At 33.4% G+C, this 57,671-nt stretch carries 55 protein-coding genes, 2 tRNA genes and 2 pseudogenes (2 of these 59 cut by a window edge); 34 read left to right on the top strand and 25 right to left on the bottom strand.

The window, feature by feature from the left end; translation table 11 throughout:
- Nucleotides 1–195: the start of a SusC/RagA family TonB-linked outer membrane protein gene (locus ABDW27_RS10545; RefSeq protein ID WP_343695853.1), read on the bottom strand. The gene continues 2,961 nt to the left of window position 1, outside the view; the window shows 195 of its 3,156 coding nt (coding positions 1–195); it begins with the start codon at nucleotides 193–195; the stop codon falls past the left edge of the window.
- A gap of 237 nt (nucleotides 196–432) precedes the next feature.
- Here ABDW27_RS10545 and ABDW27_RS10540 point away from each other — a divergent pair, with 237 nt between their 5' ends.
- The gene (locus ABDW27_RS10540; protein WP_343695852.1) at nucleotides 433–1,200 is read left to right on the top strand and encodes a nitrilase family protein; all 768 of its coding nucleotides are present in this window, start codon (nucleotides 433–435) and stop codon (nucleotides 1,198–1,200) included.
- Here the strand turns inward: ABDW27_RS10540 and ABDW27_RS10535 are convergent.
- Complete coding sequence (locus ABDW27_RS10535; RefSeq protein ID WP_343695851.1) at nucleotides 1,197–2,885, bottom strand: Ig-like domain-containing protein; 1,689 nt, start codon at nucleotides 2,883–2,885, stop codon at nucleotides 1,197–1,199. The two genes, ABDW27_RS10540 and ABDW27_RS10535, sit on opposite strands and share 4 nt — an antisense overlap.
- Nucleotides 2,886–3,055: 170 nt before the next feature.
- Between ABDW27_RS10535 and ABDW27_RS10530 the strand changes: the two genes are divergently transcribed.
- The 5 genes from ABDW27_RS10530 (at nucleotide 3,056) to ABDW27_RS10510 (ending at nucleotide 7,580) form a co-directional block, all read left to right on the top strand.
- Entirely contained in the window at nucleotides 3,056–4,060 is a 1,005-nt protein-coding gene (locus ABDW27_RS10530) for a hypothetical protein (RefSeq protein ID WP_343695850.1), read from the top strand.
- The gene (locus ABDW27_RS10525) at nucleotides 4,020–6,374 is read left to right on the top strand and encodes a hypothetical protein (protein WP_343695849.1); all 2,355 of its coding nucleotides are present in this window, start codon (nucleotides 4,020–4,022) and stop codon (nucleotides 6,372–6,374) included. Before ABDW27_RS10530 ends, ABDW27_RS10525 begins: the two co-directional genes overlap by 41 nt.
- A gap of 12 nt (nucleotides 6,375–6,386) precedes the next feature.
- Nucleotides 6,387–6,791, top strand: coding sequence for a methylmalonyl-CoA epimerase (gene mce, locus ABDW27_RS10520; protein WP_343695848.1), 405 nt, complete (start codon nucleotides 6,387–6,389; stop codon nucleotides 6,789–6,791).
- A gap of 147 nt (nucleotides 6,792–6,938) precedes the next feature.
- Nucleotides 6,939–7,012: transfer RNA gene (locus tag ABDW27_RS10515), tRNA-Ile, on the top strand.
- 127 nt (nucleotides 7,013–7,139) lie between these two features.
- Nucleotides 7,140–7,580, top strand: a complete 441-nt coding sequence (locus tag ABDW27_RS10510) for a very short patch repair endonuclease (protein ID WP_343695847.1) — start codon at nucleotides 7,140–7,142, stop codon at nucleotides 7,578–7,580.
- Here the strand turns inward: ABDW27_RS10510 and dcm are convergent.
- Complete coding sequence (gene dcm / locus ABDW27_RS10505; protein ID WP_343695846.1) at nucleotides 7,577–8,572, bottom strand: DNA (cytosine-5-)-methyltransferase; 996 nt, start codon at nucleotides 8,570–8,572, stop codon at nucleotides 7,577–7,579. The genes ABDW27_RS10510 and dcm overlap by 4 nt on opposite strands.
- A gap of 550 nt (nucleotides 8,573–9,122) precedes the next feature.
- Between dcm and ABDW27_RS10500 the strand changes: the two genes are divergently transcribed.
- Nucleotides 9,123–9,371 carry a hypothetical protein gene (locus ABDW27_RS10500; RefSeq protein WP_343695845.1) on the top strand — a complete coding sequence of 83 codons (249 nt, stop codon included), beginning with the start codon at nucleotides 9,123–9,125 and terminating at the stop codon, nucleotides 9,369–9,371.
- Nucleotides 9,372–9,406: 35 nt separating this feature from the next.
- On the opposite strand, the gene ABDW27_RS10495 is transcribed toward ABDW27_RS10500, so the two are convergent.
- Nucleotides 9,407–9,997 (bottom strand): riboflavin synthase, encoded by a 591-nt coding sequence (locus ABDW27_RS10495; protein ID WP_343695844.1) that lies wholly within the window; start codon nucleotides 9,995–9,997, stop codon nucleotides 9,407–9,409.
- Between the two features lie 57 nt (nucleotides 9,998–10,054).
- Between ABDW27_RS10495 and pdxA the strand changes: the two genes are divergently transcribed.
- The 12 genes from pdxA (at nucleotide 10,055) to ABDW27_RS10435 (ending at nucleotide 18,637) form a co-directional block, all read left to right on the top strand.
- Complete coding sequence (gene pdxA / locus ABDW27_RS10490; RefSeq protein WP_343695843.1) at nucleotides 10,055–11,104, top strand: 4-hydroxythreonine-4-phosphate dehydrogenase PdxA; 1,050 nt, start codon at nucleotides 10,055–10,057, stop codon at nucleotides 11,102–11,104.
- A 105-nt stretch (nucleotides 11,105–11,209) separates the two neighbouring features.
- Nucleotides 11,210–11,752, top strand: a complete 543-nt coding sequence (locus ABDW27_RS10485) for a DUF177 domain-containing protein (RefSeq protein WP_343695842.1) — start codon at nucleotides 11,210–11,212, stop codon at nucleotides 11,750–11,752.
- A gap of 9 nt (nucleotides 11,753–11,761) precedes the next feature.
- Nucleotides 11,762–11,956: a 50S ribosomal protein L32 gene (rpmF, locus tag ABDW27_RS10480; protein WP_008465217.1), complete on the top strand. Its 195-nt coding sequence runs from the start codon at nucleotides 11,762–11,764 to the stop codon at nucleotides 11,954–11,956.
- A 172-nt stretch (nucleotides 11,957–12,128) separates the two neighbouring features.
- Nucleotides 12,129–13,127, top strand: coding sequence for a beta-ketoacyl-ACP synthase III (locus ABDW27_RS10475; RefSeq protein WP_343695841.1), 999 nt, complete (start codon nucleotides 12,129–12,131; stop codon nucleotides 13,125–13,127).
- Between the two features lie 23 nt (nucleotides 13,128–13,150).
- Entirely contained in the window at nucleotides 13,151–13,639 is a 489-nt protein-coding gene (gene accB / locus ABDW27_RS10470) for an acetyl-CoA carboxylase biotin carboxyl carrier protein (RefSeq protein WP_343695840.1), read from the top strand.
- A 105-nt stretch (nucleotides 13,640–13,744) separates the two neighbouring features.
- Entirely contained in the window at nucleotides 13,745–15,094 is a 1,350-nt protein-coding gene (gene accC, locus ABDW27_RS10465) for an acetyl-CoA carboxylase biotin carboxylase subunit (protein WP_343695839.1), read from the top strand.
- A 439-nt stretch (nucleotides 15,095–15,533) separates the two neighbouring features.
- Entirely contained in the window at nucleotides 15,534–15,830 is a 297-nt protein-coding gene (locus ABDW27_RS10460) for a hypothetical protein (protein WP_343695838.1), read from the top strand.
- A 70-nt stretch (nucleotides 15,831–15,900) separates the two neighbouring features.
- Nucleotides 15,901–16,200: a hypothetical protein gene (locus tag ABDW27_RS10455; protein ID WP_343695837.1), complete on the top strand. Its 300-nt coding sequence runs from the start codon at nucleotides 15,901–15,903 to the stop codon at nucleotides 16,198–16,200.
- 28 nt (nucleotides 16,201–16,228) lie between these two features.
- On the top strand, nucleotides 16,229–16,519 hold the full coding sequence (locus ABDW27_RS10450) for a hypothetical protein (RefSeq protein WP_343695836.1): 291 nt from the start codon (nucleotides 16,229–16,231) through the stop codon (nucleotides 16,517–16,519).
- Nucleotides 16,520–16,538: 19 nt separating this feature from the next.
- Nucleotides 16,539–16,835 carry a hypothetical protein gene (locus tag ABDW27_RS10445; RefSeq protein ID WP_343695835.1) on the top strand — a complete coding sequence of 99 codons (297 nt, stop codon included), beginning with the start codon at nucleotides 16,539–16,541 and terminating at the stop codon, nucleotides 16,833–16,835.
- A gap of 16 nt (nucleotides 16,836–16,851) precedes the next feature.
- Nucleotides 16,852–17,148, top strand: a complete 297-nt coding sequence (locus ABDW27_RS10440; RefSeq protein ID WP_343695834.1) for a hypothetical protein — start codon at nucleotides 16,852–16,854, stop codon at nucleotides 17,146–17,148.
- Nucleotides 17,149–17,278: 130 nt separating this feature from the next.
- The gene (locus ABDW27_RS10435; protein ID WP_343695833.1) at nucleotides 17,279–18,637 is read left to right on the top strand and encodes a sigma-54 dependent transcriptional regulator; all 1,359 of its coding nucleotides are present in this window, start codon (nucleotides 17,279–17,281) and stop codon (nucleotides 18,635–18,637) included.
- Here the strand turns inward: ABDW27_RS10435 and ABDW27_RS10430 are convergent.
- Together ABDW27_RS10430 and ABDW27_RS10425 are read right to left on the bottom strand one after the other, a co-directional pair.
- Nucleotides 18,634–21,075 (bottom strand): ATP-binding protein, encoded by a 2,442-nt coding sequence (locus tag ABDW27_RS10430; RefSeq protein ID WP_343695832.1) that lies wholly within the window; start codon nucleotides 21,073–21,075, stop codon nucleotides 18,634–18,636. The genes ABDW27_RS10435 and ABDW27_RS10430 overlap by 4 nt on opposite strands.
- Before the next feature lie 186 nt (nucleotides 21,076–21,261).
- On the bottom strand, nucleotides 21,262–23,163 hold the full coding sequence (locus ABDW27_RS10425; protein WP_343695831.1) for a S9 family peptidase: 1,902 nt from the start codon (nucleotides 23,161–23,163) through the stop codon (nucleotides 21,262–21,264).
- A gap of 271 nt (nucleotides 23,164–23,434) precedes the next feature.
- On the opposite strand from ABDW27_RS10425, the gene ABDW27_RS10420 reads away from it, so the two are divergent.
- From ABDW27_RS10420 to ABDW27_RS10410, 3 genes are read left to right on the top strand one after another with little or no spacing between them, the layout of a single operon-like run.
- On the top strand, nucleotides 23,435–24,547 hold the full coding sequence (locus ABDW27_RS10420) for an FAD-dependent oxidoreductase (RefSeq protein ID WP_343695830.1): 1,113 nt from the start codon (nucleotides 23,435–23,437) through the stop codon (nucleotides 24,545–24,547).
- A complete protein-coding gene (gene mtgA / locus ABDW27_RS10415; RefSeq protein WP_343695829.1) occupies nucleotides 24,547–25,326 on the top strand; it encodes a monofunctional biosynthetic peptidoglycan transglycosylase in 780 nt (259 codons plus the stop codon). Before ABDW27_RS10420 ends, mtgA begins: the two co-directional genes overlap by 1 nt.
- Entirely contained in the window at nucleotides 25,316–26,272 is a 957-nt protein-coding gene (locus ABDW27_RS10410; protein WP_343698129.1) for a lipid A deacylase LpxR family protein, read from the top strand. The genes mtgA and ABDW27_RS10410 overlap by 11 nt, the downstream gene beginning before the upstream one ends.
- A gap of 237 nt (nucleotides 26,273–26,509) precedes the next feature.
- Here the strand turns inward: ABDW27_RS10410 and ABDW27_RS10405 are convergent, their stop codons facing one another.
- Genes ABDW27_RS10405 through ABDW27_RS10395 form a run of 3 tightly spaced genes read right to left on the bottom strand, consistent with a single transcriptional unit; the run spans nucleotide 26,510 to nucleotide 28,949 of the window.
- Nucleotides 26,510–27,283 (bottom strand): DUF2185 domain-containing protein, encoded by a 774-nt coding sequence (locus ABDW27_RS10405; RefSeq protein WP_343695828.1) that lies wholly within the window; start codon nucleotides 27,281–27,283, stop codon nucleotides 26,510–26,512.
- Nucleotides 27,284–27,326: 43 nt separating this feature from the next.
- Nucleotides 27,327–27,896 (bottom strand): hypothetical protein, encoded by a 570-nt coding sequence (locus ABDW27_RS10400; protein ID WP_343695827.1) that lies wholly within the window; start codon nucleotides 27,894–27,896, stop codon nucleotides 27,327–27,329.
- A 24-nt stretch (nucleotides 27,897–27,920) separates the two neighbouring features.
- Nucleotides 27,921–28,949 carry an oxidoreductase gene (locus ABDW27_RS10395; protein WP_343695826.1) on the bottom strand — a complete coding sequence of 343 codons (1,029 nt, stop codon included), beginning with the start codon at nucleotides 28,947–28,949 and terminating at the stop codon, nucleotides 27,921–27,923.
- Between the two features lie 250 nt (nucleotides 28,950–29,199).
- Between ABDW27_RS10395 and ABDW27_RS10390 the strand changes: the two genes are divergently transcribed.
- Complete coding sequence (locus ABDW27_RS10390) at nucleotides 29,200–29,376, top strand: hypothetical protein (protein WP_343695825.1); 177 nt, start codon at nucleotides 29,200–29,202, stop codon at nucleotides 29,374–29,376.
- 43 nt (nucleotides 29,377–29,419) lie between these two features.
- Here ABDW27_RS10390 and ABDW27_RS10385 read toward each other — a convergent pair.
- Nucleotides 29,420–29,493: transfer RNA gene (locus tag ABDW27_RS10385), tRNA-Ala, on the bottom strand.
- A 104-nt stretch (nucleotides 29,494–29,597) separates the two neighbouring features.
- On the opposite strand from ABDW27_RS10385, the gene ABDW27_RS10380 reads away from it, so the two are divergent.
- The 4 genes from ABDW27_RS10380 to ABDW27_RS10365 all read left to right on the top strand — a co-directional run bounded on the left by ABDW27_RS10380 (nucleotide 29,598) and on the right by ABDW27_RS10365 (nucleotide 31,947).
- Nucleotides 29,598–30,362, top strand: a complete 765-nt coding sequence (locus ABDW27_RS10380) for an enoyl-CoA hydratase/isomerase family protein (protein WP_343695824.1) — start codon at nucleotides 29,598–29,600, stop codon at nucleotides 30,360–30,362.
- A 101-nt stretch (nucleotides 30,363–30,463) separates the two neighbouring features.
- Entirely contained in the window at nucleotides 30,464–30,640 is a 177-nt protein-coding gene (locus tag ABDW27_RS10375) for a hypothetical protein (RefSeq protein WP_343695823.1), read from the top strand.
- Between the two features lie 32 nt (nucleotides 30,641–30,672).
- Complete coding sequence (locus tag ABDW27_RS10370) at nucleotides 30,673–31,125, top strand: 6-carboxytetrahydropterin synthase (RefSeq protein WP_343695822.1); 453 nt, start codon at nucleotides 30,673–30,675, stop codon at nucleotides 31,123–31,125.
- A 78-nt stretch (nucleotides 31,126–31,203) separates the two neighbouring features.
- Nucleotides 31,204–31,947 carry a UDP-2,3-diacylglucosamine diphosphatase gene (locus ABDW27_RS10365; protein WP_309844324.1) on the top strand — a complete coding sequence of 248 codons (744 nt, stop codon included), beginning with the start codon at nucleotides 31,204–31,206 and terminating at the stop codon, nucleotides 31,945–31,947.
- Here the strand turns inward: ABDW27_RS10365 and ABDW27_RS10360 are convergent, their stop codons facing one another.
- The 9 genes from ABDW27_RS10360 to ABDW27_RS10320 form a co-directional block, all read right to left on the bottom strand.
- A complete protein-coding gene (locus ABDW27_RS10360) occupies nucleotides 31,948–33,159 on the bottom strand; it encodes a cytochrome c3 family protein (RefSeq protein WP_343695821.1) in 1,212 nt (403 codons plus the stop codon).
- Between the two features lie 82 nt (nucleotides 33,160–33,241).
- Complete coding sequence (locus tag ABDW27_RS10355; protein ID WP_343695820.1) at nucleotides 33,242–33,598, bottom strand: hypothetical protein; 357 nt, start codon at nucleotides 33,596–33,598, stop codon at nucleotides 33,242–33,244.
- A gap of 165 nt (nucleotides 33,599–33,763) precedes the next feature.
- On the bottom strand, nucleotides 33,764–34,678 hold the full coding sequence (locus ABDW27_RS10350; RefSeq protein ID WP_343695819.1) for an alpha/beta hydrolase: 915 nt from the start codon (nucleotides 34,676–34,678) through the stop codon (nucleotides 33,764–33,766).
- Complete coding sequence (locus ABDW27_RS10345; RefSeq protein WP_343695818.1) at nucleotides 34,678–35,961, bottom strand: MFS transporter; 1,284 nt, start codon at nucleotides 35,959–35,961, stop codon at nucleotides 34,678–34,680. Before ABDW27_RS10345 ends, ABDW27_RS10350 begins: the two co-directional genes overlap by 1 nt.
- A complete protein-coding gene (recJ, locus tag ABDW27_RS10340) occupies nucleotides 35,948–37,651 on the bottom strand; it encodes a single-stranded-DNA-specific exonuclease RecJ (RefSeq protein ID WP_343695817.1) in 1,704 nt (567 codons plus the stop codon). Before recJ ends, ABDW27_RS10345 begins: the two co-directional genes overlap by 14 nt.
- Nucleotides 37,652–37,894: 243 nt before the next feature.
- Nucleotides 37,895–38,239 (bottom strand): HopJ type III effector protein, encoded by a 345-nt coding sequence (locus ABDW27_RS10335; protein WP_008465164.1) that lies wholly within the window; start codon nucleotides 38,237–38,239, stop codon nucleotides 37,895–37,897.
- Nucleotides 38,240–38,248: 9 nt separating this feature from the next.
- Nucleotides 38,249–38,926, bottom strand: coding sequence for a DUF4919 domain-containing protein (locus ABDW27_RS10330; protein ID WP_343695816.1), 678 nt, complete (start codon nucleotides 38,924–38,926; stop codon nucleotides 38,249–38,251).
- Nucleotides 38,927–38,960: 34 nt separating this feature from the next.
- The gene (gene rsmI / locus ABDW27_RS10325; RefSeq protein WP_343695815.1) at nucleotides 38,961–39,680 is read right to left on the bottom strand and encodes a 16S rRNA (cytidine(1402)-2'-O)-methyltransferase; all 720 of its coding nucleotides are present in this window, start codon (nucleotides 39,678–39,680) and stop codon (nucleotides 38,961–38,963) included.
- Between the two features lie 115 nt (nucleotides 39,681–39,795).
- Nucleotides 39,796–40,773, bottom strand: a complete 978-nt coding sequence (locus ABDW27_RS10320) for a hypothetical protein (RefSeq protein WP_343695814.1) — start codon at nucleotides 40,771–40,773, stop codon at nucleotides 39,796–39,798.
- Between the two features lie 245 nt (nucleotides 40,774–41,018).
- On the opposite strand from ABDW27_RS10320, the gene ABDW27_RS10315 reads away from it, so the two are divergent.
- Together ABDW27_RS10315 and ABDW27_RS10310 are read left to right on the top strand one after the other, a co-directional pair.
- Nucleotides 41,019–41,609 carry a thymidine kinase gene (locus tag ABDW27_RS10315; RefSeq protein ID WP_343698128.1) on the top strand — a complete coding sequence of 197 codons (591 nt, stop codon included), beginning with the start codon at nucleotides 41,019–41,021 and terminating at the stop codon, nucleotides 41,607–41,609.
- 45 nt (nucleotides 41,610–41,654) lie between these two features.
- Nucleotides 41,655–42,074, top strand: a complete 420-nt coding sequence (locus tag ABDW27_RS10310) for a hypothetical protein (protein ID WP_343695813.1) — start codon at nucleotides 41,655–41,657, stop codon at nucleotides 42,072–42,074.
- A gap of 322 nt (nucleotides 42,075–42,396) precedes the next feature.
- Here ABDW27_RS10310 and rpoN read toward each other — a convergent pair whose 3' ends face one another.
- From rpoN to ABDW27_RS10295, 3 genes are all read right to left on the bottom strand, one after another.
- Nucleotides 42,397–43,866: an RNA polymerase factor sigma-54 gene (rpoN, locus tag ABDW27_RS10305; RefSeq protein WP_343695812.1), complete on the bottom strand. Its 1,470-nt coding sequence runs from the start codon at nucleotides 43,864–43,866 to the stop codon at nucleotides 42,397–42,399.
- A gap of 92 nt (nucleotides 43,867–43,958) precedes the next feature.
- Nucleotides 43,959–45,404 carry an asparagine--tRNA ligase gene (gene asnS, locus ABDW27_RS10300; protein WP_343695811.1) on the bottom strand — a complete coding sequence of 482 codons (1,446 nt, stop codon included), beginning with the start codon at nucleotides 45,402–45,404 and terminating at the stop codon, nucleotides 43,959–43,961.
- Between the two features lie 333 nt (nucleotides 45,405–45,737).
- Nucleotides 45,738–48,104 carry an MMPL family transporter gene (locus ABDW27_RS10295; RefSeq protein WP_343695810.1) on the bottom strand — a complete coding sequence of 789 codons (2,367 nt, stop codon included), beginning with the start codon at nucleotides 48,102–48,104 and terminating at the stop codon, nucleotides 45,738–45,740.
- Between the two features lie 180 nt (nucleotides 48,105–48,284).
- On the opposite strand from ABDW27_RS10295, the gene ABDW27_RS10290 reads away from it, so the two are divergent.
- From ABDW27_RS10290 to ABDW27_RS10275, 4 genes and pseudogenes are all read left to right on the top strand, one after another.
- On the top strand, nucleotides 48,285–48,614 hold the full coding sequence (locus ABDW27_RS10290) for a multidrug efflux SMR transporter (protein ID WP_343695809.1): 330 nt from the start codon (nucleotides 48,285–48,287) through the stop codon (nucleotides 48,612–48,614).
- A 113-nt stretch (nucleotides 48,615–48,727) separates the two neighbouring features.
- A pseudogene (locus ABDW27_RS10285) lies at nucleotides 48,728–49,490 on the top strand (histidine kinase).
- A complete protein-coding gene (locus tag ABDW27_RS10280) occupies nucleotides 49,453–50,172 on the top strand; it encodes a response regulator transcription factor (RefSeq protein WP_008465146.1) in 720 nt (239 codons plus the stop codon). The pseudogene ABDW27_RS10285 and the gene ABDW27_RS10280 overlap by 38 nt, the downstream one beginning before the upstream one ends.
- Before the next feature lie 113 nt (nucleotides 50,173–50,285).
- A pseudogene (locus tag ABDW27_RS10275) lies at nucleotides 50,286–52,556 on the top strand (cation:proton antiporter).
- A gap of 344 nt (nucleotides 52,557–52,900) precedes the next feature.
- Here the strand turns inward: ABDW27_RS10275 and ABDW27_RS10270 are convergent.
- From ABDW27_RS10270 to pyrH, 3 genes are all read right to left on the bottom strand, one after another.
- Complete coding sequence (locus ABDW27_RS10270; protein ID WP_343695808.1) at nucleotides 52,901–55,396, bottom strand: DUF5686 family protein; 2,496 nt, start codon at nucleotides 55,394–55,396, stop codon at nucleotides 52,901–52,903.
- Nucleotides 55,397–55,516: 120 nt separating this feature from the next.
- The gene (frr, locus tag ABDW27_RS10265) at nucleotides 55,517–56,080 is read right to left on the bottom strand and encodes a ribosome recycling factor (protein WP_008465142.1); all 564 of its coding nucleotides are present in this window, start codon (nucleotides 56,078–56,080) and stop codon (nucleotides 55,517–55,519) included.
- Nucleotides 56,081–56,158: 78 nt separating this feature from the next.
- Nucleotides 56,159–56,866 (bottom strand): UMP kinase, encoded by a 708-nt coding sequence (gene pyrH / locus ABDW27_RS10260; protein WP_008465141.1) that lies wholly within the window; start codon nucleotides 56,864–56,866, stop codon nucleotides 56,159–56,161.
- 194 nt (nucleotides 56,867–57,060) lie between these two features.
- Between pyrH and ABDW27_RS10255 the strand changes: the two genes are divergently transcribed.
- On the top strand, nucleotides 57,061–57,671 hold the 5' portion of the coding sequence (locus ABDW27_RS10255) for a thioredoxin family protein (protein ID WP_343695807.1). The gene runs 7 nt beyond the window's last position; the window shows 611 of its 618 coding nt (coding positions 1–611); it begins with the start codon at nucleotides 57,061–57,063; its stop codon lies beyond the right edge, outside the window.

Here is a 57,671-nt window from a genome sequence, read left to right as displayed (position 1 = left end):
TATTTTATTATTGCTTTCGGCATAAATTGTCGCTCCTGCAATTGGCATTCCGTCATCCTGACCCAATATTTGGCCTGTAATTTCAACCTGATTGCTTTGCTGTTCAAAAAGATGCTTTTTTATTGCAGTCTCTTTGGCATTTGCAGAGAAGATGATTCCTCCGGCAAATACTAATGAAATAAGCTTTGTTTTCATAATACTTTGGTTTTCATGTTTTTCTTTTGGTTTTTATTGGCGAATCAAATATAGATATTTATTCTTCACTTTTGCATTTTTTTTGCAATAACTGCATTTTTTTTGCAATATATTTTAATGAAGTATTTTTATAATCTTAAAAGAATCCCGTTTTTAAAGGAATTTTTGAGAAAAATTTGCAGAAAGTACTTTTTTTGCAAAAAATCAATTTTGGCTGAAAATTCGTATTTTTGAAGAATGAAAATCGCACTTATTCAATCAGACCTTACTTGGGAAAATGCTTCGGCAAACAGAAAAAATTTCGAATCGAAAATAAATCAGCTCGATTCTGATATTAATTTGATTGTTCTGCCCGAAATGTTTTCGACAGGTTTTACGATGAATCCATCTGCAGTTGCAGAAACTATGGAAGGTGAAACTGTTTTATGGATGAAAACTATTGCAGAAGAGAAAAATAGTGCAATAACGGGAAGTGTGGTTATTACCGAAAATGGAAATTACTATAACAGAATGTTCTTTGTTTTTCCGTCAGGTGAAATTAAATATTATGACAAACGCCATTTATTTACGCTTGCCGGCGAAGATAAATTTTATACCGCCGGAACAGAAAAAGTAATAGTTAATTATCTGGATTGGAAAATCTGTCTGCAGGTTTGTTACGATTTGCGTTTTCCGGTTTTTGTTCGAAATGTAGAAAATTACGATTTACTTCTGTACGTTGCGAATTGGCCAAAAGTACGCACCAACGCCTGGGACGCTTTGTTAAAAGCGCGCGCTATCGAAAACTTAAGTTATGTTGTGGGTGTAAACAGAATTGGGCTTGATGCCAACAACTACGAACACATTGGGCATTCGCAAGTTGTTGATTTTTTAGGGAATTATATTTTAGAACCACAAGAAACAGAAGGTGTTTTTGTGGTTACTCTGGATAAAAATGAAATGTTGGAAACGAGAAAAAAACTCGATTTTTTAAGCGATAAAGATTTTTTCGAAATTAAACCCTAGAAAGCTTTTCGCTGTTTTTCTTCTTTTTTCTTCTTTTTTGCGTCTTCTTTTTTCTCTATTTCTGGACTAAACGGAATGCTTAAATCTATAGACTGATCGACATCCCAATTGGCTCTAACGTCGACTTCCTGCTGGTAATAGAAAACTTCTTCAGAATATCTTTTGTCTAAGAAACTTCCGGTATCGTACATTTTGTTTTTATTGTCATCGTAAACAACTCTTACCGTAAACTGAGTTGGGACTAATAAATTGAATTCTATTTTTGTATTTCCTTCAGAATATTCGCTGGCCAATACTTCGTCGCCTTTTTTGTTTGTAATTTCAACAATAATCGGGAAACGTTTTACATTCTTTAGGTTTAAAACCAAATTTCCGTAATCAGCAACTTCTTTTGTGGTTAATTTATACGACAAAGTATCATTTGTTTTCTCATAGAAATCAGTTAAAGCGCCTGGTAAAAAAGTAAAATTGTACTTTTCTAAAGGTTCTTTTTTGAAATCAACATATAATTTTTGATCGAAAACATCATATTCAGTCGTAAAATCAACCGCTGTAGAATCTTTGTTTACTAATTTGATTTTTGTTTTATCAAATTTAACTAACGGTGTTTCGGTTTCTAAAGTAAAGCGTTCTCTAAAATTGATGATTCCGTTTTGAACCGCCTTAATACTTAAAGTGTCTTTTTTCTGGTCTTTAATCCTAACATTAAACTTTTTGCTGTAAGTATCTCTGCTTACTTCAAGTTGTAGTGAATCTACTTTTAAAGGCTTGTACCAAACCTGCAGCGAATCTTTTTTAGGAAACTGTGTGACAATTGTTTCCAGAGTTTCGCTATTGTTTTTAAGTACAATTTTTGGCGTGTTGATTTTGAAATTTTGTTTTCCCTCATACGGAAGCAGTAATCTGTTTCCTGATGCCTGAATTGGTTTTACTGCCTTTAGCGGAAGCGTTTCCTTAAATAAATTCAATTCAAAAAGGGTATCGTTTGGTACAGTAATAAAATGTTTTATAAAACCAATTTTATCATCTTTCGGATTGTATTTATTGTTGCTGCCTTTATCTTTTAAAGCAACTAAAAGATATTTTCCAGCTTTTAAATTTTCAAACTTAAAAGTTCGCAAACTGTCTAAAGTATTGGTAATATAACGTGGAAATTCTTTATAAATAACAGAATCTTTGTATTTGTCATTTGCTTCATACAACATTACAGATACAAAATTGTCGACATATTTTGCGTGCGCATCTTTTATCGATCCGGCAAGAGTAAGTGAGTCAATATAAGCCCCTGTCGAGAAAACATATTTGAATTGGTTTATGGCATTTCCTTCATTATTGTCGGCAATACTCTGGCCAAAATTTAAGCTGTAAGTCGTATTAGGCTGTAAAGTATCTTTGATTTTTATGTTTATGAATTTGCTGACTCCGGTTGGTGTAATCAGCGGCTCATGTTTCATAGGAGGCGAAATAATAAGCTGTTTGTTGAGGTTTTTTAGCTTTATATATTCATCAAAAACTATATTAATCTCATCGCCTTTAAAATTGGTATTGAAATTTTTAGGAACACTCGAAACCAAAACCGGTGCCAGTGTGTCTTTTAATCCGCCAGTTATGCTGCCTCTTTTGGCGCAGCTCATCATTAATAAGACTAATAAAAATGAAAGGTATTTCAGGTTGCTTTTAAACATAGCGGTTTTTAAATTTGATTGCACAAAATAACAATTATATTTGCTTTAATTGAAATTTTTTAGCCATTTATTAGGATTTACAGCTTTTAGGCTTTCTTCTTTTTTATCAATTGAAATAATCAATACGATATAATTTCTTACTTTTGGGTTCGAATATAATTTCCCGGGTTTTGATAAAAAGATTTTTTCTGGTTTTAATAGTTGTTTTGCTTTCGGCCTGCAGTAAAAACGACAAACCTGCAATTGCGTTTTATTATTGGAAAACCAATTTGAAATTTTCTAAAACGGAAAAAGAAATTTTAAAAGAGAATAACGTTCAAAAATTGTATGTTCGTTATTTTGATATCGGACTTCATCCTCAAATACAAAATCCTATTCCTATAAGTCCCATTCATTTTCAGGAAAATATCCGAAAATTTGAAATTGTTCCAGTTGTTTTTATTAAAAATAAAGTCATGCTCGAAAAAAATCCTGATCTGGAAGATCTGGCTCAAAAAACAATTCATTTAATTAATGAAATCAATGAAAAGAATGGTTTGAGTTGTTCAGAAATTCAAATTGACTGCGACTGGACATTAGAAAGTAAAGATCATTATTTAAAGTTTATAGAGAACATCAAGAAACTTTCGAAGAAAAAACTCTCGGCGACAATACGACTTCATCAGGTTAAATATTTTAAGAAAACTAAAATCCCCAATGTAGACAACGGCGTTTTAATGTTTTATAATATGGGAACTATTGCGCCAGATTCCTTGAATTCTATTTACGATAGAAAAATCTCCGAAGGATATATTAAAACTTTAAAAAAATATCCGCTTTCACTTAATTATGCTTTGCCAATATATTCGTGGGCAATTCATATCAGGAATGGAAAAGTTTTAGGACTGCGGTCAAAATTAAATTTTACCGAACTGAAAAAAGACAAAAATTTTGAACAAATCAGCCCGATATTTTTTAAAGTAAAACAATCAAACTATAAAAATGGTGTTTATTATGAAGAAAATGACCTGCTGAAAACAGAAACCATTTCTTCTGAAAATTTAATGGAAATGGCTGATGATTTAAGTGAAAATTCAACAGCATCTCCAAAAGAAATTATATTTTACGATTTAGACGAATTCAATTTAAAAAATTATGAAAAGAATATTTTTAAACAAGTTATTTCTAGTTTCTAGTATTACAATACTTTCTATTTACGGAATTATTTATGCTTGTGCCGGCGGAGACGACTGGGATTTTTTTAACTATAATTCTAATTTTACTCCTGAAACTTTTGCAGACAAATCATATTCGCCTTTGTTTTTATCCGGTGATGTTTTTTATAAAATTGGTTTTGACAGAGATCACAATTCCCGTTTCAATAAAAATTTAAAACAAGATTGGGGAACTTATCTTAAAGGAAAAATAGATACCACAACGGTAAATTATTTTTTAATAGGAGATGAAAGTCCTAACTATTATTCTGATGAAAAAAAGGAGGTCAACAAAAAAGAAATTACTAATCTTCATGTTTATTATAAAAACAAAAAAGAAAATGCTTCATCATTAAAATGGGGTAAAAAAATACCGTTGAAAGACGAAAAAGTAAAAAGCTTTGTTGAGTTTTTATATCTGGCTCAAAAAATAGAAACTGTTTCTATTGGCAAAGATTACTGGAGTTATGAGAAAGTTGAGAATGAAACTTTTAATGATGCCAAAATGATTCAGTCTATCGAAAATGTTTACAATACTATTTCAGACCCATTTTTGAAAAACAGATATTGGTTTCTAACTATGAAGGCTCGTTTTTATAGTAACAACAAGCAAAAAGCAATTGAGTTTTTTAATAAAACAGAAAGTTCGGTTCCTAAAAATGTGTTGTATTACCGTGCGCTTTCTTATGTTGCAGGAATCAATTACAAACAGAAAAAATACGCCGTTTCGAATTATTTATATGCACAGGTTTTTGACAAATGTCCTGAACTTCGTGTAGTAACGGCTTATAGTTTTAGTCCAAAAAACCAAACAGACTGGACAAAAGCACTTGCAATGGCTAAAACAAATAATGAAAAAGCGGCACTTTGGGCAATTCATGGATTTTATAAAGATGAAAAACTGGCAATCGAGAAAATTTACGAGTTAGATCCAAAAAGTGAACATTTAAATTATCTGGCGACAAGATTGGTAAACAAACAAGAGCAGGCTATTAATAATTCTTTTCAGCAGAATGTGGGAGAAAATCAGCCAATGAAAAAGCAAACCGTTGCCGAAAATAAAGCAGAAAACCAGCCAAAAGTTGATAAAACGGTTTTTGATTTAGTGTCAAAAATTTCGGCGGCCGGAAATACAGAGAAGCCTTATTTATGGGATTTGTCTCTGGGTTATCTGCAGACTTTAAAAGGAGATTATGCCAATGCCGATAAAAGTTTTGATAAGGCTGTAAAAACGCTTCCGAAAACGGAATTGGCGGGAATGCAGTTTCGTTTACTTCGCTTTGTAAATAATATGAACAAAATCGATAAACTGACAGATAAAAATGAAAAAACAATTCTGGCAGATTTAAATTGGCTGTATTATGAACTTCCTAAAAATTATAAAGGACAAGAGTTTCGCTATCAAAACGCTGCAGCATGGAGCAGAAGTTATTTGTCGAATCTTTATAAAGAAAAAGGAAATCCGGTAATGGCGGAATTATTTGGAGAATCCCGTTATAGTTACTGGAACGACGGAAATTCATTTTATGATAATGAAAAAGATCTGCAGGGAATGAAAGCCTTTTTATCGAAATCTAATAAAACTGAAATCGAAAATATTGGTGCGGGAATTTATAGTTTGAAATTAAAAGATATCAATAATTTTCAGGCGGTTCAGGCAGCTTTTAAAAATAAAATTACGGAAGCGATTGAATTTATGAAGCAGACAGATTCTGTTCAATATTATAAGTTTTTAGGAAATCCGTTTAACGGAAGTATAAAAGATTGTCACGACTGCGATCATGCGGCATATCAAAAAAAGAAATATACTTTTATGGATTTTCTAACGACGATAAAAGATATGCAGGATAAACTCGAGAAAAAAGAAGATGTTTACACGAATAGTTTATTGCTTGGGAATGCCTTTTATAATATTTCGCATTTCGGAAACGGAAGAACTTTTTACGAAATCAGCATCGTAGGTTACGGATCAAGTCCGTATTCCTTTAGAGATTCGATGAAAAAGATGATTACGGATTGCAGCGTTTCTAAAATGTATTACCAAAAAGCACTGCAGGCAGCAATAACAAAAGAACAAAAAGCAAAATGTGTTTATTTGATTTCGAAATGTGAACGAAACGAATATTACAATAATAAATATAATAACGTTAGAGACTGGTGGAGTATTGAAGATGATAAAATTAATTTTATAGCCTGGAATGGTTTTAAAACACTTCAAAAAGACTATTCAGATACCAAATATTATCAGGATGTAATTGCAGAATGTGGTTATTTTAATACTTACGTTAATCAATAAAATAAAAGTGAGATGGTTAATAAAATAGAACATATCGGAATCGCAGTAAAAAATATGGAAGATGCTAATGCATTATTCGAAAAATTATTAGGTGTTCCGTCATATAAAGAAGAAACGGTAGAAAGCGAAGGTGTTTTGACTTCGTTTTTTCAGACAGGAACTAATAAGATTGAACTTTTGATGGCGACAAACCCTGAAAGTCCGATTGCGAAATTTTTAGAAAAAAAAGGAGAAGGAATTCATCACATCGCTTTTGATGTTGAAGATATTCATGCCGAAATTTCCCGTTTAAAAAGCGAAGGTTTTGTGCTGATAAACGAAACTCCAAAGAAAGGTGCCGACAATAAATTGGTGGTTTTTCTGCATCCAAAGAACACAAATGGCGTTTTGGTAGAGCTTTGTCAGGAAATCAGATAAAAAAATATCGATTCTTTTGTCGAAATAAGGTGTTGAAAATCAATTCTGTTTTGAAATACGGGGCATTGAAATAAAATTAAATACAAATCATGTCTTAAAATATTTGGAGTGAACGAAAAATAGTAGTAATATTGCATCCTCTAAACCGGTCCTATAGCTCAGTTGGTTAGAGCACCTGACTCATAATCAGGTGGTCCCTGGTTCGAGCCCAGGTGGGACCACTTCTTTAGAAACACAAAGCCTTTGCAGAAATGTAAAGGCTTTTTTGTTTTGTGTCTGTTTTTATTCGTTTTCAAAAAGAAAATAAGATTAACTTTATGTCTCAAAGACAAATTTAATCTTCACAAAATGGATAATTTAACTCCCGAACAACGGAGAAAAAATATGCAGGCGATAAAAAGCACGGCAACTACGCAAGAAGTTCGCTTAGCAAAAGCTTTGTGGAATTTAGGTTATCGCTATCGAAAAAACAACAAAAAAGTATTTGGTAAACCAGATTTGACTTTTGCAAAATATAAAATCGCCATTTTTATCGACAGTGAATTTTTTCACGGAAAAGACTGGGAAACTCAGCAATTGAGAATCAAATCCAATCGGGAATACTGGATTCCGAAAATTGAACGGAATATGAAACGCGATATAGAAGTCAACGAATATTTGATTTCAAAAAAATGGAAGGTGATTCGGTTTTGGAGTAAAGAAGTTCAAAAAGAATTGAATGTTTGTGTTGGAAAAATTCAGGAAGAAATTGAACTTTCAAAATTAAAAATGGAGGAAAAACAAAACTAAATATTTAATTTCTCTTTCTTCTTTTCTTTGGTTTCGACTTTCTGGATTACTTTAAAAATCTCTTCGGCCAATTTTTGAATAACCGGCATGCTAACCGAATTTCCGGCTTGTTTGTATAAACTCGAATTTGAAATTTTTGGCAATAAATAATCATCAGGAAAGCCTTGAAGTCTGAAACATTCTCTCGGAGTTAGTTTTCTAAAACCAAAATCGGTTGTAATGATCGGAACGTTATGTCCGCCGGTTCCCATATTGGCTGTCAGAGTAGGACATAAGCCTGCTTTGTTTTCCCTAACATATTGTCTTCTAAATTGATAGATTCGATTTTTATCTACTACAGCTTCCTTTAGTTTTGTGTACATGTACTTGTCTTCTCCATAATAAAATTTATCAGAAACTTTTTCTGTGATAATTAAATCTTTTAAAGATCGGGTCAAATTCTCTTTTTCGGGGAACTGAAACTTAAAACTTTTCGTTTTTATGAAGTCTTTGTCAAAAGCGATCATGAAAAGTCTTTCCCGATTATGAGGAGTGTTTCCAAAATCTTTAGTATTCAAAATCGAACTGTCAAAAGTATAATTTCGCTTTTTTATTTCGCTTTTTATAACTTTCAGCGTATTGCCTTTATCGTGGCTTTTTAAATTTTTCACATTTTCAAGAAAAACAACCTTAGGTCTCATTTCGTCAATAAAATCAAGAATCTTAAAAAAATGATTTCCACGACTGTCGTTAAAACCTTTTCGATGTCCGGCAAGCGAAAATGGCTGACACGGAAATCCGGCGGTTAAAATATCTATTTTTTCAAGAGAAGTAACGTTTAAGTCCATTACATCGCCTTCAATAAGATTGTGTTGGAAATTGTTTCTGTAGGTAACACAGGCTTTTTTGTCAAATTCGTTTGCCCATTTCAATTTAAAACCAGCTTTTTCAAAACCCAAACAAATACCGCCTACGCCTGCGTACAAACTACCAACTGTATATTTATTTTCCATTTACTAAATTGCTGTTTTGATATGAAGAAAAGCCTTGAGGGTTTTTTACTCTAAATTTGTTTTATGCAAATATATTAATTCGGTAATATTTGATCGTCTTACAAATTTGAAAAAACGAAAGCCATTCAGAATTTAATTACAGTTCTTTCTGACTTATTGAAATTTAGATTAATTTTTTTAAATTTATTTTTTAATGTTTTTTTTGCCAATAAGATCCATTTGTGAAAAGTAACTGCAAAATTAAATGTTTAATTATTTATGCAATAAATATCTGTAATTCAGAGTTTAATAATAGTTTTTAGTGTAGATTTAGTAAAGAGAATGTTGAGGTTAATTTGTGGTTTATATCTTGATTTTTTGGTTTTTAAATCTTAGTTATGTATAAATACGTATATTATTTTTACATCACTTAATTGATTATAAAGTTGTTTTTTTGTAAAAATGGTATACTTTTGCCAAAGAATTTCCGTGTAGACAACATTTATTGTGATGTATCTCTATAAAAATATTTGCCCCTAGTATTATTATTGAATTTCAGCACGTTTAACCTATGAGAATAATAAGGATTATATTAGCACTTTTTTTACTTGCATTTAATATGTCAAGTGTTTTGGCTAACACGCCTCCGCCGCCAACAGCAAAAAACGCATCAACAAATTCAACAAATGGAACGGATGATGATCCTATTCCTCCTCCTGGAGTACCAATAAATCAAGATTTACCTTTTTTAATTGGTGCAGGATTAATTTTAGGAATGACAATTATTTATCGAAATAAAATAAAAAAAGCTTCAATATAATTGAAGCTTTTTTTTATGAAGTAAATCTGATGCGATTATTTGTTTATCGCATAAAGTCTTGAAATATATTTCCCAACAACATCAAACTCAAGATTGATTTTTGTACCTACTTTAAAATCTTTAAAATTGGTGTTTTCAAAAGTATAAGGAATTATAGAAACGCTAAATTCATTTGTTTTAGAGTTTACAACAGTTAAACTTACTCCGTTAACCGTAATAGATCCTTTTTCAATCGTAATGTTATTTAGGTTTCGGTCGTATTCAAAAGTATAATTCCAGCTTCCGTTAGCCTCTTCGATTTTTGTACAAACTCCGGTTTGGTCTACGTGGCCCTGAACAATATGGCCGTCAAGACGATCTCCAAGTTTCATTCCTCTTTCAAGATTTACAATATCATTAACTTTCCAGTCGCCAATATTGGTTTTTAAAATTGTTTCCTCAATAGCGGTAACAGTATAAAACGAATCTTTAATAGCGACAACTGTAAGGCAGATTCCGTTATGAGAAACGCTCTGGTCAATTTTTAATTCGTTAGTAATAGAGGAGTCAACTGTAACGTGTAAGTTGTTTTTATCTTTCTGTATTTCGTGGATTCTTCCAAGTGTTTCAATAATTCCTGTAAACATTGTAGTTTTATTTTACTAAATTTGCACATCAAAATTAGTAATAAATAAGCTGAGCTCATGAATAAAAAAGCAGAAAATATAATTGTTGGAATTTCAGTTGGAGATTTAAACGGTATTGGAAGCGAAGTTATACTGAAAACATTCGAAGATTCCAGAATGCTGGAATTATGTACGCCGGTTATTTTTGCAAATGCTAAAATACTATCATTTGTAAAGAAAAGTTTTACCTCTTCAGTTCAGTTTCATGGTGTAGATAAACTGGATCAGATTATTCCCGGAAAAGTAAATGTTTACAATTTATGGAGAGAAGGGGTTGATATTAATTTTGGGAAAAATGATGAAAAAATAGGCGAATATGCTATAAAATCATTCGCTGCGGCAACAAAAGCTTTAAAAGAAGGTTTGGTTGATGTTTTGGTAACGGCACCAATCAATAAATATAATATTCAGTCTGAAGAGTTTAAATTTCCTGGACATACCGATTATTTAGATCAGGAATTAGAAGGAAATGCTCTTATGATGATGGTTCAGGATAATTTAAGAGTAGGTTTGTTAACAGATCATGTTCCTTTAAATGAAGTTGCATCTCATATAACAGAAGAATTAATTACCAGAAAAATTGAAACAATACGAAAATCTCTGGTTCAGGATTTTAGTATAGTAAAGCCAAAAATTGCTGTTTTAGGATTAAACCCGCATAGTGGAGATGGAGGCGTAATAGGAAAAGAAGAAGATCTGATCTTAAAACCGGTTTTGAAAAAAATATTCGATAACGGGACTTTGGTTTTCGGACCTTTTTCTGCCGATGGATTTTTTGGAAGCGGACAATATGAAAAATATGATGCTATCGTAGCAACTTATCACGATCAGGGATTAATTCCGTTTAAAACTTTGTCTTTCGGTAAAGGAGTAAATTATACAGCAGGATTAAATAAAGTGAGAACTTCGCCGGATCACGGTACAGGTTATGATATAGCAGGAAAAGACATGGCTGATTTCAATTCATTCAAAGAAGCAGTTTATCTTGCGCTGGATATTTTTCGCTCTCGTAATCAGTATGAGGAGATTAGCGAAAAACCTCTAAAAATAAAAGAAAAACAATTATAAACAAAAAAAGGTCAATAAGATTATTGGATTTACAATAATTTTATATCTTTGCACCCCAATTCGGATATGTAGTTTTGTATTTGGATTGTACAAATTGATGTTGAAATGAGCAAATCAAAAGAATTTTTAATTCCTTTCGTAGGATTAAAGCTAGGAAAACACCATTTTGAATATCAAATAGATAACACGTTCTTTAAGAACTTTGAATACGACGAGTTTCAAAGTGCAGATATTAAAGTGAGTTTGGTTTTCGATAAGAAAAGCAACATGTTAGAGTTGGAATTCAAACACAAAGGAACCGTAAATGTACCTTGTGACCTAACAAGTGAAGATTTTGATCTTCCTTTAAAAGGGAAAATGAAATTAATTGTTCGTTTTGGAGAAGAATTCAATAATGATAACGAAGAACTGTTAATTTTACCACATGGAGAACATGAATTAGATGTAGCACAATACATTTATGAAATGATTGCACTTTCTGTGCCTCAAAAAAGAATACATCCAGGGGTAAAAGACGGAACTTTGCAAACGGAGGCTTTGACAAAATTGAATGAGTTAAGTGTAAAAGAACAAAAGGAAGAGAGTAAACAAGAAGAAGATATTGACCCGCGTTGGGAAAAATTAAAGAAACTATTAACGGATAAATAATATAGTAAAATGGCACATCCTAAGAGAAAAACCTCGAAAACAAGAAGAGATAAGAGAAGAACACATTATAAAGCTACTGTAGCTCAAATCGCTACATGCCCAATCACTGGTGAAGCACATTTATACCACAGAGCTTACTGGCACGAAGGTAAAATGTATTACAGAGGGCAAGTTGTTATCGATAAATCTGAAGCGGTTGCTTAATACGTTTTTGTAAATTATACTAGAACTCTCACATAGTGAGAGTTTTTTTTGTTGGTTATAATTTTTGTTTTTTAAGAAAATACAGGCAAATTCGTTTCAATTTTTTTTGTAATTTTCGAGTCTTTTAAAAATTTTTCAAATAATAATATTTGAAAGGAAATAATAGAATATAATGAATACAATCACAGCCGCAATTACCGCTGTTGGAGCTTATGTTCCTGACTTCGTTCTTTCGAACAAAGTTTTAGAAACAATGGTTGATACCAATGACGAGTGGATCACTACTCGAACAGGAATTAAAGAAAGAAGAATTCTTAAAGATGCTGATAAAGGAACATCTTACCTTGCCATAAAAGCGGCACAGGATTTAATTGCGAAAGCAAATATTGATCCGCTTGAAATTGACATGATTGTCATGGCAACGGCAACACCAGATATGATGGTAGCTTCGACAGGAGTATATGTTGCAACGGAAATTGGAGCTACAAATGCATTCGCTTACGATTTGCAGGCAGCTTGTTCAAGTTTCTTATACGGAATGTCTACTGCTGCGGCTTATGTGCAGTCTGGAAGGTACAAAAAAGTTCTTTTAATTGGTGCCGATAAAATGTCGTCAATTGTAGATTATACAGACAGGGCAACTTGTATTATTTTTGGTGATGGAGCAGGAGCGGTTCTTTTTGAACCAAATTATGAAGGTCTTGGTTTACAAGACGAGTATTTAAGAAGTGATGGTGTAGGACGCGATTTTCTTAAAATTCCTGCCGGAGGTTCTTTGATTCCGCCATCTGAAGAGACTGTAAAAAATAGACAGCATAATATTATGCAAGACGGGAAAACTGTTTTCAAATATGCTGTAACTAATATGGCAGATGCAAGTGAATTGATTTTGCAAAGAAATAATTTGACAAATCAGGATGTTGACTGGTTAGTGCCGCATCAGGCTAATAAGCGTATTATTGATGCTACTGCAGGAAGATTAGAATTAGACGATTCTAAGGTATTAGTAAATATCGAAAGATATGGTAATACAACTTCTGGAACATTACCATTAGTATTGGCAGACTTTGAGCATAAGCTTAAAAAAGGAGATAATGTTATTTTTGCCGCTTTTGGTGGAGGATTCACTTGGGGATCTATCTATTTAAAATGGGCTTACGATAAGAAATAAATTAAAACTAAAAACGAATCATTATGGATTTAAAAGAAATTCAAAACCTAATCAAATTTGTTGCAAATTCAGGCGTTGCGGAAGTGAAGTTGGAAATGGATGACGTAAAAATCACTATCAGAACAACTCTAGAATCAAATGTTACAGAAGCTACTTACGTGCAGCAATTACCAGCTCAGGCAGCTTTACCTCAGGCGGCTGTTCCACAAGTTACAGCTCCGGTAGTGGTAAATGTAACTCCAGAAGCTCCAGCTGCTAAAGAAGATTCTAAATATGTTACTATAAAATCTCCAATCATTGGAACATTCTATAGAAAACCATCTCCAGACAAACCAGTTTTTACAGAAGTTGGAAGCACAGTATCTAAAGGAGATGTTCTTTGCGTAATTGAAGCAATGAAATTATTCAACGAAATCGAATCAGAAGTTTCAGGTAAAATTGTAAAAATTCTTGTTGACGATATGTCTCCAGTTGAATTTGATCAACCTTTATTCTTAGTAGATCCATCATAAATAAATTTAGATTTTAGATTTTAGGTTTTAGATTGATCTGCAATTATTCTCAGACATCTAAAATTATCTAATTATCAAATTGTCTAATTATCTAATTAAAATAAGATGTTTAAAAAAATATTAATTGCGAATAGAGGAGAAATTGCACTTCGTGTGATTCGTACGTGCAAGGAGATGGGAATTAAAACTGTAGCAGTTTATTCTACAGCCGATGCAGAAAGTTTGCATGTTAAATTTGCAGACGAAGCGGTTTGTATTGGTCCTCCTCCAAGTAACTTATCGTATTTAAAAATGTCAAATATTATTGCTGCTGCAGAAATTACAAATGCAGATGCAATACACCCAGGATATGGTTTTCTTTCTGAGAATGCTAAATTCTCAAAAATTTGCCAGGAGCACGGAATCAAATTTATTGGTGCAGCTCCTGAAATGATCGACAGAATGGGAGATAAAGCTTCTGCAAAAGCTACAATGAAAGCCGCAGGAGTTCCTTGTGTACCAGGTTCAGACGGATTATTAGAATCTTATGAACATGCACAAAAAACAGCAACAGAAATTGGTTATCCAGTTATGATGAAAGCTACTGCTGGTGGTGGTGGAAAAGGAATGCGTGCCATCTGGAAAGAAGAAGATCTTTTGAAAGCTTGGGAAAGTGCACGTCAGGAAGCTGCTGCAGCTTTTGGAAATGACGGAATGTACATGGAAAAACTTATCGAAGAGCCACGTCATATCGAAATTCAGGTTGTTGGAGATTCTTACGGAAAGGCGTGTCACCTTTCTGAAAGAGATTGCTCTGTACAACGTCGTCACCAAAAACTTACTGAAGAAACACCTTCACCTTTCATGACTGATGAATTGCGTACAAGAATGGGAGAAGCCGCTGTAAAAGCTGCCGAATTCATTAAATACGAAGGAGCAGGAACTGTAGAATTTCTTGTGGACAAACACAGAAATTTCTATTTCATGGAAATGAATACACGTATTCAGGTTGAACACCCAATTACGGAACAAGTAATTGATTACGATTTAATTCGTGAGCAAATTATGGTTGCTGCCGGAATTCCAATTTCTGGAAAAAACTACTTACCAGAATTACATGCGATTGAAGTTCGTATTAATGCCGAAGATCCATACAACGATTTTCGTCCTTCACCAGGAAAAATTACTACGCTTCATATGCCAGGAGGACACGGAGTACGTTTAGATACTCACGTTTACTCAGGATATAGCATTCCGCCAAATTACGATTCCATGATTGCGAAGTTAATTACAACGGCGCAGTCTCGTGAAGAAGCTATCAGCAAAATGCGTAGAGCTCTTGACGAATTTGTCATCGAAGGTGTGAAAACTACAATCCCTTTCCACAGACAATTAATGGATGATCCAAAATATATTGCAGGAGATTACACAACTGCATTTATGGAAACTTTCAAAATGAAACCTATTGAGGAATAATAAATAATTAAAGCTGTCGATTTTTCGACAGCTTTTTTTTTATAATTAAATTCTAAGACCGACAGCTTTTTAAAACCTGTCGGTTTTTTTATATCTATACATTAAACCGGATTAAAATCCGGCCTTATAATATAGTTCGAGCCGAAGGCTCTTTTCAAAGTTCCGAAGGAACGTATTATATTGTAGAGCTGGACTTCAGTCCAGTTTAAAAGAGATATTTTTTTTTAGAACAGTGAGGTATACACACAAAGTGTATACTTTTTACACACTTATTTTACAAATTACACACTTTTTTATTATTTCAGTTTTTGGCACATTTTAGCTAATTCCTTTATTTATAAGTCTTAAGCAGGTTTTTAGGTTCATATATGGTTTTCGGCATAATAGTTTCATTATCTAAAGTGTAAAACAAACTATTAACTATTTAAATATACCCATTATGAAAAATTTATTCTTATCAGCCGCAATTGTTTTAGGAGGTTTAACATCATTTGCTTCAACTTCTCCAATAACAAATTCTATCGTAAAAGTTACTTCTGTTGCAGACGAGTATGTTGAAATTAAGTTAGAAGAATTACCAGCTCCAATTACTGAAGCTTTGAAAAAAGCTTATCCTGACGCAGTAATTACTAAAGCTTACAAAAATGAAAAGTCAGAATATAAATTAGACGTTACTGTTGGAGACAAAGTGGGAAATCTTTTCGCTAATGCTGACGGAACGTGGATCAAAAAATAATCTTGAGTTCCCGTGAAAATTCAAATCAAGAATACCAAGATTAAATTACAAATATTAAAAAATAATTATCATGAAAAATTTATTTTTATCAGCCGCAATCGTTTTGGGAGGTTTAACATCATTTGCTTCAACTTCGCCAACAACCTTAAATACAATCGTAAAAGCAGTATCATTTCAAGATGATTATACTGAAATTAATGTGACAGAAGTTCCGACAGCGGTAACTGATGCACTTAAAAAAGCGTATCCAGATGCAGTTTTAAACAAAGCATATAAAAACAGTGCTTCTCAATATAAATTGGAAATTACTGTTGGTGAAAAAGTAGGTGCTTTGTATGCTAACGCAGATGGATCCTGGATCAAAAAATAAATAAAACTAACCCTAAAAACTATTAATTATGAAAAAGCTAATCCTTTCGGCAGCTATTCTTTTGGGTAGTTTGTCAATACAAGCAGAGAATGTGAACCTAACCAGTTCACCAGTAAAATCAGTAAACTATCAAGATGATTATAAAGAAGTCGACGCCGTTCCGGCTGCGATTAAAAAATCTCTGGACGAAGCTTATCCGGGTATTAAACTAGACAAAGCTTTTGTAAACTCTAAAAAAGAATATAAAATAGAAGTTACAGTTAGAGGAGAAAAATCAATTGTTTATACTGATGCAACAGGAAACATTCTAAAAAAATAACTATTAAATCTTAAGCATTATGAAAAAGTTAATCTTATCAGCAGCGATTATTTTAGGTGGTTTGTCAATTCAGGCAGCTGTACCATCAGAATCAGTTTCAATTACTAAATCAGTAAACATTCAGGATGAATATACTGAAGTTGCTGTAGACGCCGTACCGGCAGGTGTAAAATCAACAGTTGAAAAATCATTTGTAGGTTCTAAACTGGAAAAAGCATGGAAAAATGCTAAAGATGAATACAAACTTGAAATTTCAAAAGAAGGTAAGAAATATACTTTTTTTACTGATGCTTCAGGAAATATCATTAAAAAATAATTAAATATAGAGCAATATGAAAAAGTTAGCCATCTCAGCAGCTATTCTTTTAGGATGTTTATCAATTCCTGCAATTGCAGAGATAACTCCAAATAAAGTAGAAACAACAGTTTCTGTTCAAACAGAATATACTGAAATAAGCACAGATATTGTGCCGGCAGCTGTAAAAACTGCTCTACAAACCGCTTACCCAAATGCAAAATTGGTGAAAGCGTATGTTAATGATAAAAAAGAATACAAACTTGATATATCAGTTGGGGACCAAAAGGCTACTGTGTATTCAGATGTCAATGGCAACTGGTTGAAGATATAATTAGGTGAAATTAGATTTATGTTTTTGGTGAAAAAGAGATTGCAATACGCAATCTCTTTTTTTTTCGCATAATTTTAAGAAATTATAACTTTAATAGTATTATTTTAGCAAAAAAAGTCCCTTACAACAAATGTCTAAGATATTAGTAATAGAAGATGATATTTCATTTTGTAAATTATTAGAGAAATTTCTAATAAAAAACAAATATGAAGTCAGTATCGCTTTTTCAGCCTCAGAAGCCAGAACAGCTATCAAAAACGAATCATTCGATTTGATTTTGACAGATCTTCGTCTGCCTGATTCTGATGGTATTGTGCTAATGTCTGAAATTAAAAATTCACATCCTGAAACTCCTGTAATCTTAATGACAGGTTACTCAGATGTTAATACGGCAGTAAAAGCAATTAAAAACGGTGCGGCCGATTATATCTCGAAACCCTTCAATCCTGATGAAGTTTTACTCGTTATTACAAATGCTTTACAAGCTCCAATTGATGAAGTAGAAGAAGAAATAGAAACACCTTCGAAGCAAAAGAAACCTGCAAAAAAAACAGTTTCTGCGGAAAATGAATTTGTACGCGGAATTTCGGTAGCTTCTAAAAAACTTTTAGATCATATTCAGTTGGTAAGCCCAACGGATATGTCGGTTTTAATTATTGGCGAAAGCGGAACCGGAAAAGAAATTATTGCCAAAAGCATCCATCAGCAAAGTCAGAGAAAAAACAATAATTTTATTGCGGTAGACTGCGGAGCCATTCCAAAAGAATTGGCAGCAAGTGAATTCTTTGGTCATTTAAAAGGATCATTTACCGGAGCTATCAGTGATAAAATGGGATATTTTGAGGCAGCAAACGGAGGTACACTTTTTCTGGATGAAATTGGAAACCTTTCTTATGAAAACCAAATTCAGTTATTGCGAGCACTTCAGGAAAGAAAAATTAAACCCGTTGGAAGCAATAAAGAAATAAACGTCGATATCCGCATTATTACCGCTACAAACGAAGATTTACGTGAGGCAGTAAAAAATGGCGATTTTAGAGAAGATTTATACCATAGAATCAACGAATTTTCTATTCAGTCTCCATCTTTAAAAGACCGTGACGAAGATTTAATGGTTTTTGCCGATTATTTCCTGGAAAAAGCCAATCAGCAATTAAACAAAGATGTAATAGGATTTTCGCCTGAAGTGGTTTCTATTTTTCAAAACTACAGCTGGCCGGGAAACTTACGTGAATTACAAAATTGTGTAAAACGTGCCACACTTTTAACACAGGGTGATTTTATTGAAAGTGATGTTTTGCCAATAGAATTTTTTCAGTCGCAAAAACAAGCCGGTTTCAGTGGCAGTTTTTCATTATCAGATAATGAAAAGGAAGCTATTATTCAAGCACTCAACAGAACTCAGAATAATAAATCGGAAGCAGCAAAACTGCTTAAAATTACCAGAAAAACGCTTTATAATAAATTAAAGCAATACAATATCGACTAAACAACTTCTTTTTCTAAAACAGAAAAAAGTTTGGTTGTTTTAGCTTTTAAAGCAATGTAAATATCTTTCAAATCTGCTATTTCAAGATTATTTTGTTCCAGCGTTTTTAATATTGTGCCAATATCTCGTGCTTCAATTTGCTTGAACATAGGCGCAATTCGATGTGCAATAGAATTTATTTCCGGAACATTTTCTTCATTTACTGCATTCTCAAGTAAATCTAAATTTTCATTACTGCTTATAATAAAAGCTTTGAGAACATCATTTAAAGCATCCTCATCATTGCCTAAAAACTCTTTAAGGGTTTCCAGAGAATACAATTGAGAGGAAACGGCTTCTTCTTTATTCTGTATTTCAACTTGCGGCAGGGTTTCATTATCCAGAATATGCTGAATCGTTTCTAACAATATTCTTGGCGAATAAGGTTTATTTACAACTGTAGTAAAACCGGCTTCGGCATAAACTGACGGATTTAGATCGGTTCTTCCTGTAAGGGCAATAACCGGCTGATTTTTATAAATTCCTTTTTCAAAGTTTCGAAGTTTTTCCAGAAACATAAAACCATCCATTTCCGGCATTTGGATATCTGTTATCACAAAATCAAAATGCGTATTCTTAATGGCTTCTAAAGCTTTTACAGCGCTGTTAAAAGAATGTACCTGATGATTTTCCTGTCTGAGAACGCCGCTGGTTAAATTGAGGAGGTTAATATCATCATCAATTACAACAAAAGTTTGTTTTGTCGTATTTCGGGCAATATTTCTTTTTATTTCTTCAACCGTTATTTCGCTGTGATCAAACACTAAAGGGATTTTAATTTCAAACGTACTTCCTTTCCCAAAAGTACTTTCGAGACTTATTCTTCCACCTAAAAACGAAACTATTTTTTGGCAGATAGCAAGTCCTAAACCAGTTCCGCCGTATTTTTTTTCGATATTTTCATTGGCCTGAGTAAATTCTTCAAAGACCAATTTTTGGTTTCCTTTTTCAATTCCAATACCGGTATCTTCGATTGTAATGACAAAAAAGTTTTCATTTTCGGTAACATATGAACTGATTTTGATATGACCTTCTTCGGTAAATTTATAAGCATTGCCAATGATATTCGTCAAAATTTGTTTCAAACGAAACGGATCGCCAACTACTCTGGTTTTCAGTTTTTCATCAACATTAATAATTAAATCGATGCTTTTTTGTTTGTAAACCGTCTGAATGTTTTTGGCTGTATCTTCAATAAGTTCAGGAAGGTAAAACGGCACTTTTTCTATCGTAATTTTTCCTGCTTCAATTCGGGAGAAATCCAGTAAATCCTGAACAAGCTGCGAAATATATTCAGATGAATTCTTAATGTTTTTTACAAAGTAAGACTGTTTTGTATTAATATCAGAATTGCCCAAAAGTTCTGAATAACCCACAATGGTACTCAAAGGCGTTTTTAAATCGTGACTTACCGTAGAGATTAATTGCTCGCGGCTTTTTAATAAATTTTTGGTTTTGAAATTCGCAATTTCGAGTTGTTTTTTATAAAGCTGTGATTTTGAATAGTCGCTCACAATTAAAATAGAAAAAAAGATGGTCAATATTAAACCAATTATTGCCGAAGCCGTTACAATTTCGTTGACTTTTTTAAGCGATTTTTCTTTTAATGAATTGTTTTTTATGGAGTTGATGATGATTTCTCGCTCAATAATACGAAGCACTTTTCTAAGCTGATCCGAAATCGCAATTTCATTTTTCAGAAGTTTATTCTCTTCAAAATTAAGAGACTCTTTTTTCTTCTCAGCTTTTATTTTTACGTTGCTGAGCAGTTTTTTAGAATTCGCCAAAATCGAATCCGAAGCTTTTTTGCTAAGCGTATTCGTACTATCATCCGGAATATTCTGATTTAAGTAATCAACATATTTTTGAAGAACATTTCGCTGATAGCTTCCTAATTCGTTTGGGTTTTTAGTAAAATCCTGAAGTTCCAGTTTTCGAAGATTGAACTCCATTTTGGTAATTTCGTCAATCGCGTTATTAACAGAAACTTCATCTTCGGCTTTATTTTTTATGGTTTTTAGCTGTCGGATATTTTCTGTTTTTTCAGACAATAAATACGTTACGCTGTCAAGCAGAGCTTTTTGATAATCAGTAGTAACAATTTGTTTTAAAGTGTCGAGTCTGGCTCTTAAAGAATCCGTTTCGATAAGGTAACTTTTAAAATCCTTTTCAGAATTGGTCTGAATGGTTTGCCTGGCCAGACTTTCTGTTTTGTAAACATTAGAAAATAATTTACTTACGCGAAGGATTTTTGTTTTTTCAAGGGCAATTTTATCTTCAAGTTTATTATAAACCGCATTTTCTGAATATAAAAACCATCCAACCGTTACAACCAAAGCCAGTAATGCAACATAGCTGAATAAAACTTTGAGTGCTGTGTAACTTTTCTTGCTTTCCATATTTTGCTGAAGGTTTTGTGAAATTTGGGTATAATGTAACTTTTGCAATTTATCTAAAAAAATCTGTTTACGGAACAGTAAATCTACCCAATATGTTACATAATTGTAATGTTTTAAAAATAAATCAGCCGCAGATTATGTAAATAATACCGCGGCTGATTTTGATTTTGTATGAAGATTTTGATATTACAGAGTTTCGTTTAACCATTTAAAAAACTCTCCCTGCCAAACCTGAGCGTTTTGAGGATGTAAAACCCAGTGATTTTCATCTGGAAAATAAACGAATCGGCTTTTTATTCCTCTTAACTGAGCAGCCTGAAAAGCTTCTTGTCCCTGCCCGATTGGTACACGGAAATCTTTTCCGCCCTGGAAAATCAAAATAGGTCTGTTCCAGTTTTGAACCAAAGTGGCCGGATTGAAAGTAGTGTATGCTTTTTGCACTACAGCATTGTCTTTTTCCCAATAAGGTCCGCCAAAATCCCAGTTGTTGAAGAAAACTTCTTCAGTTGTTCCCAACATAGAAACGGTATTGAAAACCCCATCGTGAGCGATAAAAGTTTTGAAACGGTTGTTGTGAATTCCGGCTAAGTAAAATACAGAATATCCTCCGTAACTTGCACCAACGCAGCCTAAACGGCTTTTGTCAACGTAACTTTCTTTAGCTAAATCATCAATTGCAGAAAGGTAATCGTCCATAACTTGTCCGCCCCAGTCTTTACTAATTTGTTCATTCCATTCAACACCGTGACCCGGCATTCCGCGACGGTTTGGTGCCACAACTACGTAACCTTTTGCCGCCATTAAAGAGAAATTCCAACGGAAAGAATACGATTGTGTCAACGCACTTTGAGGTCCGCCCTGGCAGAACAATAAAGTAGGATATTTTTTAGAAGCATCAAAATTTGGAGGTAAGATTACCCAAACCAACATTTTTTTACCGTCAGTTGTAGTAACGTAGCGTTTTTCAGTTTTGCTTAAAGCTAAATTTTTGTACGTTTCAGTATTGATGTTTGATAATTGTTTCCAAGTGTTTTTCTTCAAATTAAAAGAAAAAATCTCACCCGCATGATTCATGTCTGTTCTTGTAACGATTATATCATCTCCAGAAAAACCAACTAAATCATTTACGTCAAAATCTCCATTTGTCAACTGACGAACGTTGATTGCGATTTTAGTTAAACCCGGAAAATTAACTGAGAATAGCTGTTTTGTTCCGTCAACTGGCGCAACAAAGAAAACTGTTTTTCCGTCTTTGCTCCAGATAAAATTATCTACAGTTCCGTCCCAATTTGCCGTTAGATTCGTTTTGATTCCTTTAAATTCAACAATAATGTCGTTTTTATCAGACTCGTAACCGTCACGTTTCATTTGTAGCCAAGATAAATTTCCTGTTGGAGAAAATTGCGGCGCCGTGTCGTAACCTAAATTGTCTTCGGTTTTATTGGTTGTTTTTTGAGTTTCTAAATTGTACTCATAAATATTGGTGTTCGTAGAAATTGCATAAGCTGTTCCAGCTTTTTTCTTGCACACATAAAAAATACTTTTGCTGTCTGGCGACCAGATATAATCTTCGTCACCGCCAAAAGGTTTTTGTGGAGAATCAAAAGATTCACCTTTTAAAATATCAATTCCTTTTGCGCCGTCTTTGTTTTCTTTATAAAAAACATGATTAAATTTTCCTTCGTTCCAGGTGTCCCAGTGACGGTAATCTAAACCATCATAAATTTGAGCATCAGACTTTGTTAAACTCGGATAAAAATCTTTTCCTAAAACATTGTCGATTTTTACTTCTTCATTATAAACTACATATTTTCCGTCTGGCGAAACATTTTTATCTGCCAAAACATCTTTTGTGTCTTTAATTTCAACAGCATTTCCTCCGTTTACAGGAATCATGTAAAATTTAGAATGTGATTTATTTTCTTCTACAGAAGGCGTAGAAACCTTAAAAACCACATTTTTTGCATCTTTAGAAATTCCAAGCGGAGTTACTCGTCCTAATTTCCATAACAATTCCGGCGACATAACATTCTGCCCGATAGCGTTTAAACTCATCATTATTAAGGTTGTTAATAATACTTTTTTCATAATCAAATATTCTATTTTTTTGTGTGCTAAAAATACAACATTTAAATCCCAAACAGTTAAATTTCAAATTCCAAATTATTGTTAAAATTTATTATTGTCACCCTGAGCGAAGTCGAAGGGCGCACCGTAATGAGGCTTCGACTTCGCTCAGCCTGACAAAAAAATAAAATTAAAAATCTGCTTAAATCTGTAAAATCTGCGTGCAAAAAAATAACCTGTTTACTAATCTCAGCGTAATCAAAAATCATTATTTTTATAAAAAAGTCTGGAAATGGAATTTAGCTATTGGGAACTAAAAAACTGGTTTACAAATATTGATTATACAATTGTAGGCAGCGGAATTGTTGGCTTACATACAGCTTTGCGCTTACGCGAAAGATTTCCTGTTGCAAAAATTCTGGTACTTGAAAGAGGAATGTTACCGCAGGGTGCAAGTACAAAAAATGCCGGTTTTGCCTGCTTCGGAAGTTTATCTGAAATTATGGACGACTTAAAAACACATTCAGAAGAAGATGTTGTGGCACTTATCGAAAAACGCTGGAAAGGTCTGCAGTTACTTCGAAAAAGACTTGGCGATCAGGCAATAGATTTTAAACCACACGGCGGATATGAATTATTTTTGAAAGAAGATGAATTTGGATTTAATGAGTGTATTTCGAAAATGTCTTTTATAAATGAAATTCTAAAACCACTTTTTAAGGCTGAAGTCTTTTCTAAAGAAACTGACCGATTTGGTTTTGGAAATATCCAGGATTATTTAATTTTTAATCCGTTTGAAGCACAGATCGATACCGGAAATATGATGCAGGAATTGTTGAGACAAGCCGTTTCTGAAAATATTTTAATCTTAAACCAACAAACAGTTAACTCTTTTTCTGATGCGGGAAATCAGGTTGAAGTTGCACTAAATAATTTTAGTTTTAAAACCAATAAACTGCTTTTTGCAACCAACGGATTTGCAAATTCACTGACAAATGGAGCAGTTAATCCGGCTAGGGCACAGGTTTTAATTACAGAGCCCATTCATAATTTAGACATAAAAGGAACGTTTCATTTAGATAAAGGCTATTATTATTTTAGAAATATCAACGATAGAATTTTATTAGGAGGAGGAAGAAATCTTGATTTTGAAACAGAAACAACTACAGAATTTGGACAAACAGAAATTATTCAAAATAAATTGGAAGATTTACTGAAAAATGTAATTTTACCAAATCAGGATTTCCAGATTGCGCACCGTTGGAGCGGTATTATGGGAGTTGGAAATAGTAAAAGTCCTGTTGTTTCTCAATTGTCTGAAAACGTGTTTTGCGGAGTACGTTTAGGCGGAATGGGAGTAGCGATAGGCAGTTTAATAGGAACAGAATTAGCAGATTTAATATAATGGCAGCACCCAAAAAACCGGCACCAAAAAAGACAGCAGCAGCAAGTAAACCAAAATCAAAAACAGGTTCGAAAAAATCCAACAGAACTTTTGGCGAAAAAGTAAAATGGTTTTTAATTAAAGCTATGTTGTGGTTTTTTGGACTTTCAATAGGATCGGTTATATTTTTTAAATATGTTCCTGTGCCGTTTACACCGCTTATGGTTATTCGTGCCATCGAAAATAAAATGGACGGAAAAGAAGTTTATTTTGACCATGATTGGGAGCCTATTGAAAAAATCTCGATGAATTTGCAAAAAGCGGTTATTGCCAGTGAAGACGGAACGTTTTTAACGCACAACGGCTTCGATTTTAAAGCACTGCAAAAAGCTTATAAAAGCAACGAACGCGGACGAAGAATTCGTGGTGGAAGTACTATTTCACAGCAAACGGCAAAAAATGTCTTTTTATGGCAGGGAAAAAGTTATTTTCGTAAAGGTCTTGAAGCTTATTTTACCGTTTTAATCGAAATTATCTGGGGCAAAGAACGCATCATGGAAGTGTATTTGAACAGTATTGAAATGGGCGATGGCGTTTACGGAGCTTATGCAGCAACTGAACATTGGTACCGAAGAGATGCTTCGAGTTTGACGCCAATGCAGGCGGCCGGAATTGCTGCAATATTGCCCAATCCAAGAAAGTTTAAAGCAACCGGATCATCAAGTTATATCAACAGAAGAAAAGAAAGAATTGTTCGTGAAATGCGCTACGTTGGAAAAATAAATTATGATGGGAAGTAAAAAAGTATTTTTTGCTTTTCTGATTTTAACTTCGACGTTGATTTTTGGACAAGGAAAAACAAAAGAAATTGGTTTTATAAGTGATAATGATTTATACACATCGTCTAAAAACGACATGTATTATACCAATGGTCTGGAAATTTTTTATCGGTTTTTGTCTAAAAATGACAATGAGAAAATCAATAAAAAAATAACCGAATTTAGAGTTGGACAATACATTTACAATCCACGATTTATTAATAAAGATGCTGTAGATGTAAACGATCGTCCTTTTACGGCGTATCTTTTTGCCGAAGCCGGACGAAATTTTTTTTACCAAAGCGAATCGGTATTAAAAACAGATTTTCAAATTGGTTTTATGGGACCAAATGCTTTGGGAGAAGAAACGCAGGTTGGGTTTCATAATCTTATTGGTTATAAAAAAGTTTACGGCTGGGAGAATCAGCTTCACAATGCTTTTGCCGTTCAGGCTCATGTTATGTATTCGAAGAAATTGTTTCCATCGAAACACAATGATTTTATAGATCTTCATTTTCAGTCTGAAGCCAATTTAGGAACTATTTTTACGGGAGTTTCAACGGGATTCTTAACCCGAATTGGTTTTAAAAGACTAACACCAATTTACGATTCTAATCTTCATGATGCTTCGGTAAGTGCAAACGAACAGCCTAATATTAGGGAGTTTTATTTTTACGCAATGCCAAGCGTTAATTATCAGTTTTATGATGCTACAATCGAAGGCAGTATGTTTAATGACACAAGTCCGATAACTTTTGATTTGGAACCGCTTCGTTTCAATGCCGAGTTTGGTTTAAAATACCGACATAATAATTTCAACATGTCGTATTCTTTTATTTACCGTGGAAGAGAATTAAATGATCCGGGAATTGATACGAATTCCGGTTATTTTTTTGGGTCAATTCGAATGGGGTTTTTATTGAGGTGATATTTGAAAGTTAAAAAACAATATTCTACTCTAGAGAATTTAAAGTCCCCACGGGACAAATGTTGGTGTGTGTAATGTTTTCTACCGATATATAACTCCTACCGGAGTATTTTAAATTGGATATTGATAAACAGAAAACATGTATAAAATTTCACCAATATTTATCTCCCAATTTATTTTCTAAGAATTCTACGAAAAACTCCGTTAGGAGTTATTGGTTTAAGAGTTTAATTGAATTTAAGAATTACGTTTGTAATTTATATTTTTCCATGTATTTATTGCCCAATCAAAATCTGTTTTCTCATTAAAATAGAAAGCTGTTTGAAGTACTTCTTTATCAATTATAGTAAAACCAAAAATAACGTTGTATATTTTTTCTTCGTCATTTTCTTGTATTAGGTATCCTATTCTTGAAACTCGGTTGTCTGAAAATTCAAATTGATCCAATGTTTTAGAAAAAGTTTCATCCCGATTAGCAATATTGTATTTACATTCCTCATAAAGTTCTTCTTTACTTTTTTCGGAATTCCATATAATTAATCTAATAGATTTATCTCCTGTTGTGTAATATAAAGTTTCATCTTCTTCAATTGTTCTTTCGAATAAATTATTGATTTCAATTGTCCATTCTTCAGTTAATCGATGAGTTGTCATATAATCATCTTCCAGATCAAAATCAGTTACTTTATACCAATCAGAATCCGGTTCTTTTTTTTCATAAACAGAACCTATTCCTTTCAATAAGATATCTTTTAGAGAAGGGTCAATTTTTAAAATTGTTGAAGGATTATATATCCCGATGTTGTCAGGATTATTCGTGTATTCTTCTGATTCAAATCCTGTAAAAATTCTCCAGCCGCTATCTTCAGGGCGAGTTCTTTTCTCACGATACAAAAATTGAGGTTTCATATTTCTGTCTAGAACCATTTTAGAAACCATAAGTCCGCCGATTGGAGGAAAGTCCTCAAAATTATTCTCGTTTTGAATTGATTTCTTTTTGAAAAATTTCATTTGATTATGTTTTAGAAATATATAGCTTAATTTAATAACTGCATTAATCCAGATTATCTAAATCCATTTCTTTCGCGAGCTGATCCCATTTGTTGTTCAGATAGGCTTTAGTTTCTTCCAGAATTTTTGGGTTTACATCTTTTAAAGTCTGCACTTTTGGATTCAGAATGGCTTTTCCGTCTTTAAAATCAACATAAGCATGAACAGCATTATCTCCCCAGAAGAACGGAAAAACAATCGCCATGTTCTCTGAGCTTTCAATAACATATTTTTCCAGACTGATGATATACGCAAACATAGGAATCATTTCTACGAAGTTTTCACTAAAAAACATCATTCCCCAAATCCATTCTTCGGCTGCTTCATCATAATCTGAAAAAGCCATTGCTTCGGGATAATCAATCCATCCGTCAATCATTTCCTTATTTGTATCGTCGTTGTATGTACGGAGCAATTCCTGAGTTAAAACTGATTTCGAATACATTTTTCGGCTGTCCCAAAAGTCAAGCCAGTTTTTATTTAATTCTGGTTCTTCAAGCGGACTGTTTAAAAACTTCTCGTACTGTGATTTGGTGATTTTTACTTTACACAATAATGAACTTAATTCAGACATAGTTTTGAGTTTGATTAGTTTTAATTAATGACGATTATCACATTGAAGAGAAATTTCTTCATTTGATTTATCGATTACTGAAATACTCGAACATCCAAAAGAAATGTATTCGAAACCAAAAACGACTTCTGGTTTGTTTTTAAATAATTTTCCTGCCCATTGATTAATTGAAGTCTCGCCATTTTGATAATTTAGAGGGCAGGGAGAGGTACCTTCGCTTTGACTGAACAATTTTTCAATTATAATATCTTTAGATTGATTATCAGTAACTAAGAGACGTCTGGCATAAATGTTCTTATGATCATCTAAATAATCTTGTAAAAAATACTTATAACTGTCGGTTTTAAAAGAATAGGTATTTCCCTGAACGGTATTTTTTAAAAGAACACGATCTTCGCCTTTCATCGGTTTAGACGGATATTCAGATCGGGCTGTTTTTTTCCATACCATTGGTTTTAATTGTCCTTTCAAAAACGGATTTTCTCTACCAATATAAACCAGTGCATCTCTATAATATTCACTAAAACCGTTTAAGAATTTTTTATTGATTTCGAAACCAATCATGAAATCAAAATTGCGATAAGGCCAATCATCTTCTGTCGAATACAGACTCAGCATGGCAGCCGTTTTTAAACTTTTTACCGGGAATACGGCCAGCTTATTTTTAGCATAATCGTAAACAAACATCGAGTCGGTTTCAGAAATATTGGTTTTAGACAAAAGCCTTTTTCTGTAATTTTTTTCAAACGTAAAATATTGAGCCTCGAGCGGTCCCATATCCTGAATATTAGGCAGAGCGAGGGTGTCTTTTTCGTCACCAATTGTATAAATATCCGAAAGAGAAACAAAAGCAACTTCGCTGCTGTCTTTTGGCATAACTGTAAATAAATTGATACTTTCTTTTTTTGGAATTCCTTCGTCTTCGATTGTGTCATTTTTGACAGCTTCACTTTTGTTAACAGAAGTTTCCTGAACTTCCACATTTTTTTTATCGTTACAACTCAATGCTAATAAAACTGACGCGGCGAATAATACTTTTAATTTGATATTCATAAAGTGGTATTTAATGTGCTTTTAATGTTATAGTGGCTAAAATGAAAAAACTTCTGTAAAAAGAACGCAATTTAGATTTGATAAATGTAAAAAAAGTTTTCACAAAATAAAATACATCAGGTTTGTCTCAAATTAAAAACAGGTTCTTTGTTTTCTGTTTTTCTAAAAGTCAAGCGTCAAAAAAAAAAGCTTAACATTTTGATAATATGGAATGTAGATTAAATTTTTATTTTTAGTTAAAATTAAAACTATGGAAATTAACTGGGTTGTAATAGGAGTAGTGGTGTTATTGGTAATCATTTTGGTTGTTTTGACAATCAGAAAAAACCAAAAAGAAAAAAAGAAGCTTACTGACTTGCTGAATAATGATTTCAAAAAAGAGGAAAAAGATAGAGTTGATGCTGAGGATTCTGCAAATGAAAAATAAATAAAAAACCGTATTACCATTATTAAGTAATACGGTTTTTTTGTGGAGAATACCGGATTCGAACCGGTCGCCTCTACGCTGCCAGCGTAGCGCTCTAGCCAAATGAGCTAATCCCCCAAAGCGTTAACAAATAAAGTCAAATAATTCTCAAAAAACAAATTTCGGAACCTATCAGATAAAATATTTTTCAAAACCGTAACTTTACGTTTAAAAATATTTTTATGAGTTCAGAAAATATAAAAGGATCTTTAGAGACTTCTTTTCAAAATACAATTGCAACGGTACAATTTGGACATCCGGCAAGTAATTCTTTTCCGCGTGATTTATTGGATCGATTAACAGCAGAAATCAATGAATTAAGCCGAAATGAAAATGTTTCGGTAATAGTTTTAAAAAGTGAAGGAGTGAAAGCATTTTGTTCCGGAGCTTCTTTCGATGAACTTTTGCAGGTTGAAAACGAAGAACAGGGAACAGAATTCTTCTCTGGTTTTGCGCATTTGTTAAATGCAATGCGTAATTGTAATAAGTTGATTATTGGCCGCGTTCAGGGTAAAGCTGTTGGCGGTGGAGTAGGAATTATCGCTGCTTGCGATTATGTTTTTGCAACGCCGCAGTGTGATGTAAAATTATCTGAACTTGCCATCGGAATTGGGCCTTTTGTAATTGAACCTGCTGTTTCCCGTAAAATAGGAAAAACAGCTATGACTGAAATGACATTAGCGCCGCATGAATGGAAATCGGCAGAATGGGCTTTTCAAAAAGGACTTTATTCAGTTATAAGTAATACGGATAATCTGGATGCTGAGGTTGAGAATTTTGTTCAGAAACTGAGTTCGTATAATCCTGAAGCATTGCATGAAATGAAAAAGATTATTTGGGAAAATACCGAAAACTGGGAATCGCTTCTTTTTGAACGTGCAGCAATTACAGGAAAACTTGTTTTGTCTGATTTTAGCAGAAATGCCTTGAGACAATTTAAAAAGTGATTTCGTAGTCTCAGTTTCGTATTGCGGACCTTTGTCAAAGTTTTAAACTTTGACAAAGGTTAGGCTTTAAACTAAATCATAAGTAATAAATATAATTTAAAATGAAACTCATTTCATTATTCCAAAAAGTTGATATTGCAGAGAAAATTAAAGATGCTCCAGACAACGGTTATCAAATTGGTGTTTTGATAGGATCTTTTATTCCATTTCTATTTTTAGCCGGAGTTGCTTACTGGATGTATATCAAAGCCAAAAAAAGAGATAAAAACGGTTATTAATTTGTAAATTTGCATCCTTAAATTAAAAATCGATGAGTAATATCAGAATTACAAAACAATTTAGTTTCGAAACCGGTCACGCTTTGTACGGTTACGACGGAAAATGCAAAAATGTTCACGGACACAGTTATAAATTATCGGTAACCGTTATAGGATCGCCAATAACGGATCGCTCAAATGTGAAATTCGGAATGGTAATTGACTTTTCTGACCTAAAGAGAATTGTAAAAGAAGAAATCGTCGATCAGTTTGATCATGCTACTGTTTTCAATCAGACAACACCGCATGTTGAATTAGCAAACGAATTAAAAAACCGAGGTCATCATGTAATTTTGGTAGATTATCAGCCAACAAGTGAAAACATGGTAGTTGATTTTGCAGAAAGAATCATCGCAAGACTTCCGTCTGGAATTTCTCTTTTCTCACTAAAACTTCAGGAAACAGAATCGTCATTTGCTGAATGGTATGCAAGTGATAATTTGTAAAAAAGTCAAAAGTCAAAAGTCAAAAGTTTCTACATTATAATCTAAGGAGTCTAAGATTCTAACAATCTAATAATCTAAATGAAAAAAATATATTTTGCTTCAGATCAGCATTTTGGTGCGCCAACTCCGGAATTGAGCCTTCCGCGCGAGCAAAAATTTGTTGCCTGGCTGGATAAGGTAAAAGAAGATGCCGAAGCTATTTTTTTATTAGGTGATTTATTTGATTTTTGGTTCGAATATAAAACAGTTGTTCCGAAAGGTTTTGTACGCGTTTTAGGAAAACTGGCTGAGATTCGCGATAGCGGAATTCCGATTTATTTTTTCGTTGGAAACCATGATTTATGGATGAATGATTATTTTCAAACTGAATTGAATATTCCGGTTTATCACGATAATAAAGAATTTACTTTTAACGGAAAAACCTTTTTAATTGGCCACGGCGACGGAAAAGGACCAGGTGACAAAGGCTATAAACGAATGAAAAAGGTATTTACAAATCCGTTTTCAAAATGGCTTTTTCGTTGGCTTCATCCAGATGTTGGTGTAAGTTTAGCGCAATATTTATCTGTAAAAAATAAACTGATTTCAGGCGATGAAGATGTAAAGTTTTTAGGTGAAGAAAACGAATGGCTGGTTTTATACGCCAAACGTAAACTGGAAACGAAACATTATAATTATTTCATTTTCGGGCATCGTCATTTACCAATGATTATTCCGGTAGGCGAAGATTCAAATTACGTAAATCTGGGCGACTGGATTGGCTATTTTACTTACGGAGTTTTTGACGGCGAAACTTTTGAACTTCAAAAATTTGAATCGTAATTACTTTTTATCCACTGGATAAATACCAATTTTATGCGTTCGTAGAATATATTCTGAAAGTTGTTTACTGTTTGAAAGCTGAAATTTAATTGCTCCTGATGCTCTTTTCGGCATGTGGCATTCTACACAATTATTTGCCATTAACTTTTCAGGCATTATTTTTAGTGTTTTCTCATTGTGTTTTAAACCCTGATGACAGCTCATACAGATTTTAGAATACGATGCCATATTTTTTGACGCATTTTCATGCGGATTGTGACACGTAATACAATCCATTTTTTCGCTGTTTATAAAACATTTGCTTTGCGCCATTAAACGAAACTGATTTCCGTGAACATCAAAATTAGCAGTATCACTAACACTTCTCGTATTTCTGTAAAAATCAGATAAATTATCTCCGGGTTTAAAATCAAAACGGGATTTCATTTTCATTCCGTCATTTCCGCCGTGGCAAAGCGCACAGGCATCCAGTTTTTGCTGTCTGTTTAGATTTTTAAAACTTGTAATACTGTTTGCGGTTTTTACATTTGGATTTTTTAAATGAAACTCTACGTGTTTTTTTGCCGGACCGTGACAACGCTCACAGTCAATTCCGTAAACAATAGTTTTTTTATCGATAATATCCTCCACTTCCATAGACAGGAAGTTTTTCTCTTCAGAGCTTTGATTTACATTTCTGCTGCTGATATTTGATGCGTGGCACGAATAACAGTCTTTAACCACCATTCGGTCAAAATAAGGTTTGTCTGCAGGGAATCCCGGACTTGTCGCCCAATTGTTTATAGAATTATAAAAGGAAATTGGTAATTCGTAAGTATTGTTATCTCTCCAATAAACAGACGTTTGTGCATGTTTGATTCCGAAAATAATTTCAAATCGGTGTGCTTCAACTTCTTTACCATTTTTATACAAAACCTGATAAAGGCTGTCGTTGCGTTTTTCCATTACCAATTTGGTGTTTTTGTCGTAAATAAAAGTATGCTGACCTTCATCAAAATCACCTAAAACATTTTCTGAAATTGCCGGAGCCGTAGCTTTAAAGTGAGAACTCTGAAAAGCCATATTGTATTGCACCTGATGGCATTGAACACAGCTTTCAGATCCGGCATAATCAGTTCCGCGCGGATCAATATATTCGTCTGATTTGTTATTACAGCTTGTTAGAAAAACCGACAGCAGAACGAAAGCAAAAAGAATGCAGTTTTTTTTCATTGTTGTAAATATACTTTATTTTGAATACAATCAAAATATATTTCAATAATGAAAAAATGTTGTTAAAATATTTAGAATGCTTCTAGTTTAAGCCTGACCCGAAGATATATTCGTCTAATTCAATTTTAAACAAAGAACCTTCAACCAAATCTTTAATCGATTTTAATTCGGTCATAGAAACAGCCAGATCAATAGAAGAGCAAGGAGTTTTCAATAAAAATTTATGGCAGGAATATTTCATTTCGCAAGCTTCGCAGCAAGAGTTTTCAATTATACTGTCTTCGATTAAATCGCAAAAATGATTCAGTTCAGGTACTGTAAAATAAAAACCGGTCTCTTTAAAAACGAGTTGAACTTTGTCGAGAATTGTCTGGCTGTTTTGTTTCCAGTAAAAGGCAATTCCAAAATTGTTGTGGTATATCTGTTCTATTTCTCTCATCTTAAATCCTTTTATTTGAACAAATATAAATATTATTTATATTAATTCTAAATAAAAAAATCATAAAAATGAAAAAATATTGGATCATATAACTGATATAAGATAATTTAAGTTTGTCATCATTTATTTATTAAATGAACTTATATCACTTATATATTCAAAAAACTATTTAAGCCATTTTTTTATATTGGAGATGAATTCAACTTGTTGATCAACAAAAAGATAATGGGAACAATTGTCAAGAAAGGCAAAATGATTTTCGCCAGCGAGTTTTTTTATTGAAGTGATTTGTGCCGATGAAAAAATGCCGTCATTTTTTCCGTAAATGGTAAAGATTGGAACGCCTTTCGCTTTAATTTTCTTTAAAAAAGGCCTGCTGTCGATGTTGTTTTGTTTTTCATTTTGATAAAAAAGTAAAGGCGCATTTTTATTCCGAATATTGGTTTTGAAAAATTCACCCGCTTCATAATCTGCATATAATTTTTTAGATTCTGCAGTTGGATTTGGCATTTTAAAAAAGCTATTTTCTCCTGCCAGATCAAAACAGCCTTTTCGATATTCGGCTGAATTTTTATTTAAATTTTCGACAGCACTTATTTTCTTTAATTGTTCAGGATCGTCTTTATATTTTTCTTTGAGTGTATTTAAAATATGATCATAAGTTTCCTGTTGAGAAAATAAGGCGCCGGCCAAAACCAAAGCACTTACTTTCTCAGGATATTTATTCGTATAAAGTGTCGCAACTAAACCTCCAAAGCTATGACTAAGTAAAATAGCTTTCTTTAAATGGTATTTTGTATAGATCGAGTTTAAATCCTGAAAAGCTTCTGTATACGTAAATTTTGCATTAGGATCTGTAGATCTTCCTTCGCCGCGACGATCGTAAGCAATAACATAAAAACCGAGATTTGCCAGATTTTGAGCTGTTGTTCCTTCAAATAAAGTTGCGTTGCCAGTTGGTCCTCCGTGAATGAAAATTAGAGGTTCATTCTTTTCATTTCCGTAGGTTTTAATGTAAAGATTTTGTCCGTTTGAGAAAACAGAAAATACGAGAAATAAAGAAAGAAAAAAAGGTTTCATTACTCCTGATTATGATGATCATCCATGTCTTTTTGAAGATCTAGATTTCTAAAAGTAGGAGAGATAAAACCAAAACCTAAAACAGTCAAAAGTGTAACACTTCCTCCAAAAATTACAGAAGTTACAGTTCCCATTAATTTGGCAGTTGCACCGCTTTCAAAAGCACCTAATTCGTTTGAAGATCCAACAAAAATTGAATTTACGGCACCAACTCTTCCACGCATATGATCCGGAGTTTTAAGCTGTAAAATTGTCTGGCGGATAACTACAGAAATTCCATCGGCCAATCCGCTTAAAAATAAAGCAAAAACTGAAAGCCAGAAATAGGTAGAAAAACCAAATAAAATGATCGATAATCCAAAAATAAATATGGCAATTAAAAGTTTTTTTCCTGCATTTTTATACAAAGGAACATAAGCAGAAACCAGCATTGTAATAAAAGAACCTACAGCCGGAGCAGCTCTTAAAATTCCAAAACCTTCTGAACCCACTTTTAAAATATCTTGTGCAAAAACGGGTAATAAAGCAACTGCTCCACCAAAAAGTACTGCAATCATGTCCAGAGACAAAGCACCCAAAACAATCTGATTTTTAAATACAAAAGTTAAACCTTCGGTAAGACTGTCTTTTATTGATTCTCCAATTTTAGGGTTTATAATTGGTTTTTTACTGATTTGAGATAAAGCAATTAATGAAAGTACAGAGAATCCGAAAACCAAGCACATTGACCAGTGAACGCCAATCCAGTTTATAGAAAATCCGGCAAGTGCAGGTCCCATAACAGCACCAATCTGCCAAACTGAACTACTCCAGGTTGCCGCATTTGGATATACTTTTTTAGGAATTATAAGTGATAAAAGAGAAAAAATAGTTGGTCCCAAAAAGGCTCTTACCAGTCCGCCTAAAAATACTAAAGTGTAAATAGAATATAAGATCAAAGTTGAAGACCAGCCGCCGACAATTTTTGGCCAGGTTAGTAAAAACAATCCAAAACTGATTATAGAAAATCCGATAATACATTTTACCAATAATCCCTTTTTTTCACGTTGGTCTACAATGTGTCCGGCAAATAAAGCCATAGAAACAGCCGGAATAACTTCCATTAAACCAATAATTCCCAGCGAAAGCGGGTTTTTAGTTAAACTGTAAACTTCCCATTCGATAACGATAAACTGCATTGCCCATGCGAAAACCATGCAGAAACGCAATAATAAAAATACGTTGAATTCTCTGTAACGTAGTGCCTGATATGGATCAGGTTTGTTTGATTTAATCTCTTCCATCGATTCTAATGTCTTTCAGCATAAGCTGTGTTGAAATGTTTCCGTTCCATTCATTTTCGGCAATATTGTATGCCAGTTGAAACGAATTCTGATTTTGTGTTATATTTAATTTTTTTCCGAGTCCAAAGCCAATTGCAGCAATTCCGTCGGAGTTGTTTTGCTTTACAAAAAGTCTTAAATGTTCTTCTTCTGCTCCAAGGGTTTTAGCGTAACCCGTATCTTTTACATTTGAAGTCATAAAAACAGGAGTCATATTCTGCGGGCCAAAAGGTTCAAATTGTTTTAAAATCCGAATCAATTTTGGTGTGATATCTGAGAAATCAATTTCAGCATCGATTTCAATTTCCGGAGTCAGCATTTCGGGTTGAATAGTTTCCTGTACACATTTCTCAAAAGCGTCTTTAAAAAGCTGATAATTTTCAGCTTTCAAAGTCATTCCTGCTGCATACATGTGACCTCCAAATTGTTCCAAATGTTCTGCACAGGCATTCAATGCATTGTAAACATCAAAACCTTTTACAGATCGGGCAGAAGCAGCATATTTGTCGCCGCTTTTAGTAAAAACTAAAGTGGGGCGGTAATAGGTTTCAATTAATCTCGAAGCAACAATTCCGATAACGCCTTTATGCCAGTCTTCCTGAAAAACAACGGTAGAAAATCGATTCTGTTCGTTGTTTTGTGTAATTTGCTGAAAAGCTTCTTTTGTAATTTTTTTATCTAAATCTTTTCGGTCGGCATTATATTGTTCAATTTCAGATGCAAATTGCTGTGCCTGATCAAAATTAAATTCAGTTAAAAGTTCGACAGCATGGTTTCCGTGTTTGATTCTTCCTGCAGCATTAATTCTCGGAGAAATAATAAAAACCACATCGCTGATATCTAAAGTTTTCTTTTTAACCTGATGAACCAAAGCTTTAATTCCGGGTCTTGGTTCGGAGTTAATGACTTTTAAACCGAAATATGCTAAAACACGATTTTCTCCCGTAATCGGAACAATATCGGCAGCAATTGCAGTAGCAACTAAATCCAGATAAGGGACTAAATCTTCTACAGTTTCATTCCGATTTTGACCCAAAGCCTGAATCAATTTAAAGCCAACTCCACAACCGCATAATTCATCATACGGATATTGGCAGTCTTCTCTTTTTGGATCCAAAACGGCCACAGCATCAGGAAGAATTTCTCCGGGTCTGTGGTGATCACAAACAATAAAATCAATATTTTTTGCTTTTGCGTAAGCAATATGATCGATTGATTTGATTCCGCAGTCGAGAGCTATTATTAACGAAATTCCATTGTCATCTGCGTAATCAATTCCTTTATAAGAGATTCCGTAACCTTCGTCGTAACGATCTGGAATATATGTGGCAATGTTTGGATAATGTGATTTTAAGTACGAAGAAACCAAAGAAACTGCTGTTGTTCCGTCGACATCATAATCGCCAAAAACCAGAATGTTTTCCTGATTTTCAATCGCCGATTCGATTCTAGAAACCGCTTTATCCATATCTTTCATCAAGTATGGGTCATGAAGATGTTCTAATGATGGGCGAAAGAAATTCTTAGCATCTTCAAAAGTTTCAATGCCACGCTGAATCAAAAGTGTTGCTACAAAATCCTCCACATTTAAGGCTTGCGCCAAATGTTTGATTTTATCTTCAGAAGGTTTTGTTTTTAATGTCCAACGCATGGGTTGATTTTAGATTTTAGATTTTAGATTTTAGATTTTAGATTGTGGATTTCTAAAATCGTTTAATCTGATTGGTAATTTTTTTGCCACTCCCGATAGCTATCGGGATAAAGGATTTAAAAGATTTTTAATCTGTAGTAGAGATATTCATTTTTAACTTTGTCAAAGTTTCAAACTTTGACAAAGTTTTTAGAGTTTAGAATAAGGGAGAGTTCAGAAAATCTAAAATCTATATTCTAAATATTATTTCGCTTCTAGAGCGTTTCCTTCAAACTGAATCCCGTCCCAACCTAAGTTGATGAAATTTCTAATATTTTGATGGTTTGTTCCGTTTGGATCTCCTAAAACTTCTTCAAAATAAAAAGCTCCAAAACAAGCTAAAGTTTCTTCTTTGCTTAAGTTTTGCAATTTTGCGAAAGAAAATAATTTACAAGAACCAGAATTTTCTCCGGCAGCATTATGCTGAGTTCCGTTTTGAAAAGCAGTTGGCGTAAAGTTGTAATTTTCTTCGATTACGGCAATAGTTTCAGGAAATGTGATTTGTGTTGGAGTTTGTTTTACTTTTTCTAAAAAGGCTTGTATGCTCATGATTTTATTTTAATTTTTTTTTGTATTGATTATTTCTTCATTCCTGATAAGCGATCTTGAGGCATCAAAATAAATTTCTTTTGCTTTATAAAATTCATTTGGCTCATTTATAAAATGATCGCAGAATCCGGATAGAGATTGATGACTTAATTTGGATATTTCAAAATAGTCGTAAATGATATTATATTCATCAGAGACATATATTACCTTAAATGCTGATTCACAACTTAGACCATTTCCACTATAAACGATTACTTTTCTAATATCTCGATATCTTTTTTGATATTTTTTCCATTCAGATTCTGGTTTACCTAGTTTAAATAATGCAAATCCCATTTTGTTATTTGCTGCTAAACTTACAGGGTTTTTATCTAAAATTTTTCCACACTCAATTCTTAATTTTTCATATTCCTGATTATTTGAAAAAATATCTAATTGTTCTTCACTTGGTTTGTTTTTTAAATAATTTTCATGGAATGAAAAGCCATAATAAATAAGGGCATTTTCTTCTAAAGATAATGTAGTATCAAAAAAATTAAATCTTTCCAATAATTTTGGATAATAGGTTGTCGAATTTATATTTTCTATTTTCGACTTTATCTCATCAAAATTTATATTTATTTCATCTTGACCAAATGAAATTTCAAAAATGGATAATGTTATGATTAAAAATAAATATTTCATCATTTAGATCGCACTTATAATTAAAAATCAGAAAATATTATTCTTCTTCATCCTTAGAAAACTTACTTTTCTTAGCTTCTTTTGTTATGGTTTTTCCGGCTACGACCACAACGATTTCACCGCGTGGTGCTGTTTTTTCAAAATGAGCGAGAACTTCTTTTGCAGTTCCGCGTACATTTTCTTCATGTAATTTTGATAATTCTCTCGAAACGCAAACTTGTCGATTTTCTCCAAAATACTGAATAAACTCACTCAAAGTTTTAACCAGTTTATGTGGAGAAACGTATAAAATCATGGTTCGGGTTTCTTCGGCTAAAGCCAAAAAACGAGTTTGGCGTCCTTTTTTATCAGGCAGAAAACCTTCAAAAACAAATTTATCATTTGGGAGTCCGCTGTTCACCAAAGCAGGAACAAAAGCCGTTGCACCTGGAAGACATTCGACTTCAATTTTATTTTCTACACAAGCACGAGTTAAAAGAAATCCAGGATCAGAAATCGCAGGAGTTCCAGCGTCTGAAATTAAGGCAATAGTTTCGCCGGCTTTTAAACGTGCAATTAAATTTTCGGTTGTTTTGTGTTCGTTGTGCATATGATGGCTGTGCATGTGCGTGCCAATTTCAAAATGCTTTAATAGTTTTCCGCTTGTGCGGGTATCTTCCGCCAAAATCAAATCGACTTCTTTTAAAACCCGAATGGCTCTAAAAGTCATGTCTTCAAGATTGCCAATTGGCGTTGGAACAATATATAATTTTGACATATTTTAGTTTAATAATTTAAACACGGATTGCACTAATTAGCACAGATTTTTGATGCTTGTAAAATTGCACGAAGCAAATGAATTAGTGTTAATTCGTGTAATTTGTGTTTGTTTTTTAAGCGAATTTCTTTTCAATAATTCCAAGAAAACGTTCTGCGTAATCGTCTTTTCCTTCCCAGTTATTGTAATCCGGTTTTACCATGTTTTCGATAAAATCTTTGGCTTCAGAATACGAATCAAACGTCATCAATTGGTTTAAAACACGGCTGTAATCTTCGGTACTATTTCCGAAAAGATTTTTGGTAAAAGCGATTCGGTCATTCAAATCAATATGAAAACCTCTTGCTAATTTTTCGTTTAAAGAAACTGATTTTGGCTCTTTTGAAGTTTCTAAAACCGGAATTTCAATATTTTTTATCTCTTTTGTATCTTGATTTGAAGCAGGTTCAAAGCTGTCAACTTTTACAAACTGAGCGTCAGCGTAATTGATTCCAAAATCTTCAAATGCAATCGGAATTGGAGTTCCTTTGATTTCTGATTTCGGTTCTTCCTTAATTTCTTCTTTTATTTCTGTAGTATCTAACTCAAAAGCCGGTTTGAAATCAGGAATTGGCTTTAAATCACTTACAGTTGTAAAAGAAAGTTCTTCTGTATTGTTTTTTGAATCTTCAACCTTTTCAACTTCCTCAACAATTTCTGGTTCTGAAATTTCAGCAGTAACTGGTTCTTCGGTTTTTTCTTCAACGACAGTTTCCGGAATTATTTCTTTCGGAACTTTAGCTATTACTTCTTCAATAATCGGAGCAACAGGAGTTTCTTCAGTTTTAACTTCTTCAACAGGAATTGAAGTTTCGACAATAGTTTCTGCAGGAGCAGTTTCTTTATCAAAAATAGTTTCAATCTGAGAGTTTATTTCGCTGTGGCTGATGGTTGGTTTTGCCTCGTCGAAATTCTCATCAACAAATTTTAAAATCGCTAATTTCTCATATAATTTCTGAGTTTCAAGATATAATTGATTGATATCGGATTTGTTTTTAAGTTTTAAAATTCGATGTGCAATGCTTATTAAATCGGCTTCCAATTTTTTTTTCATAACTGTTGAAATTATAGTGAATAAGGTATTTTAGTGTATTTGATGCTTGAATGTCTTTATTCTTAAATAAATCTGAAAGATATTTTAAAGATGTTTTTTATTTCTGTTAATAAGCGTTTGCCAATATCTGGTTTGATAAAAATTTTCTACTTTTGAAAAAATGTAAAACAGCACATTTTTACGTCGATTTATTACCAGTACAAAGTAATAAAAACTATTCATTTTTAAAGGCAGAAAAATACAAAATGTTTCTCGAAAATACAGTAAATCACAAAGAACAATTTGGGTGGATTGAAGTTATTTGTGGATCAATGTTTTCGGGTAAAACCGAGGAATTAATCCGCAGATTAAAACGCGCACAGTTTGCCAAACAAAGAGTCGAAATTTTTAAACCCGCTATAGATACCCGTTATCATGACGAAATGGTAGTGTCTCACGATGCTAATCAAATTCGTTCTACACCGGTGCCGGCTGCGGCTAATATTTTAATTTTAGCACAAGGCTGCGATGTAATTGGTATTGACGAAGCGCAGTTTTTTGATGATGAAATCGTGAGAGTATGTAATGATCTTGCCAATCAGGGAATTCGTGTAATTGTGGCTGGTTTGGATATGGATTTTAAAGGAAATCCTTTTGGACCAATGCCGGCGCTTATGGCAACTGCCGAATATGTTACTAAAGTTCATGCTGTTTGTACCAGAACAGGAAATCTGGCAAACTACAGTTTTAGAAAAACAGATAATGATAAATTGGTAATGCTTGGCGAAACCGAAGAATACGAGCCGCTTAGCCGTGCAGCGTATTTTAACGCCATGAAAAAAAGCCACGAAAAATAAATCTCCAAAACTCATCTGAGCTTTTATAAAAAGAAAATAAAAACTATGAGAAAACAAAATATATTGCTGTTAGGCATTGTTATAGTTGCAGTTGCTTTAACTGTGTATTTTCAGTTTTTCCTTTCTGAAAAAGCTGACGAAGAAAATACCGAGATAACAGAATTAATTGAAAAATATAATAAAAGCTGTCCGCTTAAGATTCAGGAAGGAATTCGTTTAGACAGTGTTAGTCTGCATAAAGAAAGAACGGTTCAATATAATTTAACTTTGTTGAATGTACAAAAAGCAACTGCTGAGGTTGATGTAATAAGTAAAGAAATTGAAAAAAGTCTTTTAAGTACTGCAAAAGCAAATCCCGGACTTCAGGTTTTTAGAGATAATGATTATACATTGGTTTATAGTTATAGCGATAATAAAAAAGAATTTTTGTTTACCGTGAAAATATTGCCAGATCAATATAAATAATTAAATGTTTATGGACGTTATTAAACCCGACAGGTTTTTAAAACCTGTCGGGTTTGTTTTTTTAAAGAAACTGAATCCATTTCGTAGAAATGTTTTATTAATAAATTATTCTTTATTTAAACTGGACTGAAGTCCAGCCCTACAATATGGATTGAGCCGAAGGCTCTTTGGTGTTCCGAAGGAACAAATTGTATTGTAGAGCTGGACTTCAGTCCAGTTTAGATATAATATGAAAAAAAACAACCCGACAAAACTTTTAAGTCTTGTCGGGTCAGTTATTTTTAAATGAACTTATATTTCTTATATGTTTATAAAAATAAAACTAAATTTTCTTTCTCATTCTCGCTACCGGAATATCAAGTTGTTCACGGTATTTAGCGATAGTTCTTCTGGCAATCGGATAACCTTTTTCCTTTAAGATTTCGGCCAATTGATCGTCAGGAAGCGGTTTTCTTTTGTCTTCTTCCTCAATTGTATTTTGAAGAATTTTTTTGATTTCAAGAGTTGAAACATCTTCACCCTGATCATTTTTCATAGCTTCAGAGAAGAATTCTTTAATCAGTTTGGTTCCGTATGGCGTTTCTACATATTTGCTGTTGGCAACACGGGAAATAGTCGAAATATCTAAACCAACCATATCTGCAATGTCTTTTAAGATCATGGGTCTTAGTTTGGTTTCGTCGCCGTCTAAGAAATATTCTTCCTGATAATGCATAATCGCATTCATAGTTACAAAAAGAGTTTCCTGACGCTGTCTGATGGCATCAATAAACCATTTTGCCGAATCCAGTTTTTGTTTGATAAACTGCACGGCATCTTTTTGTGCTGCCGATTTATCACGAGAATCTTTATAAGTCTGCATCATTTCCTGATAATCTTTAGAAACGTGCAGAGAAGGAGCATTTCTTCCGTTCAGAGTCAATTCCAGTTCACCGTCAACAATTCTAATAGCAAAGTCGGGAACAACATTTTCTGTAACTTTATTATTTCCTGTAAAAGAACCTCCCGGTTTTGGGTTAAGTCTTTCAATTTCGTGAATCGCTTTTTTCAGCTGTTCGTTAGAAACGCTGTATTTCTGTAAAAGCTTATCGTAATGTTTCTTTGTAAAAGCATCAAACTGATTTTCGATGATGTCAATTGCTAAATCAACATATTCGGTTGGCGTTTTATGTTTTAACTGAAGCAATAAACATTCCTGTAAATCGCGCGCACCAACACCCGAAGGTTCCAGTTCATGAATTACATGCAGCATTTTTTCGACCATTGCTTCATCAGTATAAATTCCCTGAGTGAAGGCCATGTCGTCAACAATATCCGGAATACTTCTGCGGATGTAACCCATATCATCAATACTTCCAACAAGGAATTCGGCGATTTCGCGTTCCTGATCGTTTAAAATAAAAGTATTAAGCTGATTTATTAAATCCTGATGAAAGCTAATTGGCGAAGCAAATGGTGTTTCACGCTCTTCATCATCACTATAATTATTAACCTGAGTTTTATAGTCAGGCGTATCGTCGTCGCTTAGATATTCGTCGATATTAATGTCGTCTGCTTCGATTCTGTCAGATTCAGCATCATCATAATCATCATAATCATCGTAGTCATCATTTGCGAATTCATCGGCTTCGTATTCCTCTTCTTTTCCAGCTTCAAGTGCCGGATTTTCGTTCATTTCTTCTAATAAACGCTGTTCAAAAGCTTGCGTAGGCAATTGAATTAACTTCATCAGCTGAATTTGCTGTGGAGATAATTTTTGGGATAATTTTAAATTTAAAAATTGCTTTAGCATTTATACTGTTTAATCGTTTATTTGTTTAATCGTCAAATCGTTTCTTCGTGAAAATCGGTTAACCGAATGAACGATTAACCGATTAAACTTTTTTAGAATTCTGCGCTACCCGGAGTTCTTGGGAAAGGAATTACGTCTCTAATGTTTGTCATTCCAGTTACAAACAATACCAGACGCTCAAATCCTAAACCGAAACCTGCGTGAGTTGCCGATCCAAATCTTCTGGTGTCTAAATACCAGTATAATTCTTCTTTATCAATTCCAAGTTTTTCCATTTTCTCAACCAAAACATCATAACGCTCTTCTCTTTCAGAACCACCCACTATTTCTCCAATTCCCGGGAAAAGGATGTCCATTGCACGAACCGTTTCTCTTCCTGGTTCAGTATTGTCATTCAAACGCATGTAAAACGCTTTAATGTTTGCTGGGTAATCGTATAAAATTACCGGACATTTAAAGTGTTTTTCAACCAAGAAACGCTCGTGTTCTGACTGTAAATCAGCTCCCCATTCGTTGATTAAATATTGGAATTTTTTCTTTTTATTTGGAGTTGAATCTCTTAAAATGTCGATTGCTTCAGTATAAGAAACACGTTTGAAGTTGTTGTCTAAAACAAAGTTTAGTTTCTCTAACAAAGCCATTTCGCTTCTTTCTGCCTGAGGTTTTGATTTTTCTTCTTCCAAAAGTCTTCCTTCCAGGAATTTTAAATCATCTCCACAATTGTCTAAAGCATATTTAATTACGTACTGAATAAAATCTTCAGCCAAATCCATGTTGTCGTCAAGATCGTTGAAAGCAACTTCCGGCTCGATCATCCAAAACTCAGCCAAGTGACGAGAAGTGTTTGAGTTTTCTGCTCTAAACGTTGGTCCAAAAGTATAAATCTGACCCAAAGCCATTGCAAAAGTTTCTCCTTCTAACTGTCCAGAAACCGTTAAGTTCGTATGTTTTCCAAAGAAATCTTTTTTGAAATCAATATTTCCTTCTTCATTTTTTGGAAGATTATCCAATGGCAAAGAAGTAACCTGGAACATTTCTCCAGCACCTTCAGCATCAGCTCCAGTGATAATTGGCGTGTTTACGTAAACGAAACCTTTATCCTGAAAATATTTGTGGACCGCATAAGACAATACCGAACGCACACGCATAATCGCACCAAAAGCATTTGTACGTACGCGTAAATGTGCGTGAGTACGTAAATATTCTAAAGTATGCTTTTTAGGCTGCATTGGGAATTTCTCAGCATCAGAATCTCCAAGAATTTCTAATTTAGAAACCTGAATTTCATATTTCTGACCCGCACCTTTACTTTCTACCAAAGTTCCAATTACAGAAACTGCAGCTCCAGTAGTGATTCTTTTTAAAGTCTCTTCCGGAGTATTTTCAAAATCAACAACACATTGAATATTATTAATGGTAGAACCGTCATTAAGCGCGATGAACTGATTATTTCTAAAAGTTCTCACCCATCCTTTTGCATTCACTTCCTGTAACGTCGTCGTACTGTTTAATAAGTCTCTAACCTTTGTGTGTTTCATTTTTGTATATAATTGATATTAAATAATATTCATTTTGAACAACTGCAAATATAATCGATAATAATTAATTTTTGAAGCTGTTTCCCGCTATCCGCTATATCTTTCTATTTTTAAAGAAAAAATAGAAAGGATGCCGCTTCTATCGGGGCTAGGGCATTTGTTTTCAAAAGAAACAATTTCTCTTGTTTTTGTCATTGCGAGGAACGAAGCAACCTCACTAAAATAAAAAATGAAGGTTGATATAGCAAATGAGATTGCTTCGTTCCTCGCAAAGACTTAATGTTGCGTATAAAAAGAATTTGTGAAAATTCGTGAAATTAGTGTCTGAAAAACTTATTTCTCCAAATTCTCCAATTCCTCTTTCTTAGTCTTCTTCTTCTCAAAAGTTAAAACCAGCGAAGGCAATACAACCAAGTTCGCAAACATTGCAAAAGCCAAAGTACAAGAAATTAGACCTCCAAGTGCAATGGTTCCGCTAAAGCTTGATAACGTGAAAGTCGCAAAACCTAAAATCAAAACTACCGAAGTGTAAAAAGTACTGATTCCGGTTTCTCTTAAAGCACTGAAAACAGATTTCTTCACTTTTCCGCCGCTTTGAAGCAAATCATGTCGATACTTCGCCATAAACTGAATCGCATTATCAACCGAGATTCCGAACGCGATACTAAATACTAAAATCGTCGAAGGTTTTAACGGAATTCCAAAATAACCCATTAATCCGGAAGTAATACAAAGTGGTAAAACATTTGTAATTACCGATGCCATTACCATTTTGAAAGAACGGAATAAATACAAAATCAGAACGGCAATTGTTAAAATTGCGAAAATCAATGACTCAATTAAGTTGTCAACCAAGTATGAAGTTCCTTTTTGAAAAACCAAAGCTTTTCCGGTAACGGTAACTTCAAAACGATCTTTCGGGAAAATCTCAGCAATTTTTGCATTTAATTTTTTCTCCACTTTCGCCATTTCATCCGTTCCGATATCTTTCATGAAAGTTGTGATTCTTGCATATTGTCCAGTTGAATCCACATATGCTTTCATTAAATTTTCTTTACTGTTTTTAGTCGCATTTTTAGCATAACTCAAAATAAAAGTCTGCTCCTGCGAAGTTGGCAATTGGTAATATTCAGGATTTCCGTTGTAGAAAGCCTGTTTAGAATATTTAACCAAATTCACGATCGAAACCGGTTTTGCCAATTCCGGAATTTCTGCAATCGTATTTTGCAGTTCGTCCATTTTACGAATTGTCGAAGCTTTCATGACACCTTTTTTCTTTTTGGTGTCAATCATAATTTCAAGCGGCATAACTCCGTTAAATTCTTTTTCGTAAAATAAAATGTCTTTAAAGAAAGAAGCACTTTTTGGCATTTCACCAATTAAACTTCCGGAAACTTTCATTTGTGCAACCCCAATAACACTGAAAACTAAAAGTAAACCGTAAACGATATAAACGAATTTACGTTTCGTTTTAACTATATCTTCAACAACATTTAATAAAGTCGAAATATAAGTTTTCGTTAAATGGTATAAGTGTTTTTCTTTTGGCAGCGGCATAAAACTGTAAATAATCGGCACGATAAAAAGTGTCAATAAATAAACAGAAATCACGTTGATAGAAGTTACCAGACCAAATTCAAAAAGCAAATCGTTTCCGGTAATCATAAACGTAGCAAAACCAATTGCTGTAGTTAAATTTGTCATTAAAGTAGAAACTCCAATTTTTGAAATAACACGCTGCAACGCTTTTGCCTGATTGTTATGTAATTTAATTTCCTGCTGGTATTTATTAATAAGGAAAATACAGTTTGTAATTCCGATAACGATAATCAGCGGTGGAATAATGGCTGTTAAAATTGTGATTTTATAACCAAATAATCCAAGTGTTCCAAACGACCAGATTACGCCGACAATCAAAATGCAGATTGAAATAAAAGTTGCTCTGAACGAACGGAAAAAGAAAAAGAAAATCAACGAAACAGTCAATAAAGCTGCACCAATAAAAAGACCAATTTCGCCTTTCATGTCTGCCGCATTAATTGTTCTGATGTATGGCATTCCCGAAACTTTAAGATCGATTCCGGTTGTTTTTTCGAATTTGTCGATTTTCGGAACCAGATTTTCAAGAATAAATGTTTTTCTTTCGGCTGTATTTACCAGTTTTTTATTGATATAAATGGCAGAACGAACACTTCCGCTTTCTTTATTAAATAAAAGACCTTCATAAAAAGGTAAATTATGAAACAAATCATATTGTACACTTTTTAAATAAGCAGGGTCTAAAACTTTGCTTTGATCTATAAAAGGTGCTAAAACAAATTTTTCGTTGACAGTATCTTTTTCAAGTTTTTTCAAATCGTTTAGAGAAACAACCAAATCAACTTCTTTCGATTTTTTTAAACCGGTCATTAACTCGTTCCAAGCCGCGTAATTTTTTGGTGTAAAGAATTTTGGATCTTTAAAACCAATAACCACAAGATTTCCTTCTTCACCAAATTTGTCTAAAAATTTTTGATAGTCTTTGTTTGCAGTATGATTTTTCGGAAGCAGGTTTGCTTCAGTATAAGTCATAGCAAGGTTTTTCCATTGGTAACCAAGGAAAATAGTCAAAGCAGAAAGAATAATCAGAATTGTTATTCTGTTTTTAAGTATAATTCGGGCCAACTTCTCCCAAAATCCAACTTGAATAGCGTTTTTCATAAAATCTTTAAAAATGGTTGCAAATGTAGTGAAAACTGCTCAAAATCATAAACAATCAATTGTATTTTACTAAATGTTAACACAAATTTGTTTTGTTTTTATTGTGATAATTTTCCTGCTTTTTACAGTTTAGTCGTTAGGTTTTCTCATATTTGCATTTAATTTAAAAATGAAAAGAAAATGAATTGGATTTTATTGATTATTGCAGGACTTTTTGAAGTTGGATTTGCGTCATGTCTTGGAAAAGCAAAAGAAACGACCGGAATTGTATCGACTTACTGGATGGTTGGTTTTTTTGTATGCCTCTCAATCAGTATGATTTTATTGTATAAAGCAACGCAGACTTTACCAATTGGAACGGCTTATGCGGTATGGACAGGAATTGGTGCAGTAGGAACTGTTTTAGTTGGAATTTTTATTTTTAAAGAACCAGCAGCTTTTTGGAGAATATTTTTCCTTACCACTTTGATTGCATCAATTATTGGTTTGAAATTCGTTTCAAGTCATTAATAAAATATATGCCACAGATTACACAGATCTAAAGGATTTTTTCATTAAATAATTATTTTTAATCTGTGATAATCTCTGTAATCTGTGGCAAAAAATCTTAACCATTCTAAACAATGCAGGAAAACAATACCACAACTTTTATATTTCTAGCGATTCTTTTACTATTGATTGTCATCATTTGTTTCATGATTTATCAATTAATGCAAACGAAAAAAGCTAAGGAAGATGCAGAAAAAAGTTTTTACGCCTTAGAGTCAAAAGTCAACGATTTGCAATTGGAGAATTTGGAATCAAAACTGAATCCGCATTTGTTTAAGAATATTCTAAATTCGATTCAGTCGCATGCGTATCAGACTTATTTTGCTTTGGATAAACTGGCCAATGTTTTGGATTATATTTTGTACGAAAGCAAAAAGAAGTTTGTAACGGCAAAAGAGGAAATCGATTTTGCAATGAATTTAATCGAAATCAATAAAATTAAAATCAGTCCGCTTTTTGAACTCAAAGATAAAGACTAATATCAATGAAGATGACAAACTGTACGAACAGCCTTTGCTGGCGCCTTTAATTTCTATTGATTTAATTGAAAATGCTTTTAAACATGCCGATCTTCAAAGTGCAGATGCTTTTATTTCGGTAGTTTTTGAGTTTAAAAACAATGCTTTTTTTATGACGGTTTCCAATAAAATCTCAGATAAAAAAGTACTGAAAAAAGAACGAAGCGGTTTTGGACACGCAACGCTTGAACACCGTCTTCGCATTATTTATAAGAATAATTTTAAACTCGATAAGTTTATAGAAAACGATGTTTATATTGCTCATCTAAAAATTGATTTACTTGAATACAAAACTGAAATGCTTGCTTCTGGACGATGAGATTCCAGGATTAACGTATCTTAAAATGCTTTGCGAACAAATTCCAGAATTGGAAATCGTGAAAACATTTAATAATCCTGAAAAACTTTTGTCTGATATTCGTGAGTTAGATTTTGATCTGCTGATTTCGGATATTGAAATGCCCGGAATTGACGGGTTGCATCTGGCAGAAAAACTGCAGGACAAATTGGTGATTTTTTGTACGGCCTATAAAGAGTATGCGGCTGAAGCGTTTAATATAGATGCTGTAGATTATATTACAAAACCTGTAAAATTAGAACGTTTGCAAAAAGCCATCACAAAGGCTTTTGAGCGTTTTGAGAAATCAAATTCTGATAAAAAGTTTATACAGCTCAACACTGATAAAGGAAAAACGTTATTGTATTTTAATACAATTCAATACATAAAAACGGCTGCGAGCGATAGTCGCGATAAAACGGTTCTGCTTACTGATGGCAGTTTTTTGAATTTAAAAAATGTAAAATTCGACACGCTATTAAACGAATTGCCCGATGCTGATTTCTGCCGAATCAATAAAAAAGAAATTGTAGCGGTGAAGGCAATAAAGTTTTTTAATCATAATGAAATTGTGCTTCATCATTTGGAAGAAACTAATAAAAATACAGCTTTAATTTTAAGTGAAACGTATCGTTCTGATTTTTTGAAAAAGGTAAAATTATAACTTATTACAAAGTTTTTCCGACTTGTTACATACATTGAAAATTAGCTGGAAATTTGCTTTTTCACTTAAAACTCAGTTCTGATATTTGCTGCAATAAATTTAAAGAACGAGTTATGAATAACATTAAGAACTCTCTATTCTACGTAACAATTATTGGCGGTTTTACAGCGCTGATATATTGGGTAATTTCAAAAGGCGCCTCATTAGAAGTAGGGCGTAATATTGTAAAGAAAAGGTTGAAAGCAACCATTGGAAAGACTTTCTTCATTCTATGGTCGAAAACTTGCAGCATCCTTTGGCTATTTTATTGGCACAGATTGTTACCATTATTTTAGTCGCACGTTTATTTGGATGGTTTTTTAGAAAAATAGGACAGCCGTCTGTAATTGGCGAAATGATTGCCGGAATTGTTTTAGGCCCATCTTTGGTCGGAATGTATTTTCCGGAATTTTCAGCAGCTTTATTTCCAAAAGAATCTTTAGGCAATTTACAGTTTTTAAGCCAAATCGGTTTAATCCTTTTCATGTTTGTTATCGGAATGGAGCTGGATTTAAAAGTCCTAAAAAATAAAGCACACGATGCAGTTGTTATCAGTCATGCTAGTATTGTTATTCCGTTTGCTTTAGGATTATCATTGGCTTATTTTATTTACGAAATCTATGCTCCGATGGGGGTAGAATTTTCTTCTTTCGGATTGTTTATGGGTATTGCCATGAGTATTACGGCTTTTCCCGTTTTGGCGAGAATTGTTCAAGAACGAGGTATGCAGAAAACCAAACTTGGTACTATTGCCATTACTTGCGCCGCTGCAGACGATATCACGGCATGGTGTATTTTGGCAGTTGTTATTGCGATTGTAAAAGCAGGTTCGCTTTAAGTTCGTTATACGTAATTGGAATGGCGATTTTGTATGTAATTATCATGCTTAAAATCGTTCGTCCATTCTTAAAAAGAGTAGGAGATTTGAACTCAACACGCGAAAGTTTGAATAAACCTGTAGTTGCCATTTTCTTTATTACACTTTTAATTTCTGCTTATGCATCAGAATTAATCGGAATTCACGCTTTGTTTGGAGCATTTTTGGCTGGAGCAATTATGCCAGAAAACAATAAGTTCAGAAATATATTTATTGAAAAAGTCGAAGACGTTTCAATTATTGTGCTATTGCCATTGTTCTTTGTGTTTACAGGTTTGCGTACCCAAATCGGATTATTGAAGTGATCCGGCTTTATGGAAAATAACAGGATTAATTATTGCCGTAGCTGTAGCCGGAAAATTCTTCGGAAGTGCTTTGGCTGCCAAATTTATGGGGCAAAACTGGAAAGACAGTTTGGCTATTGGTGCCTTAATGAACACAAGAGGTTTAATGGAATTGGTGGTTTTAAATATCGGTTACGATCTGGGAGTATTGTCAACAGAAATTTTTACGATGATGGTCATTATGGCTTTGGTAACTACTTTTATGACAGGCCCAGCATTAGATTTTATCGGATTTATTTTTAAAGATAAAGTCACAGCCGTTCCAGAAGAAATTGGAACCAAAAGCAAATACAAAATTCTGCTTTCGTTTGCAACTCCAGAAAGAGGAAAAAAACTGCTTCAAAATTGCAAACAGTTTGGTTAAAAAACAAGCTGATAATTCGATTGTAACGGCAATGCATTTGTCTTTAAGTACCGAAATACATTCTTTTGATGTTAAAGAACATGAACGTAAAATGCTCGTTCCCGTAATTGAAGAATCACAACGTTTGAATCAGAATGTGGTGAGTTTGTTTAAAGTTTCTAATGATATTGATTCGGATATTATTGACACGGCAAATCAAGGAGAATATGATTTGCTTCTGGTTGGTTTAGGACAGTCTATTTTTGACGGAACTTTACTAGGGAAAATATTAGGCTTTACTACCAGAATTGTAAATCCAGATCGTTTGATTGATAAGTTTACAGGAAAAGAAGGATTGTTTGAGAATTCTCCTTTTGATGAAAGAACACGCCATATTATCGCGAAATCTAAAATGCCAGTAGGAATTTTTATAGACAAAAATTTAGAAGAAGTCAATCAAGTTTTTATACCAGTTTTTAATAAAGAAGATGCTTTTTTAATTGATTATGCTAAAAAACTAATCAATAACAACGGTTCTCAGATTACAGTTTTAGATGCTGGTGGAGAAGTGAAAAATACTAGAGAAATTCAAGAAACCATTCGTTCTATTGAGCAGATTGCCCCAAATCATATCATGGTTATGAATGACAGAACATTGAAGAAAGAATTTTTAGAAAGCCAAGATTTAATGATTATCAGTTTAGAAAGCTGGAAAAAACTAATAGAATCTCAAAGTATTTGGCTAAATAATTCTCCATCAGTTTTGATTCTTAAACCATAAACTTTTTGAAATTCCAAAAAATTAAAATCCCAAATTCCAATTTTACTTATTGGGGTTTGGGATTTTTTTGAGCTCACTTGTAATTCCGAGGAACGAGGAATCTCCTTAAATGAATTTCTTTACGTAACTGCAAACTTTGTCGATAAATCGTACAAATTCCTCGTTCGTCAGATTACTAGCGGAATTTTATTTCGTGAATTATGTCATCGAGTAAAGGACTGTCCTTCGATTTCGCTCAGAAGTCAAAATTCGAGCTTGGCTCTCATTAAAATTTGTTTTTTAAGAACCTTAGCGACCTTGGCGAAAAACCTTTCGAACTTTGCGGTTAAATTCTCAATCAAAATCTAAAGCCCCAAATCAAGAACATAAGAGATCTTAACTGCAATATTATCTTCAAATCTCATTAACTGATTTGGTCCATATCTATAGAATCCGCCTAAACCAAAACCTTTAAAAATTTTGTTCAATTCTATTCCCGATTCAAAATAACCTTTATCAAGTGTTTTATAAGCTGGACCAACATGCTGTTCTGGATTTTCCATGCTTCCCCAAGCCATTCTCGTAACCAAGACCAGTGATGGTCTTACTTTTTTGAAAAGCGTAAGACGATCAAAACCATGTTTAATTTGAAACATCAAATATTGACTAGAGAAAAACTCATTAAAAAACATCGTTTCAAAAGCATTTCTACCTGCAAATGTGATACGCTGAACGACAGTTTCTTTAGTTAAGTTGTTTGGCGCCGTATTGTACAAATGCGTAATCGGAACATCTCCCATTGCCAATCCTCCCTGCAAAAGCAAACTTGTTTTCTGACGGTTTAAGTATTGTTTTTCGTATTCGGCTTTAAAATCTATTTTGCTAAACGTAAAATCATTATCAAACACATTTGGCAGAGATTGTGTGTACTGAAAAGTAAACCTCGGAAATCTTTTATCACTTTCATTTCTTCCAGTCGGTGTCTGCATGTAATTGCTAAATGGCGCCCAAACAATAGAAAGCATTGCTGTGGTCATGACATAGCTAGAGTACAGTTTTCCATTTAGATTAAAAAGATAATCAAATTTTGGTTCAATATAATTTCTTGAAAGTTCTAGAACAGCCTCGGTTTTCGGAATAAATTTGGTTTGAACATTAGCACGCCATCCTATATATTTATAAAAAGTGCTAATATTTATCGGACGCGGATCGTAAATTTTAAAAACACGTTTGTCAACAGAAAAAACAGTACTTGCAATTTCTCGCACATCGTCAGTATAATAACCGTTAAACCAAGTATTGGTGTGTTTGTCTAATAAAACGCCTCCGCCGACGCTATATTTAAAAACACCATCTTTTGTTCCGTAAGCGCCGTAGCCTTCAACACGGAAAAATTTAGATAAACGATCATTTGTAATACCGCCTACACCAAGACGAAAACCTTCATAATTATTATAACTGATGATTTTTTTCAGATCCAAATCGACAGGGCCAATCGGATAAAAACCATTAATGATTTTTCGGCCAATTCCTAAACGTTTTTCAATTCTATTTCGAACAGAAAGGCTGTCGAGCAATAAATAGGTTTTTTGGCTTTTTAAATCGAGATTTTCTTTGCGGTATGCTTCCCAGAAACTTTCAGGTTTTTTGGCCGCATCGTCTTTAATTTCGATATAAAGCGAAGGGTTTTTTATTGGAGTGTCTGTATTTACTCGAATATCAAAACTATTGCTTTCAGAAAGCAGATAGGTGAAATCTGAAGCTACTTTTTTTCTTCGTTCTAAATTCTCTTCAACATCTCCGTCAAATTGAATCGTACCGCCAAGAATACGAATATCGTCGTCATTTTTTCCTTTTACGATTTTAAAAGTAGTGTTGCTCTGAAACCAGATTTTTTCTTTCGGAATATATTCAAATTCATGAATGCCGCTAATGTCCAAAACGCCTTTAATTCGCATTACTGCTTTCGCGATAGCGTAATTTTCTTTATCAATATACAAAACCCCTTCCAGTCCAGAAGCTCTGTGTTTTGATTTGTTTTTAAAATAAATCATGTATGTGTCACGGCCTCTTATGCTAACGGTGTCTAATAATTTATAATTATAACTTGAAGGAGCATTTTTAGAAATCGGATTTTCGTACTTGGTTTCAAATAATTCGTATTTAGGATCGTAAATCGAAATAGATTGGAGGTTGAAGGCCAGAACTTCATAAATCGGCTGTTTAAAGCCAGCGATTTTTGTGCCTAAAACCGTTTCTTTTAGCTTGTTATTTCCAAACTGATATTGAGAAACTTTCTCAGTTTGAAATAAATGCTGTTTGCTTACAATTTCTTTAAACTTATAATCAGAAGAATCAATGTTTATGATTCTTTTGTTTAAATCTTTATAAGCGGCTGTTGTGTCAATACGGCCGTCAATTGAATCCGGATTGGCGGTTACGATAAGTTTGTTATAGGTTTTATATTCAAAATTATTGAGCTTTTTCTGCGGATCGTTTGTCGATTTATTAGCAATAACTTTTTTAATAATCGTTAAGGCGGGGTTTTCATTAGAAACAACTACTTCTTTTAAATCATCGGTCTGCTGTAAAAGTGAAATCGAATAAAAGGTTTTGCTGTTGATTAAAGCAATAGTTTTCGACTGAAAACCTATATAAGAAACTGTAAGTGATGTCGCAGAAGAACTGATTTTAAAAATAAATTTTCCGTCAACATCTGTAATTGTGTTATTGTTTTCTGAGGTGGTAATGGTGGCAAACGGAAGAGGTTTGTTGTTTGAATCGGTTACGATTCCGTTTATTTGAATTTGCGCCTGAAGAGTAAGCGTAAAAAACAAAGTCAAAAAACAAAATAGCTTCATACAGAATGATATAGTTTCAAAAACGAAAAGAAATTAATTTTCGTATGCAAAAATAGCAATAAAAAAATCCGTCTAGCGCAATAAACCAGACGGATTTTTTATTTTATAATCAAAACTTATTTATACTTTCATGATTTCAGCTTCTTTTGCAGCCAATAACTCATCAATTTTTTTAATGTAAGCATTTGTTAAGTTCTGAACTTCTTCTTCTGCAGATTTGCAGATATCTTCTGAAGTTCCTTCTTTTTCCAATTTTTTGATATCAGTATTAGCATCTTTACGAGAATTGCGGATACCAATTTTAGCATCTTCAGCTTCAGCTTTTGCTTGTTTTGCTAAATCACGGCGACGCTCTTCTGTCAAAGGCGGTACACTGATGATGATAACGTCTCCGTTATTCATTGGGTTAAAACCAATGTTAGCGACTAAGATTGCTTTTTCAATAACAGAAAGCATATTTTTTTCAAATGGCTGTAATGTAATTGTTCTAGCATCTGGAACGCTGATTTTAGATACTTGAGAAAGTGGTGTAGAAGAACCATAATAATCTACAAAAACACCTCCAAGCATAGCTGGAGAAGCTTTTCCTGCACGAATATTAAGAAATTCTTTCTCTAAGTGTGCAATAGTACCATTCATTGATTCCTCAGTACTTTCTAAAATAAAGTCTATTTCTTCAGTCATTGTTTTTTTAGTTTTCAGTTTTCATTCTCAGTTTTCAGTTAAAGTCTTATTGTGCGACTGTAAAACTGTTACTGATGACTATATATTTACTACAGTTCCGATGTTTTCGCCTTCGCAGATTTTCAAAAGGTTTCCGATTTTATTCATATCAAAAACAACGATTGGCAATTTGTTTTCTTGGCTTAATGTAAATGCAGTGGTATCCATTACATTCAATCCTTTTTTGATCACATCGTCAAACGAAATAAAATCAAATTTTACTGCCGAAGCATTTTTTTCTGGATCAGAATCGTAAACACCATCAACGCGAGTTCCTTTTAGAATAACGTCAGCATTAATTTCGATACCTCTTAAAACTGCAGCAGTGTCTGTTGTAAAATATGGATTTCCAGTTCCAGCACCAAAAATTACAATTCTTCCTTTTTCAAGGTGACGGTCAGCTCTTCTTTTGATATATGGTTCTGCAATAGATTCCATTTTTAAAGCAGTTTGCAAACGAGTTTTCATTCCTTTATCTTCAAGTGCGCCTTGCAAAGCCATTCCGTTAATAACAGTTGCAAGCATTCCCATATAATCTCCTTGCACTCTGTCCATTCCTGAGCTTGCCCCGGCAACGCCTCTAAAAATATTTCCTCCTCCAATAACAATAGCAATTTCTACTCCTTTGTCGTGAATCTGCTTGATTTCATCTGCATATTCGCCTAATCTTTTCGGGTCAATACCGTATTGTAAATCACCCATTAGGGCCTCGCCGCTAAGTTTAAGAAGAATTCTTTTATATTTCATGTGTGTGTTGCGTTAATTTGTGCAAATATAGACATATTCTGATTTTTAAAAATAATGTTTGCAAAAAATTAATTCTTGCTTCAATTTTAGGTTTAAAACGGCTTTGCAGTTATTTAATTTGAAATGTGACAAATGTCATTTTCTCAGTCTTTCTAAAATTTGTATTTTTATTGTATACTAAAAATGAAATAAATATGAAAAGCATCGTAGCCAAAGCATTGTTCAATAGTCATTCTTATGCTGAATACAGAAAATTAGTAACCGATTTATTGACCGAAGGAAAATCTACGGGTAATGAACAATCTGAAAGCCTTACCAATTATTCCAAATTGAATGAAGCCAGAATGAACAGGCTGGAAAAAACGATCACTATTTCAGATGCTATTGCAGAGAAACTTCAACACCTAGACAATCATTATATCTGGCTGGTGCTTTCAGAAGGTTGGTGTGGCGATGCGGCGCAGATTCTTCCAATTTTAAATAAAATGGCTTTGGCTTCTAATAAAAGAATCGATTTGAGAATTGCATTGCGCGATGAAAATGACGATTTAATGAGCCATTATTTAACCAATGGCGGAAGAGCAATTCCAAAAGTAATCGTGATTTGTAAAGAAGCAGGAATTGTACGTGCCGATTGGGGGCCAAGACCAAAAGGAGCAACCGAATTAATGGAAAAACATAAAAGAGAAGTTGGCGCTATCGACGAAAAAATAAAAACAGATCTTCAATTATGGTATTTAGCAGATAAAGGAATTTCTGTTCAAGAAGAATTGGTTGAAATCATGGAAAATATTAAGTATAATCG

The organism is Flavobacterium sp., assembly GCF_039595935.1.
Taxonomy (GTDB): Bacteria; Bacteroidota; Bacteroidia; order Flavobacteriales; family Flavobacteriaceae; genus Flavobacterium.
This window is presented reverse-complemented; position numbering and strand designations above follow the sequence as displayed.

Coding starts and splice junctions, on each gene's coding strand:
- ABDW27_RS10540 (WP_343695852.1), top strand. CDS start 433: ATGAAAATCGCACTTATTCAATCAGACCTTACTTGGGAAAATGCTTCG.
- ABDW27_RS10535 (WP_343695851.1), bottom strand. CDS start 2,885: ATGTTTAAAAGCAACCTGAAATACCTTTCATTTTTATTAGTCTTATTA.
- ABDW27_RS10525 (WP_343695849.1), top strand. CDS start 4,020: ATGAAAAGAATATTTTTAAACAAGTTATTTCTAGTTTCTAGTATTACA.
- mce (WP_343695848.1), top strand. CDS start 6,387: ATGGTTAATAAAATAGAACATATCGGAATCGCAGTAAAAAATATGGAA.
- ABDW27_RS10510 (WP_343695847.1), top strand. CDS start 7,140: ATGGATAATTTAACTCCCGAACAACGGAGAAAAAATATGCAGGCGATA.
- dcm (WP_343695846.1), bottom strand. CDS start 8,572: ATGGAAAATAAATATACAGTTGGTAGTTTGTACGCAGGCGTAGGCGGT.
- ABDW27_RS10500 (WP_343695845.1), top strand. CDS start 9,123: ATGAGAATAATAAGGATTATATTAGCACTTTTTTTACTTGCATTTAAT.
- ABDW27_RS10495 (WP_343695844.1), bottom strand. CDS start 9,997: ATGTTTACAGGAATTATTGAAACACTTGGAAGAATCCACGAAATACAG.
- pdxA (WP_343695843.1), top strand. CDS start 10,055: ATGAATAAAAAAGCAGAAAATATAATTGTTGGAATTTCAGTTGGAGAT.
- ABDW27_RS10485 (WP_343695842.1), top strand. CDS start 11,210: ATGAGCAAATCAAAAGAATTTTTAATTCCTTTCGTAGGATTAAAGCTA.
- rpmF (WP_008465217.1), top strand. CDS start 11,762: ATGGCACATCCTAAGAGAAAAACCTCGAAAACAAGAAGAGATAAGAGA.
- ABDW27_RS10475 (WP_343695841.1), top strand. CDS start 12,129: ATGAATACAATCACAGCCGCAATTACCGCTGTTGGAGCTTATGTTCCT.
- accB (WP_343695840.1), top strand. CDS start 13,151: ATGGATTTAAAAGAAATTCAAAACCTAATCAAATTTGTTGCAAATTCA.
- accC (WP_343695839.1), top strand. CDS start 13,745: ATGTTTAAAAAAATATTAATTGCGAATAGAGGAGAAATTGCACTTCGT.
- ABDW27_RS10460 (WP_343695838.1), top strand. CDS start 15,534: ATGAAAAATTTATTCTTATCAGCCGCAATTGTTTTAGGAGGTTTAACA.
- ABDW27_RS10455 (WP_343695837.1), top strand. CDS start 15,901: ATGAAAAATTTATTTTTATCAGCCGCAATCGTTTTGGGAGGTTTAACA.
- ABDW27_RS10450 (WP_343695836.1), top strand. CDS start 16,229: ATGAAAAAGCTAATCCTTTCGGCAGCTATTCTTTTGGGTAGTTTGTCA.
- ABDW27_RS10445 (WP_343695835.1), top strand. CDS start 16,539: ATGAAAAAGTTAATCTTATCAGCAGCGATTATTTTAGGTGGTTTGTCA.
- ABDW27_RS10440 (WP_343695834.1), top strand. CDS start 16,852: ATGAAAAAGTTAGCCATCTCAGCAGCTATTCTTTTAGGATGTTTATCA.
- ABDW27_RS10435 (WP_343695833.1), top strand. CDS start 17,279: ATGTCTAAGATATTAGTAATAGAAGATGATATTTCATTTTGTAAATTA.
- ABDW27_RS10430 (WP_343695832.1), bottom strand. CDS start 21,075: ATGGAAAGCAAGAAAAGTTACACAGCACTCAAAGTTTTATTCAGCTAT.
- ABDW27_RS10425 (WP_343695831.1), bottom strand. CDS start 23,163: ATGAAAAAAGTATTATTAACAACCTTAATAATGATGAGTTTAAACGCT.
- ABDW27_RS10420 (WP_343695830.1), top strand. CDS start 23,435: ATGGAATTTAGCTATTGGGAACTAAAAAACTGGTTTACAAATATTGAT.
- mtgA (WP_343695829.1), top strand. CDS start 24,547: ATGGCAGCACCCAAAAAACCGGCACCAAAAAAGACAGCAGCAGCAAGT.
- ABDW27_RS10410 (WP_343698129.1), top strand. CDS start 25,316: ATGGGAAGTAAAAAAGTATTTTTTGCTTTTCTGATTTTAACTTCGACG.
- ABDW27_RS10405 (WP_343695828.1), bottom strand. CDS start 27,283: ATGAAATTTTTCAAAAAGAAATCAATTCAAAACGAGAATAATTTTGAG.
- ABDW27_RS10400 (WP_343695827.1), bottom strand. CDS start 27,896: ATGTCTGAATTAAGTTCATTATTGTGTAAAGTAAAAATCACCAAATCA.
- ABDW27_RS10395 (WP_343695826.1), bottom strand. CDS start 28,949: ATGAATATCAAATTAAAAGTATTATTCGCCGCGTCAGTTTTATTAGCA.
- ABDW27_RS10390 (WP_343695825.1), top strand. CDS start 29,200: ATGGAAATTAACTGGGTTGTAATAGGAGTAGTGGTGTTATTGGTAATC.
- ABDW27_RS10380 (WP_343695824.1), top strand. CDS start 29,598: ATGAGTTCAGAAAATATAAAAGGATCTTTAGAGACTTCTTTTCAAAAT.
- ABDW27_RS10375 (WP_343695823.1), top strand. CDS start 30,464: ATGAAACTCATTTCATTATTCCAAAAAGTTGATATTGCAGAGAAAATT.
- ABDW27_RS10370 (WP_343695822.1), top strand. CDS start 30,673: ATGAGTAATATCAGAATTACAAAACAATTTAGTTTCGAAACCGGTCAC.
- ABDW27_RS10365 (WP_309844324.1), top strand. CDS start 31,204: ATGAAAAAAATATATTTTGCTTCAGATCAGCATTTTGGTGCGCCAACT.
- ABDW27_RS10360 (WP_343695821.1), bottom strand. CDS start 33,159: ATGAAAAAAAACTGCATTCTTTTTGCTTTCGTTCTGCTGTCGGTTTTT.
- ABDW27_RS10355 (WP_343695820.1), bottom strand. CDS start 33,598: ATGAGAGAAATAGAACAGATATACCACAACAATTTTGGAATTGCCTTT.
- ABDW27_RS10350 (WP_343695819.1), bottom strand. CDS start 34,678: ATGAAACCTTTTTTTCTTTCTTTATTTCTCGTATTTTCTGTTTTCTCA.
- ABDW27_RS10345 (WP_343695818.1), bottom strand. CDS start 35,961: ATGGAAGAGATTAAATCAAACAAACCTGATCCATATCAGGCACTACGT.
- recJ (WP_343695817.1), bottom strand. CDS start 37,651: ATGCGTTGGACATTAAAAACAAAACCTTCTGAAGATAAAATCAAACAT.
- ABDW27_RS10335 (WP_008465164.1), bottom strand. CDS start 38,239: ATGAGCATACAAGCCTTTTTAGAAAAAGTAAAACAAACTCCAACACAA.
- ABDW27_RS10330 (WP_343695816.1), bottom strand. CDS start 38,926: ATGATGAAATATTTATTTTTAATCATAACATTATCCATTTTTGAAATT.
- rsmI (WP_343695815.1), bottom strand. CDS start 39,680: ATGTCAAAATTATATATTGTTCCAACGCCAATTGGCAATCTTGAAGAC.
- ABDW27_RS10320 (WP_343695814.1), bottom strand. CDS start 40,773: ATGAAAAAAAAATTGGAAGCCGATTTAATAAGCATTGCACATCGAATT.
- ABDW27_RS10315 (WP_343698128.1), top strand. CDS start 41,019: ATGTTTCTCGAAAATACAGTAAATCACAAAGAACAATTTGGGTGGATT.
- ABDW27_RS10310 (WP_343695813.1), top strand. CDS start 41,655: ATGAGAAAACAAAATATATTGCTGTTAGGCATTGTTATAGTTGCAGTT.
- rpoN (WP_343695812.1), bottom strand. CDS start 43,866: ATGCTAAAGCAATTTTTAAATTTAAAATTATCCCAAAAATTATCTCCA.
- asnS (WP_343695811.1), bottom strand. CDS start 45,404: ATGAAACACACAAAGGTTAGAGACTTATTAAACAGTACGACGACGTTA.
- ABDW27_RS10295 (WP_343695810.1), bottom strand. CDS start 48,104: ATGAAAAACGCTATTCAAGTTGGATTTTGGGAGAAGTTGGCCCGAATT.
- ABDW27_RS10290 (WP_343695809.1), top strand. CDS start 48,285: ATGAATTGGATTTTATTGATTATTGCAGGACTTTTTGAAGTTGGATTT.
- ABDW27_RS10270 (WP_343695808.1), bottom strand. CDS start 55,396: ATGAAGCTATTTTGTTTTTTGACTTTGTTTTTTACGCTTACTCTTCAG.
- frr (WP_008465142.1), bottom strand. CDS start 56,080: ATGACTGAAGAAATAGACTTTATTTTAGAAAGTACTGAGGAATCAATG.
- pyrH (WP_008465141.1), bottom strand. CDS start 56,866: ATGAAATATAAAAGAATTCTTCTTAAACTTAGCGGCGAGGCCCTAATG.